General features: G+C 74.0%; 49 protein-coding genes, 2 tRNA genes and 2 pseudogenes (1 of these 53 cut by a window edge). 29 read left to right on the top strand and 24 right to left on the bottom strand.

The window, feature by feature from the left end:
• A protein-coding gene (locus ACFVVL_RS29050) for a hypothetical protein (RefSeq protein ID WP_387680403.1) crosses the window boundary here: on the top strand, positions 1-943 show its 3' portion. The gene continues 803 nt to the left of window position 1, outside the view; only the last 943 of its 1,746 coding nucleotides appear in the window; the start codon falls outside the window, past its left edge; its stop codon occupies positions 941-943.
• A 163-nt stretch (positions 944-1,106) separates the two neighbouring features.
• Here the strand turns inward: ACFVVL_RS29050 and ACFVVL_RS29045 are convergent.
• The 4 genes and pseudogenes from ACFVVL_RS29045 to ACFVVL_RS29030 form a co-directional block, all read right to left on the bottom strand.
• A tRNA-Leu gene (locus ACFVVL_RS29045) sits at positions 1,107-1,190 on the bottom strand.
• Positions 1,191-1,233: 43 nt separating this feature from the next.
• Entirely contained in the window at positions 1,234-1,374 is a 141-nt protein-coding gene (locus tag ACFVVL_RS29040; RefSeq protein WP_387680400.1) for a DUF397 domain-containing protein, read from the bottom strand.
• Positions 1,331-2,041: a DUF5753 domain-containing protein gene (locus tag ACFVVL_RS29035; RefSeq protein WP_387680396.1), complete on the bottom strand. Its 711-nt coding sequence runs from the start codon at positions 2,039-2,041 to the stop codon at positions 1,331-1,333. Before ACFVVL_RS29035 ends, ACFVVL_RS29040 begins: the two co-directional genes overlap by 44 nt.
• A gap of 73 nt (positions 2,042-2,114) precedes the next feature.
• Positions 2,115-2,237: pseudogene (locus ACFVVL_RS29030) on the bottom strand (helix-turn-helix domain-containing protein); the annotation flags it as partial.
• A 215-nt stretch (positions 2,238-2,452) separates the two neighbouring features.
• Here ACFVVL_RS29030 and ACFVVL_RS29025 point away from each other — a divergent pair.
• The 3 genes and pseudogenes from ACFVVL_RS29025 to ACFVVL_RS29015 all read left to right on the top strand — a co-directional run.
• Positions 2,453-2,710: pseudogene (locus ACFVVL_RS29025) on the top strand (ATP-binding protein); the annotation flags it as partial.
• A gap of 286 nt (positions 2,711-2,996) precedes the next feature.
• The gene (locus ACFVVL_RS29020; RefSeq protein ID WP_387680481.1) at positions 2,997-3,491 is read left to right on the top strand and encodes a hypothetical protein; all 495 of its coding nucleotides are present in this window, start codon (positions 2,997-2,999) and stop codon (positions 3,489-3,491) included.
• A gap of 130 nt (positions 3,492-3,621) precedes the next feature.
• Complete coding sequence (locus ACFVVL_RS29015) at positions 3,622-3,912, top strand: hypothetical protein (protein ID WP_380287593.1); 291 nt, start codon at positions 3,622-3,624, stop codon at positions 3,910-3,912.
• A 54-nt stretch (positions 3,913-3,966) separates the two neighbouring features.
• Here ACFVVL_RS29015 and ACFVVL_RS29010 read toward each other — a convergent pair whose 3' ends face one another.
• The 3 genes from ACFVVL_RS29010 to ACFVVL_RS29000 all read right to left on the bottom strand — a co-directional run bounded on the left by ACFVVL_RS29010 (position 3,967) and on the right by ACFVVL_RS29000 (position 7,130).
• A complete protein-coding gene (locus ACFVVL_RS29010) occupies positions 3,967-4,476 on the bottom strand; it encodes a cupin domain-containing protein (RefSeq protein ID WP_387680393.1) in 510 nt (169 codons plus the stop codon).
• A gap of 188 nt (positions 4,477-4,664) precedes the next feature.
• Positions 4,665-6,038 carry a glutamate--tRNA ligase gene (gene gltX / locus ACFVVL_RS29005; protein ID WP_387680472.1) on the bottom strand — a complete coding sequence of 458 codons (1,374 nt, stop codon included), beginning with the start codon at positions 6,036-6,038 and terminating at the stop codon, positions 4,665-4,667.
• Positions 6,039-6,167: 129 nt separating this feature from the next.
• Positions 6,168-7,130, bottom strand: a complete 963-nt coding sequence (locus tag ACFVVL_RS29000) for a GlxA family transcriptional regulator (protein WP_380287595.1) — start codon at positions 7,128-7,130, stop codon at positions 6,168-6,170.
• 87 nt (positions 7,131-7,217) lie between these two features.
• On the opposite strand from ACFVVL_RS29000, the gene ACFVVL_RS28995 reads away from it, so the two are divergent.
• Positions 7,218-7,841 (top strand): cysteine hydrolase family protein, encoded by a 624-nt coding sequence (locus ACFVVL_RS28995; protein WP_387680390.1) that lies wholly within the window; start codon positions 7,218-7,220, stop codon positions 7,839-7,841.
• Here ACFVVL_RS28995 and ACFVVL_RS28990 read toward each other — a convergent pair.
• The gene (locus tag ACFVVL_RS28990) at positions 7,828-8,670 is read right to left on the bottom strand and encodes an SDR family oxidoreductase (RefSeq protein WP_387680387.1); all 843 of its coding nucleotides are present in this window, start codon (positions 8,668-8,670) and stop codon (positions 7,828-7,830) included. The two genes, ACFVVL_RS28995 and ACFVVL_RS28990, sit on opposite strands and share 14 nt — an antisense overlap.
• Before the next feature lie 102 nt (positions 8,671-8,772).
• Here ACFVVL_RS28990 and ACFVVL_RS28985 point away from each other — a divergent pair, with 102 nt between their 5' ends.
• Positions 8,773-9,720, top strand: a complete 948-nt coding sequence (locus tag ACFVVL_RS28985) for a sigma-70 family RNA polymerase sigma factor (RefSeq protein ID WP_387680384.1) — start codon at positions 8,773-8,775, stop codon at positions 9,718-9,720.
• A 64-nt stretch (positions 9,721-9,784) separates the two neighbouring features.
• Here the strand turns inward: ACFVVL_RS28985 and ACFVVL_RS28980 are convergent, their stop codons facing one another.
• From ACFVVL_RS28980 to ACFVVL_RS28970, 3 genes are all read right to left on the bottom strand, one after another.
• Complete coding sequence (locus ACFVVL_RS28980) at positions 9,785-11,269, bottom strand: trypsin-like serine peptidase (protein WP_387680382.1); 1,485 nt, start codon at positions 11,267-11,269, stop codon at positions 9,785-9,787.
• A gap of 109 nt (positions 11,270-11,378) precedes the next feature.
• The gene (locus tag ACFVVL_RS28975; RefSeq protein ID WP_387680379.1) at positions 11,379-11,897 is read right to left on the bottom strand and encodes a DinB family protein; all 519 of its coding nucleotides are present in this window, start codon (positions 11,895-11,897) and stop codon (positions 11,379-11,381) included.
• A 38-nt stretch (positions 11,898-11,935) separates the two neighbouring features.
• Entirely contained in the window at positions 11,936-12,511 is a 576-nt protein-coding gene (locus ACFVVL_RS28970) for a nucleosidase (RefSeq protein ID WP_380287601.1), read from the bottom strand.
• A gap of 387 nt (positions 12,512-12,898) precedes the next feature.
• On the opposite strand from ACFVVL_RS28970, the gene ACFVVL_RS28965 reads away from it, so the two are divergent.
• From ACFVVL_RS28965 to ACFVVL_RS28920, 10 genes are all read left to right on the top strand, one after another.
• Positions 12,899-14,221 carry a hypothetical protein gene (locus tag ACFVVL_RS28965; RefSeq protein WP_387680376.1) on the top strand — a complete coding sequence of 441 codons (1,323 nt, stop codon included), beginning with the start codon at positions 12,899-12,901 and terminating at the stop codon, positions 14,219-14,221.
• 16 nt (positions 14,222-14,237) lie between these two features.
• Positions 14,238-15,242: a glutamate ABC transporter substrate-binding protein gene (locus tag ACFVVL_RS28960; RefSeq protein ID WP_387680373.1), complete on the top strand. Its 1,005-nt coding sequence runs from the start codon at positions 14,238-14,240 to the stop codon at positions 15,240-15,242.
• A gap of 127 nt (positions 15,243-15,369) precedes the next feature.
• A complete protein-coding gene (locus tag ACFVVL_RS28955; RefSeq protein WP_387680371.1) occupies positions 15,370-16,800 on the top strand; it encodes a hypothetical protein in 1,431 nt (476 codons plus the stop codon).
• Entirely contained in the window at positions 16,800-19,394 is a 2,595-nt protein-coding gene (locus ACFVVL_RS28950; protein ID WP_387680369.1) for a tetratricopeptide repeat protein, read from the top strand. Before ACFVVL_RS28955 ends, ACFVVL_RS28950 begins: the two co-directional genes overlap by 1 nt.
• 3 nt (positions 19,395-19,397) lie before the next feature.
• A complete protein-coding gene (locus ACFVVL_RS28945; RefSeq protein ID WP_387680366.1) occupies positions 19,398-20,729 on the top strand; it encodes a PP2C family protein-serine/threonine phosphatase in 1,332 nt (443 codons plus the stop codon).
• 233 nt (positions 20,730-20,962) lie between these two features.
• A complete protein-coding gene (locus tag ACFVVL_RS28940) occupies positions 20,963-22,318 on the top strand; it encodes a VWA domain-containing protein (protein ID WP_380287607.1) in 1,356 nt (451 codons plus the stop codon).
• Between the two features lie 139 nt (positions 22,319-22,457).
• A complete protein-coding gene (locus ACFVVL_RS28935) occupies positions 22,458-23,567 on the top strand; it encodes an FHA domain-containing protein (RefSeq protein ID WP_380287608.1) in 1,110 nt (369 codons plus the stop codon).
• A 92-nt stretch (positions 23,568-23,659) separates the two neighbouring features.
• On the top strand, positions 23,660-24,577 hold the full coding sequence (locus ACFVVL_RS28930; RefSeq protein ID WP_387680361.1) for an ATP-binding cassette domain-containing protein: 918 nt from the start codon (positions 23,660-23,662) through the stop codon (positions 24,575-24,577).
• Positions 24,574-25,719, top strand: coding sequence for an ABC transporter permease (locus tag ACFVVL_RS28925; protein WP_380287610.1), 1,146 nt, complete (start codon positions 24,574-24,576; stop codon positions 25,717-25,719). Before ACFVVL_RS28930 ends, ACFVVL_RS28925 begins: the two co-directional genes overlap by 4 nt.
• Positions 25,720-25,808: 89 nt before the next feature.
• Positions 25,809-26,213 (top strand): globin, encoded by a 405-nt coding sequence (locus ACFVVL_RS28920; RefSeq protein ID WP_387680357.1) that lies wholly within the window; start codon positions 25,809-25,811, stop codon positions 26,211-26,213.
• 86 nt (positions 26,214-26,299) lie between these two features.
• Here ACFVVL_RS28920 and ACFVVL_RS28915 read toward each other — a convergent pair whose 3' ends face one another.
• The 5 genes from ACFVVL_RS28915 to ACFVVL_RS28895 form a co-directional block, all read right to left on the bottom strand.
• Entirely contained in the window at positions 26,300-26,992 is a 693-nt protein-coding gene (locus ACFVVL_RS28915; protein WP_380287612.1) for a hypothetical protein, read from the bottom strand.
• Positions 26,993-27,062: 70 nt separating this feature from the next.
• A complete protein-coding gene (locus tag ACFVVL_RS28910) occupies positions 27,063-27,503 on the bottom strand; it encodes an acyl-CoA thioesterase (RefSeq protein ID WP_380287613.1) in 441 nt (146 codons plus the stop codon).
• 117 nt (positions 27,504-27,620) lie between these two features.
• Complete coding sequence (gene ettA / locus ACFVVL_RS28905) at positions 27,621-29,285, bottom strand: energy-dependent translational throttle protein EttA (protein ID WP_380287614.1); 1,665 nt, start codon at positions 29,283-29,285, stop codon at positions 27,621-27,623.
• A gap of 224 nt (positions 29,286-29,509) precedes the next feature.
• Positions 29,510-31,009 carry a Cys-Gln thioester bond-forming surface protein gene (locus tag ACFVVL_RS28900; protein WP_387680353.1) on the bottom strand — a complete coding sequence of 500 codons (1,500 nt, stop codon included), beginning with the start codon at positions 31,007-31,009 and terminating at the stop codon, positions 29,510-29,512.
• Between the two features lie 361 nt (positions 31,010-31,370).
• On the bottom strand, positions 31,371-31,964 hold the full coding sequence (locus ACFVVL_RS28895; RefSeq protein ID WP_387680350.1) for a single-stranded DNA-binding protein: 594 nt from the start codon (positions 31,962-31,964) through the stop codon (positions 31,371-31,373).
• Positions 31,965-32,607: 643 nt separating this feature from the next.
• Here ACFVVL_RS28895 and ACFVVL_RS28890 point away from each other — a divergent pair.
• Positions 32,608-32,683: transfer RNA gene (locus ACFVVL_RS28890), tRNA-Arg, on the top strand.
• A gap of 169 nt (positions 32,684-32,852) precedes the next feature.
• On the opposite strand, the gene ACFVVL_RS28885 is transcribed toward ACFVVL_RS28890, so the two are convergent.
• Complete coding sequence (locus ACFVVL_RS28885) at positions 32,853-33,518, bottom strand: TetR/AcrR family transcriptional regulator (protein WP_387680347.1); 666 nt, start codon at positions 33,516-33,518, stop codon at positions 32,853-32,855.
• 81 nt (positions 33,519-33,599) lie between these two features.
• Here ACFVVL_RS28885 and ACFVVL_RS28880 point away from each other — a divergent pair, with 81 nt between their 5' ends.
• From ACFVVL_RS28880 to ACFVVL_RS28870, 3 genes are all read left to right on the top strand, one after another.
• The gene (locus ACFVVL_RS28880; protein WP_387680344.1) at positions 33,600-34,160 is read left to right on the top strand and encodes a GNAT family N-acetyltransferase; all 561 of its coding nucleotides are present in this window, start codon (positions 33,600-33,602) and stop codon (positions 34,158-34,160) included.
• Between the two features lie 256 nt (positions 34,161-34,416).
• Positions 34,417-35,229 (top strand): enoyl-CoA hydratase/isomerase family protein, encoded by an 813-nt coding sequence (locus tag ACFVVL_RS28875; protein WP_387680341.1) that lies wholly within the window; start codon positions 34,417-34,419, stop codon positions 35,227-35,229.
• 84 nt (positions 35,230-35,313) lie between these two features.
• On the top strand, positions 35,314-35,916 hold the full coding sequence (locus tag ACFVVL_RS28870) for a hypothetical protein (protein WP_387680338.1): 603 nt from the start codon (positions 35,314-35,316) through the stop codon (positions 35,914-35,916).
• Between the two features lie 15 nt (positions 35,917-35,931).
• Here ACFVVL_RS28870 and ACFVVL_RS28865 read toward each other — a convergent pair whose 3' ends face one another.
• A complete protein-coding gene (locus tag ACFVVL_RS28865; RefSeq protein WP_387680335.1) occupies positions 35,932-37,149 on the bottom strand; it encodes an acyl-CoA dehydrogenase family protein in 1,218 nt (405 codons plus the stop codon).
• Positions 37,150-37,274: 125 nt separating this feature from the next.
• Between ACFVVL_RS28865 and ACFVVL_RS28860 the strand changes: the two genes are divergently transcribed.
• The gene (locus ACFVVL_RS28860) at positions 37,275-37,901 is read left to right on the top strand and encodes a TetR family transcriptional regulator (RefSeq protein ID WP_380287621.1); all 627 of its coding nucleotides are present in this window, start codon (positions 37,275-37,277) and stop codon (positions 37,899-37,901) included.
• Positions 37,902-38,006: 105 nt separating this feature from the next.
• Positions 38,007-39,473 (top strand): glycoside hydrolase family 5 protein, encoded by a 1,467-nt coding sequence (locus ACFVVL_RS28855; protein ID WP_387680332.1) that lies wholly within the window; start codon positions 38,007-38,009, stop codon positions 39,471-39,473.
• A gap of 76 nt (positions 39,474-39,549) precedes the next feature.
• On the opposite strand, the gene ACFVVL_RS28850 is transcribed toward ACFVVL_RS28855, so the two are convergent.
• The gene (locus ACFVVL_RS28850; protein WP_380287623.1) at positions 39,550-41,574 is read right to left on the bottom strand and encodes a M3 family metallopeptidase; all 2,025 of its coding nucleotides are present in this window, start codon (positions 41,572-41,574) and stop codon (positions 39,550-39,552) included.
• A gap of 275 nt (positions 41,575-41,849) precedes the next feature.
• On the opposite strand from ACFVVL_RS28850, the gene ACFVVL_RS28845 reads away from it, so the two are divergent.
• On the top strand, positions 41,850-43,565 hold the full coding sequence (locus ACFVVL_RS28845; RefSeq protein ID WP_387680328.1) for a bifunctional 3'-5' exonuclease/DNA polymerase: 1,716 nt from the start codon (positions 41,850-41,852) through the stop codon (positions 43,563-43,565).
• A gap of 4 nt (positions 43,566-43,569) precedes the next feature.
• On the opposite strand, the gene dhaM is transcribed toward ACFVVL_RS28845, so the two are convergent.
• Positions 43,570-43,962: a dihydroxyacetone kinase phosphoryl donor subunit DhaM gene (gene dhaM, locus ACFVVL_RS28840; protein WP_387680325.1), complete on the bottom strand. Its 393-nt coding sequence runs from the start codon at positions 43,960-43,962 to the stop codon at positions 43,570-43,572.
• A gap of 180 nt (positions 43,963-44,142) precedes the next feature.
• Between dhaM and dhaK the strand changes: the two genes are divergently transcribed.
• Together dhaK and dhaL are read left to right on the top strand one after the other, a co-directional pair.
• Complete coding sequence (gene dhaK / locus ACFVVL_RS28835; protein WP_380287626.1) at positions 44,143-45,138, top strand: dihydroxyacetone kinase subunit DhaK; 996 nt, start codon at positions 44,143-44,145, stop codon at positions 45,136-45,138.
• A gap of 23 nt (positions 45,139-45,161) precedes the next feature.
• Complete coding sequence (gene dhaL / locus ACFVVL_RS28830) at positions 45,162-45,830, top strand: dihydroxyacetone kinase subunit DhaL (protein ID WP_380287627.1); 669 nt, start codon at positions 45,162-45,164, stop codon at positions 45,828-45,830.
• Between the two features lie 18 nt (positions 45,831-45,848).
• On the opposite strand, the gene ACFVVL_RS28825 is transcribed toward dhaL, so the two are convergent.
• The gene (locus ACFVVL_RS28825; protein ID WP_380287628.1) at positions 45,849-47,024 is read right to left on the bottom strand and encodes a PP2C family protein-serine/threonine phosphatase; all 1,176 of its coding nucleotides are present in this window, start codon (positions 47,022-47,024) and stop codon (positions 45,849-45,851) included.
• Positions 47,025-47,342: 318 nt separating this feature from the next.
• Here ACFVVL_RS28825 and ACFVVL_RS28820 point away from each other — a divergent pair, with 318 nt between their 5' ends.
• Together ACFVVL_RS28820 and ACFVVL_RS28815 are read left to right on the top strand one after the other, a co-directional pair.
• On the top strand, positions 47,343-47,561 hold the full coding sequence (locus ACFVVL_RS28820; protein WP_380287629.1) for a heavy-metal-associated domain-containing protein: 219 nt from the start codon (positions 47,343-47,345) through the stop codon (positions 47,559-47,561).
• 73 nt (positions 47,562-47,634) lie between these two features.
• Positions 47,635-49,959, top strand: coding sequence for a heavy metal translocating P-type ATPase (locus tag ACFVVL_RS28815; protein ID WP_387680320.1), 2,325 nt, complete (start codon positions 47,635-47,637; stop codon positions 49,957-49,959).
• A gap of 93 nt (positions 49,960-50,052) precedes the next feature.
• On the opposite strand, the gene ACFVVL_RS28810 is transcribed toward ACFVVL_RS28815, so the two are convergent.
• The 3 genes from ACFVVL_RS28810 to ACFVVL_RS28800 all read right to left on the bottom strand — a co-directional run bounded on the left by ACFVVL_RS28810 (position 50,053) and on the right by ACFVVL_RS28800 (position 55,012).
• Positions 50,053-50,772, bottom strand: coding sequence for an SDR family NAD(P)-dependent oxidoreductase (locus tag ACFVVL_RS28810; RefSeq protein WP_380298087.1), 720 nt, complete (start codon positions 50,770-50,772; stop codon positions 50,053-50,055).
• Positions 50,773-51,323: 551 nt separating this feature from the next.
• Positions 51,324-52,613 carry a citrate synthase gene (locus ACFVVL_RS28805; protein ID WP_380298085.1) on the bottom strand — a complete coding sequence of 430 codons (1,290 nt, stop codon included), beginning with the start codon at positions 52,611-52,613 and terminating at the stop codon, positions 51,324-51,326.
• Positions 52,614-52,837: 224 nt separating this feature from the next.
• The gene (locus tag ACFVVL_RS28800; RefSeq protein ID WP_380298088.1) at positions 52,838-55,012 is read right to left on the bottom strand and encodes an ATP-dependent RecD-like DNA helicase; all 2,175 of its coding nucleotides are present in this window, start codon (positions 55,010-55,012) and stop codon (positions 52,838-52,840) included.
• A gap of 159 nt (positions 55,013-55,171) precedes the next feature.
• Here ACFVVL_RS28800 and ACFVVL_RS28795 point away from each other — a divergent pair, with 159 nt between their 5' ends.
• Both ACFVVL_RS28795 and ACFVVL_RS28790 read left to right on the top strand, forming a co-directional pair.
• Complete coding sequence (locus ACFVVL_RS28795) at positions 55,172-56,020, top strand: VOC family protein (protein WP_387680316.1); 849 nt, start codon at positions 55,172-55,174, stop codon at positions 56,018-56,020.
• Between the two features lie 59 nt (positions 56,021-56,079).
• The gene (locus ACFVVL_RS28790; RefSeq protein WP_387680313.1) at positions 56,080-56,532 is read left to right on the top strand and encodes a GNAT family N-acetyltransferase; all 453 of its coding nucleotides are present in this window, start codon (positions 56,080-56,082) and stop codon (positions 56,530-56,532) included.
• The last annotated feature ends 127 nt before the right edge of the window (positions 56,533-56,659 follow it).

The following is a 56,659-nucleotide window of genomic DNA, read 5'->3' as shown; positions in this document are numbered from 1 at the left end:
CCCCCACCCTGACGGATCCCCCGACCCGCGTGCTGTCCCGGCCGTCGTCACCGGCTTCACCCTCGACAAGCCCGGGCACGCACCCGGCCTCAACGCCACCCGCGTGCTGACCGATGTCCGCCGTCGTGGCCACCCGGCCGGGTTCCTCGCCGGCGACCGCGCGTTCAACAACTCCGTCCCCGACCAGTTCCAGCTGCCCACCCGGACCTTGGGCTACCGACTGGTCTTCGACTACCGGCAGGACCAACTGGGCGTCCAGGCCGGCACAGCGGGCGCGCTCCAGGTCGAGGGCCAGTGGTACTGCCCCGCCATCCCGCAGCCGCTCATCACGGCGACGGCGGACCTCCACAACTCCCATATCGACCAGTCCACTTGGGCCGCCAGGATCGCCGCCCGCGTCCCCTTTCAGCTCGTTCCCAAGCAGCACCCGGACGCTGAGGGACACCAGCGGATGAGCTGTCCCGCCTCCGCCGGACGCCTGCAGTGCCCGCTCAAGAAGACCAGCATGGGACGCGATCCTCGCCTGCCGGTCGCCGATCCCGCACCCAGTCCCGTCGGCCCGGCGAAGATCTGCGCCCAGCACACCATCACGATCGCCCCCGAGAGCGGAGCCCAGCACCACCAAGCCCTGGTCTATGGCAGCCCGGACTGGCAACGCGTGTACTTCAGGCTCCGCAACAGCGTCGAGCACTTCAACGGATACGCGAAAGACCCGATCAGCGAAGCCATTGAGCTCTCCGGCCGGCGACGCATCCGCGGCATCGCCGCCCAGACCTTCCTCCTCGCATTCCAGCTCGCCCACGCGAACAGAAGGAAGATCGACCGCTGGCTCGACACCCTCCCTGTCGACGACCAGCCACCACGCCGCCGACCAACCCGACGGCGCAAGACCAAACCCCTCGGCACCTGGACCCCCACCGGCCACCTAGAACAAGCGGTCTGAGGCAGCACCGAAACGGTCAACCAGGCCCTGGCCTGCCCACAAGCGGCCGCAGCTCCCTCCAGCAGGCGGGATGTTCCTGTCCCATCAGCACAAACGCCGAAACGGCGCCTCCCTCAGCGACTCTCGTCACTGCGGGAAGCACCGTTTCGTCGGTACTTCTGTGTGCGCGAGGGGGGAGTTGAACCCCCACGCCCTTTCGGGCACTGGAACCTGAATCCAGCGCGTCTGCCTATTCCGCCACCCGCGCAACTGGGTGATGGGTAAATAGTAGCCCACCCCCGGGGGTGCTCCTAACCAACGGGGAGGGAGCCGTCCCCGAGGGAGGTGAGGAAGGCCTGCCAGGAGGCGGCGGGGAAGAGGAGGACCGGCCCGGAGGGGTCCTTGGAGTCACGCACCGGAACGACGCCGGGGGTAGGGGACGCGAGGGCCACCTCGACGCAGTCGCCCCCGTCCGGTCCGCTGTAGCTGCTCTTGCGCCAAGCGGCCGTGTCGATCTCGAACCTCGCCATCCCGGTAGCCCTCCATCGCATCGGCAATCAGCTCCAGCGATTCCCTCACCGAGAGCACTTCCCCCCGAAGCAGATCATAGCCACGACGATGTGCCGCCACGATGGCCGGAGCATCGCTCAGATGCCCCCTGTCCAGACTTTCCGAGTAGACCCAGTTCCGCCCATCGGGCATCTCCAGCAACACCATCGACGTCTTGATCACCGTATGCCGCCCGGCGAACGGCGCCACCTGGATGCTGATGTTGGGAAGCCGGGCGACATTGAGCAGGTGCTGCATCTGGCGACGCATGACCGCCGGACCGCCCAGCTCCGACCTGATCGCGCTCTCATCCAGAACCGCCATCAGCAACGGACCATTCGAACCGAGGAAGCGCTGCTGCCGACCGATGCGAGCGGCAGTCCGCTCAGCGATCAGCTTGGCATTTCCCGCCGCTTCACCAGCCGTGAACATCTCCTGGGCATACTCCCGGCACTGCAGCAGGCCGTGCATGAATCCGTACTGGAAGAGCCGGAGAGCCACCGCCTCGGCTTCCAGGTCCGCACGGTCCCGAAACCAGTCCGGGTGCTCGATCTCCGCATTCCAGTCCACCCGGTTCCCACAGCCGCTTCAGCGAGCCGCCCGTGTCCAGCAGCCGGTCCGCATCCTCGACCATCTCGGGCTGCATCCGGCGCTTGCCGCTCTCGCAGCGCGTCAGCACGGTTCGGTCGCAGTGCAGGAGTTTGGCCAACTCCTCCTGGGTGTAACCGGCCAGCTCCCGATAGAACCGCAGCTCCTCGCCGAACATCACCGCCGAGCTCGCCGTCGGTCCCCGCTTGATCCTCCGGTGTGCCATGACCGCTCCCCTCACGTGCCGCACACACCCCGCACGGCGATCTGGTCGTCACCGTACCTCCGAAAGCCGATGATTGATCTCGGAACGGAGTTATTCGCTTGCGCAGCGTGATTCACGCGCCCCATTCGCGCGCCCGTTCCAATCCCCCCTCACCCCCGGAGGTCCCCATGCCCTGTCACCGGCCTCGCGACTTCGCCGCCCGACTCACCCCCCGGACCGAATCCACCCCCCTCGCCCGCACTATCCTCCGCGCCTATCTCGTCGGGATGCCGCAGGGCCAACGATTCTCCGACGTCGGCGAGTTGATCCTCGGCGAGCTCTTCGCCAACGCCGTCCGGCACGGCGACGCGCCGCCGGACCGCCTCATCGAGATCCGGTTCGCCGTCATCGCCGGCCGCCTCCGCATCGAGGTCCACGACGCCGGCACCGGCCGCCCCACCCTCCAGCCCCCGGCCTCCCCCGACGACGAGCACGGCCGCGGCCTCTCCTCGTCAACGAGCTCGCCGAACGCTGGGGTTGCCGCCCCCGCGCCGGCGGCATCGGCAAGTTCGTCTGGGCCCTCATCGCCCCCGCCCCCGACTTCACCGATCTCAGCCTCGACAGCACCCCGAAGCTCGCCCCGGCCTGACCCAGGGCGACCACACCGCCGACCCGGCATGGTGTACTTCTTCGGGCACCCAACTCCCTTAGGAGACAACATTGTTCCGTGCCATGACACCGAAGGACTTCCACTTCCCCACCGACCGGGAGACCGCGCTGGCGTTCGGCGAGCCGGTGGCCGTCCTGCGGGACGCGCCCGCCGACTGGCCCGTCGCCATGGGCCGCCATTCCTTCAACGACTTCTTCTACCAGATCGATGTCGGCTACCACCTGCCGGACGGCGAGCCGGTGGGCACGGTCTCGACCGTCCTGCAACTCGCCGAGCCGACCAATGAGTTGCTCAACTTCATGGTCAACAGCGGGCGGTCCGCCGAGGGCGTCACCGACCAACTTCCCTACCTCGGCCGGGACATCAGCCTCGACTCGCTCCTCGTCCCCGTGCACGCCCACCATCACCAGGACTGCTTCAGCGCCCACCTCCCCCGGCTCCCCCATGAGACCGGCTGCATCGTGGTGACCGGCGTGTCGGCGTACTGGTCCACGCTCTCCGCGCTCGTCCTGCGCGCGCCCGCCGACTTCCCGGACACCCACCTCCACAGCCGATAGCCGCCCACACCCATTCGTGCGCACGCAGATCACCCGCTCGGCGCGCGCGGATTGCGGCCGCTCCTACGGGCGGAGAGGTTGTGTTCGGGGCACGTCCGCCCCTGATCCCCCGACCCCCAAGGAGTCATCCGTGCGACGTCTCACGGCCGTTCTCGGCACCCTCGCCGCCGGGACCGTGGCCCTCGCCCTGCCCACCACAGCCCTCGCCGCCACCGGAGAACTCGTCATCGCGCCGGACACGGTCATCACCAACCCGAGCGGCTGCTACAACTCGACGATCTCCCCGCTCATCGTGTTCAACGAAACCGACGGGTACGCCCTCGTGTACAGCGGCCCGAACTGTACCGGCAACGTGATCGCGGTCGTTCCCCCCGGCGGCGGGACGACCCAGGAGTTCGGCTCCTCCGTGCAGATCAGGTAGGACCCGCCGCGTAGGAAGTCGGCCAGTCCGACTTCCTACGCGACCGCGCCGGCCTCATGCTCCGGCACCGGCCGCCGCCGCCTCCAGGGTGGCGCGCCACAGGGGGCTGTCGACGTAGTGGTTGTCGTACCGCTCGGAGGAGTCCTTGATCTCCTGGGGGCTCGCCTCCCCCCGCATCACGCGGCCGAGGAGGCGCAGGTAGTCGAAGCGCGGCATGCCCGGGGTGAAGACGAACAGGACGTCGGCCTCGCGGCCGGGGGCGGCGGCGAAGGCGTGCGGGGTGTGCGGGGGGACGAGCAGGAGGTCGCCGGCGCCGAGGAGCTCGACCTTGTCGTCCAGCAGGACCTGGAGCGAGCCGCCGATCACGAAGAACAGCTCGGAGGCCCGGGTGTGGAAGTGGGCCGGAGCACCGACGGCGCCCTCGGCGAAGGTGGAACGGTAGCTGGTGACCGGGCTGCCGTCGGTGCCGCAGTCGGCGAGCAGGGTCATCACGCTGCTCGGGTCGCTGGTGGTCTCGGCGGTGGCGGCGCGGGTCAGCAGCGGCTTCTGCGGGCGGGCGTTCATGGTGGTTCTCCCCGGTCTCGGGCGGTCCCGGCTCCCCTGCCGTGACCTTGTGATGATCACTCTAGGGAGGATGGAGACCGGGGGTGAGGGGCATTTCCGGAGCAGAATCATGGGTCAATTCCGCACCGGAAACGCCCGAGGGCCGTACCCCCCAGCGGCGGGGTACGGCCCTCGGAGAGGCACTGCCGTCAGGCGGCCAGACGCTCCGCCGCCGCGTCCAGGCGGGCCAGGGTCCGCTCGCGGCCCAGCACCTCCAGCGACTCGAACAGCGGCAGGCCCACCGTGCGGCCGGTGACCGCGACCCGGATCGGCGCCTGCGCCTTGCCCAGCTTCAGCCCGTGCTCGGCGGCCACGGCCTCCAGCTCGTCCTTCAGTGCGGCGGCCTCGAAGGCCTCGACCGCGGCGAGCTTCTCCCGGGCGGTGCGCAGCAGGGCCAGCGCGACGTCCTTGTTCTTCATGGCCTTCGCCCACGACTGCTCGTCCTGGACCGGCTCGGCCAGGAACAGGAAGTCGACCTGCTCGACGATCTCGCCCAGCACCGCGATCCGGGACTGCGCGAGCGGCGCCAGCTCGGCGAAGGCCTTCTCGTCGAAGGCCTCGGCCGCCCACGGCGCGCGGTCGGCGGCCAGGTACGGGGCGCAGGCGGCGATGAAGGCGTCCACCGACAGGGCGCGGATGTACTCGCCGTTGAACGAGCGCAGCTTCTGCACGTCGAAGAAGGCCGAGGCGGCGTTCACCTCCGAGATCCGGAACAGCTGCTCCAGCTCGGCGTACGGACGGATCTCGACGTCGTCCTTCGGGCCCCAGCCCAGCAGCATCAGGTAGTTGACCATCGCCTCGGGCAGGTAGCCCTCGGCCAGGTAGTCCTCCAGCGCCACCTTGTCGCGGCGCTTGGACAGCTTCTGCCGCTTCTCGTTGACGATCACCGGCAGGTGCGCCCAGACCGGCGGGGTGGCGCCGAGCGCCTCCCACAGCAGCTGCTGCTTCGGGGTGTTCGAGAGGTGCTCCTCGCCGCGGATGACCTCCGTGACGCCCTGCTCCAGGTCGTCGACCACGTTGGCCAGCAGGAACACCGGGCTGCCGTCGCCGCGCGCGACCACGAAGTCCTCGATCGCGGAGTTCGGGAAGGCCGGCTCGCCGCGGATGAGGTCCACCACGACGGTGGTGCCCTCGTCCGGGGTGCGGAAGCGCAGCGCGCGGCCCTCGGCGTACTCCAGGCCCCGCTCGCGGCAGAAGCCGTCGTAGCCGGTCTGGGCGGAGCCGGAGCGCTCGGCGACCTGCTCGCGGGTGCAGTCGCAGTAGTAGGCCCGGCCGGCGGCGTACAGCTTCTCGGCGGCGGCGCGGTGGCTGGCGGCGTTGGCGGACTGGAAGTACGGGCCCTCGAAGCCCGGATCCCCCTCGTGGATGCCGATCGCGGCGAGGGCACTGATGATGCCGTCGGTCCACTCGGGCTTGTTGCGGGCCGCGTCGGTGTCCTCGATCCGCAGGACGAAGACACCGCCCTGCTGTCGTGCCGTCGCCCAGTTGTACAGCGCCGAGCGGGCACCGCCGACGTGGAACATGCCGGTGGGGCTCGGAGCGAAACGGACGCGGACGGGACGGGATACCTCGGTGGTCATGAAACCCAAGGGTATCGGGCCGGGGCGGGGTGCCCGGCACGCGCACCCCGCATCCGCCCGCATCCGCCCGGGTCAGCCCGCGTCACGCCCCCGGAAGGTGCGGCGGTACTCGCGGGGCGGGACGCCGAGGCGGGCGGTGAAGGGCGGGCGCAGCGAGACGGCGGAGGAGAAGCCGCAGCGGGCGGCGACGGTGTCGACGGGCAGGTCGGTGTCCTCCAGGAGGCGCTGGGCGGTGAGGATGCGCTGGTCGAGGAGCCAGCGCAGTGGGGTGGTGCCGGTGGTGGCGTTGAAGTGGCGGGCGAAGGTCCGTTCGGACATCACGGCGAGGGCGGCCATCCGGCGCACGGTCCAGGGCGTGTCGAGGGCGGCCAGGACCTCGGTGCGGACGCGGGTGAGGGGATCGTCGGACTCGGTGGGCTGCGGGACCGGGGAGGGGATGAACTGGGCCTGGCCGCCGGAGCGGAAGGGCGCGGTGACCATGGCGCGGGCGATCGCGGCGGCCGCCCGCTCGCCGTGGGCGGCGCGGACCAGGTGCAGGCAGAGGTCGATGCCGGCCGCCACCCCGGCCGAGGTCCAGAGCCCGCCCTCGCCGGTGAACAGCACCTCCGGGCGGACGTCCACCGCCGGGAAGCGGCGGGCCAGTTCGTCGGTGAAGGCCCAGTGGGTGGTGGCGGGGCGGCCGTCGAGGAGGCCGGCCTCGGCGAGCAGGAAGGCGCCCGCGCAGAGCGAGGCGAGGGCGATGCCCCGCGCGTGGACGGTGCGCAGGGCGGCGAGGACGGCGGGGTCGGCCGGTTCGTCGGGTCGCTGCATGCCGGGCACGACGACCAGGTCGCAGCCGGCCAGCGCGTCCAGCCCGAAGTCCGGGACGCGCTCCAGCCCGCCGTCGAAGCGGACCCGGGCGCCCTCCGGTCCGCAGATCCGCAGCTCGAACGGGGGCAGGCCGGGGCGGCTCCCCCGGTTGGCCCAGACCTCGCCGATCACGGCGTAGTCGAAGGGCCGGACACCGTCGAAGATCACGCATCCCACCGTCCGCATGGGGCGCCATGGTAGTGGCAGGATCGTATCGATGGGTGGCTCCACTGCCGCTCACCGCGCCGTCCGGGCCCGCCGCAGGATGGACGCATGACGAACACCAGCGCCCTCGACGCCCCGCTCACCATCGACTCCGACGCCGTTCTGGTCGTCATCGACGTCCAGAAGGGCTTCGAGGACTCCGCGTTCTGGGGCGAGCGCGACAACCCCGCGGCCGAGCAGCGGATCGGCGAGCTGATCGACGTGTGGCAGGCCACCGGACGGCCGGTCGTGACCGTCCAGCACGCGTCCGCGGCGGGCCCGCTCGCGAAGGGCACGCCCGGCTACGAGCTGAAGGACTTCGTGGCCGCGGTCACGCCCGACCTGCACGTCACCAAGACCGTGAACAGCGCCTTCTACGGCACCCCGGACCTGCACGCCTGGCTCCAGGAGCGGGGTGCCCGGCAGGTCGTCATCACCGGGATCATCACCAACGTCTGCAACGAGACCACCGCGCGGATGGCCGGCAACCTCGGCTACGACGCGGTCTTCCCGGTCGACGCCATGCACGCCTTCGACCAGACCGGCCCGGACGGCGTGACCGTCCCCGCCGCCGAACTCGCCCGCGCCACCCGGACGGTGCTGCACGCGATGCGGTTCGCCAAGGTGGTCACCACCGAGGCCGTGGTGACGGCGGCGAAGACCGGCGAGCCGGCCACCGTCAGCTGGTCCTGACCCGGCCGGCGGCGCCCGCCGCGGCCCCCGCCGGGAAGGTCCCGGCGAGGAACGCCTCCCAGCTGCGGGCGCCCCGGTCGGCCCCGGGCCCGGCCAGGTTGACGCCCTCCCGGTAGCAGCGGCCCACCGCGCCGGGGGCGCGCAGCGGCAGCATCGGACGGCGCTTGCCGGCGGCCGCCAGGTAGTCGCGGGTCAGGTCGCCCAGGGTGCGCACCGCCGGGCCGGCGAGGTCGGTGACGAGCCCGGCGGGCGCCTCCAGGGCCAGTTCGACCAGCCGCTCGGCGACGTCCCGGGCGTCCACCGGCTCCCAGCGGATGCCGTTGACCGCCGGGACGACGGGCAGCTTGGCCATCGCGGCCGCCGTCTTGAGCGCGAGGTCGTGGAACTGGGCGGCGCGCAGCGTGGTGAACGGGACGCCCGAGCCGGCGACGGCCTGCTCGGCGGCGTGCTTGGCCCGGAAGTAGCCGAGCGGCACCCGGTCGGCGGCGATCACCGAGATGTAGACGATGTGCCGCACCCCGGCCCGGCGGGCGGCGGCGACCAGGGTGCGGGTGGTGGCCTCGTCGTGCTTGGCGTCACCGGCCAGGTGCAGCACCACCTCGGCGCCGGCCACCGCCGCGTCCACGCCCTCCCCCGTCATCAGGTCGCCGGCCAGGTGGCGGACGCCGTCGGCGGCCGGGCGGGGGTTGCGGGTGAGCACCCGGACCTCCCGGCCCGCCGCGCGCAGCAGCGGCACCACGTGCCGGCCGAGGGTGCCGGTGCCGCCGGTCACCAGGACGGGGGCGGTGACCGGGCTGCCCGGGTTCGCCTGGCCGGTCGGGTTCGTCATGGTGGTCTCTCCTTCGTCGGCCGGAAGCCTGGCCTCCGGTGCAGCCGCTAGGTTTCGTGGTTCCGGAGCTTTGACTGACGGCGACGAAGGAATGTGACACGGGTGGACGAGAAATTTCTGGCCGCCGGATCCGCCGGATCCTCCCAGGCCGCGGAGCTGTTCGAGGCGCACCGTCCGCACCTGCGGGCGGTGGCCTACCGGATGCTGGGCTCGCTCGCCGAGGCGGAGGACGCCGTCCAGGACACCTGGCTGCGCTACGACCGCACGGACACCTCCGGGGTGGAGAACCTCGGCGGCTGGCTGACCACGGTGATCGGGCGGCTCTGCCTCACCCAGCTGCGCGCGCGGGCGCAGCGCCGCGAGGAGTCCTTCGAGTCGCACACCGAGACGGCCGGCGCCGAGCCGCCGCCGCGGATACCGGACCCGCTGATCGCGCGGGCGGACGCGCCGGACCCGGAGCAGGAGGTGCTGCTCGCCGACTCGGTGGGGCTGGCGCTGATGGTCGTCCTGGAGTCGCTCTCCCCCGCCGAGCGGGTCTCCTTCGTGCTGCACGACATGTTCGCCGTGCCGTTCGAGGAGATCGCCCCGCTGATCGAGAAGACGGCGGCCGCGACCCGTCAGCTGGCCAGCCGGGCCCGCCGCAAGGTGCAGGGCCGGGCGCCCGCGCCGGACCGGGACCTCGCCCGCCAGCGGGTGGCCGTCGACGCGTTCTTCGCCGCCACCCGCACCGGGGACCTCGACGCGCTGCTCGCCGTGCTGGACCCGGAGGTGGTGCTGCGGGCGGACGGCGACGTCGGCCGGGAGCGGCGTCCGGTGGTGCTGCGGGGGGCCCGGACGGTCGCGGGGCAGGCGGTCATGTTCCGCGGCCTGTCGCCGTACGCGCGCCCGGCGCTGGTCAACGGCGCGGCGGGGGTGGTGGTCATCGGCGCCCACGGCCGGGCGGTGTCGGTGATGGCGTTCACCGTGCTGGACGGCGTGATCGTGGCGATCGACGTGCTCAGCGACCCGGAGCGGCTGGCCGCGCTCGACCTGGCGGCGTTCGCGGACTGAGGCAGCACGGCGGCCGTCCCCGCGCACCGCAGGGGTGCGCGGGGACGGCCGTGCCGGGAGGGCGTCAGCCCTTCTTGGAGATGAAGTCGTACGCGCCGGCCGCGACGTCGTCCAGGTACGGGCCGGCCTGGAACTTCGGGTCGCCGGTGTGCTTGCCGACCGAGACGTTGCTGACCAGCGCCGGCTTGCCGTCCTTCACCGCCAGCCAGCCGCCGCCGCTGGAACCGCCGGTCATGGTGCAGCCGATGGTGAGCATCGGCGGGCGGGCCGGGTCGTAGGAGAGCCGGGTCGGCTTGCCGCTCTCGCAGCGGTTGAGCTCCATGCCGTCGTACGGCGGGGCCGCCGGGTAGCCGAACTCGGTGATGCCCAGCTGGTCGCGCGGGGCGTTGAACCAGACCGGCAGCGCGCCGCCGACCGTCTCCTCCAGCGACTTGCCGCCGTCGGCGGGCTGCACCCGGATGATCGCGAAGTCGTAGTGGGTGGCCGGGGAGCCGCCGTCGCCGCCCTCGGCCTTCCACTGCGGGGAGGTCACCGCCTGGGTGGCGTTCCAGACGCCGAACGGTGCGTACTGGGCCTCCTCGGCCTGCTTGCCGCCGCTCAGCGCGCCGGTGCTGTTGAAGGCCGGGATGAAGGAGATGTTGCTGTAGTACGAACCGCCCTTGCCCTGGTGGACGCAGTGACCGGCGGTCCACACCAGGTTGCTCTTGCCGGGGTGGGCCGGGTCGGCGACCACGGTGGCGGAGCACTGGTAGTGGCTCAGGCCGGCGGCCGCGTCGGCGCCGCTGCCGGGGGCGTCCGCGAACAGCTTGCCGTGCACGCCGGGCTTGGCGTACGGGTGCGGCAGCGGCTGGGCGTTGACGGTCCTGGGCAGCGGGTCGTTGCCGTTGTCGGCGGGCTGCGCGGGCGGGGCCGGCGGCTGCGCCGGGGCCTGCGACGGCTGGCCGGGCTGGGCCGGCGCCTGCGACGGCTGGGCCGGGGCCTGGGTCGGCTGCGCGGGCGGCTGGGCCGGCGGGGCCGGGGCCTGCGAGGCCGGCTGCTGGGTGGTGGACGGCTTGGGCGCCGCGGGCGGCGGCGTCGGGTGCCCCGGCTGGGTCGGCTGTCCGGCCGGCGGCTTGCCGGTCGCGGTGGACGGCGCGGACGGCGCACCGGGCGGGCTGGGCTGCGCCGGGGCCTGCGACGGCTGCGCGGGCGGGGCCGGCGGTGCGGCCGTGGGCGGAGCCGGCGGTGCGAGGGGCTCCGTGGGCTTGGCCTTGAGCAGCTTGTCCAGCGTCCAGAAGCCCTTGGCGGCGGCCGGGAGGGCGTAGTCCTTCGCCCACTTCTCCCAGTCCTCGAACTTCCACTTCTTCAGATCGTCGAGGTTGGCGGGCAGTCCCAGGTTCGGCCCCCCGGCCGGACCCGCTGCCGCGGTGACGGCCGAGTCGGCCGAGCTGTTGTCCGGCCCGCAGGCCGCGGTGGTGACCAGCGCGAGCGCGAGCGCCGAGGCCCCGAGGGCCGTCCTGGCGGTGCGCACGGTGCGGCGCCGGCCGACATTTCTGTCAGTCGATGACATGAAGTTCTGTTCCCCCTGTATGAAAAACACCCGGCGCCGCCGGAGCGGCGCCGGGTACTGCGCGGGGGAGTATTCCACTGATCGTCGGCCGGCCGCACGCCCCGCCCCGTCAGCGACCGACCGCGCCGTCCAGCCGCTCGCGCAGGATGTCGGCGTGACCGGCGTGCCGGCCGGTCTCCTCGATCATGTGCACCAGTAGCCAACGCATCGACGGCGCTTCGGAGTTGGGCCGGAGCGAGCGTGCGCCCGGGCGGTCGAGGCGGTCGGCCGCCGAGGCGATCACCGCATTGGTGCGGGCGATCGCCGCCCGGTACGCGGCGACCGACTCCGCCACCGTCTCGTCACCCGGCGAGGGCGCGTCGTCGTCCCACGGCTCGACGTCGTCGCCCCGGTAGGCCCAGAGGAACCAGTTGAGTTCGACGGCGGTGAGGTGGCGCACCAGCCAGAGCAGGCTGGTGCCGGAGGCGACGCCGGGCCGCCGGGCGTCCTCGTCACCGAGCCCGTCGGTCTTGGCGATCACGCTCTCGCGCAGGTAGTCGAGGATGGTGAGCAGGGTGCTGTACTCGTCGGCGTTGATCCCCGGCGGGCGCAGGTCACCCCGCCCGCTCGCGGCGGTGGAGTCGGTCATTGCGCCACCTTAACCACCGTCCTCGAACAGACGTACCGTCACCAGCCCTGGCCGTGCAGCCAGTCGGCGAGGTGGCGGGCGCAGTCGTCGACGCTCTCCCGCCAGGTGTGCCCGGCGCCGTCGCCCGCCTCGTCGCTGACGTGCTTGACCAGCCGGACCGGCAGACCGGCCCGGTGGGCGACGGTGGCGACGGCGTAGCCCTCCATGTCGACCAGGTCGGCGTGCCCGGCCAGGCGGTCGCGGGCGGCCGCGTCGGAGACGAACAGGTCACCGGTGGCCAGCACCGGGCCGTCGCCCTTGCCGACGACCAGCGGGGCGCCGTAGACGCGGCCGGTGAGGGCCTGGAGGGTCGGGGTGTCCAGGTCGTGCTGGATCACCTGGGTGACGGTGTGGGTGCCCTCCCAACCGGGGCGCAGGGCCCCGGCGGTCCCGAGGTTGACGACCTCGGAGGGGTGCGGGCCCCCGGCGAGGACGGTGGCCAGCGCGGCGGCGGCGTTGACCTTGCCGATGCCGGTCAGCAGCACCGGCAGGTGGTCGCCGAGATGGGCGGCCTCCTCCCGGACGGCGACGACGAGCAGCGGTCGGTCGGCGGAGATCGTTCCCAGAAGGCGCATGCCGCCATCGTACGGAGGCCCCGGCCGTCGCACCGGCGCACGAACCGCCCGCGCCGGGGAGTCGCCCCCGCAAACGGACCCGGACCCTCCGCTACGCCCGGGAACCGCGTAGGGTGCGTGCCGCGTCGACCCGTTCGCCGCCCGCCCGCGCCTCGGGGGCGGACCGGGCCGGGACGGACGGGAAGCCGCGGAGCACCGCGGGCAAGCAGAGCTCAAGATCCGCGCAACTCGGGTGTGGCCGCCGGGAGTGACGGCCATACTGCTGGCAACGGCCGGGCCCCGGAGACGGAGGGCGGGCCACTGGGGAGGGGGATGCTGGTGGCGACACCGGTGCGTATCGAGGGGCCGCGGGTGCCCGCGCCGCGGTCCGGCGGCACGGGAGCGGCGGTGGCCCCGCGGCCCGGGCCCGTCACCCGGCTGGGACGGGCCGCCCGGACGGCGCCGGGGCGGCTGCGGCTCGCCGGGGCGCTGCTCGCCGTGCTGGCCCTCGCGTTCGGCGCGCTGACCGCCGTCCAGCTGAACTCCCGGGCCGCGGCGGCCGAGCGGGTGGTCGGCTCCAGCCAGCCGCTCAGCCAGGCCGCCGCCGACATCAACCGCTCGCTGGCCGACGCGGACGCCACCGCGGCGAGCGGCTTCCTGCTGGCGGGCGCCGAACCGCGGGCCGTGCGGGAGCGCTACGAGCAGGACCTCAGGACGGCCTCCCAGCTGATCTCCGAGGCCGCCGCCCGCACCACCGCCTCCTCGGACCTCCAGGAGCTGCTCTCCTCGCTCAACCAGAAGGTGCCGGTCTACGCGGGGCTGGTGGAGAGCGCCCGGGCCAACAACCGCCAGGGCTTCCCGCTCGGCGGCGCCTACCAGCGGTACGCCTCCGAGCAGATGCGCACCGAACTGCTGCCGGCCGCCGCCCGGCTGTCGGCCGCCCAGAACGAGGTGCTGGCCGACGACCTGGCGCGGGCCCGGGCCACCCCGTGGGCCGGCTACGCGCTGGGCCTGGTGGCGCTGCTGGCCCTGGCCTGGGTGCAGCTGACGCTGTTCCGGCGGACCAACCGGGTCTTCAACATCGGGCTGCTCGCCGCCACCGCCTCCGTCCTGGCCGCGGTGCTCTGGCTGACGGTGAGCGCGACCGGCGCCGGCTCGGCGCTCGAACGCGGCGAGCGCGAGGGGGGCGCGCCGCTGCGGGCCCTCAACGCCGCCCGGGTGGACGTGCTGACCGCCCGGCTGGCGGAGAACCTGCACTACGTGTCGCGCGGCTCCAGCACCACCTACGCCAAGCTGTGGTCGACGAGCACCGGCCACCTCTGGACCCGCCCGGACGGCGGCGCGCCGACCGGCACCCTGGCCCAGGCCCAGGCGCTGGCACCGGCGGACGCCCGCGCCACGGTCGACCAGGCGCTGCGCGACTACGAGCAGTGGAACCAGCGGCACACCGCGGCCGGCGCGCTGGAGAACCAGGGCGACTACCAGGCCGCGCTGGACGCCACCGTGACGGCCCGGGAGGCGGACGTGCCGAACACCGCCGACGCCTCGTTCAGCTCCGCCGACCGGCAGTTGGCGCAGGCCGCCGTGCTGGAGGAGGGCCGCTTCCGGGAGGCGGCCCTGGGCGTCGACAAGGACCTGCGCACCGCGGCGGCGGGCGTCGCGGCGCTCGGCCTGGTGGCCGCCGCCGCGGCGCTGGGCGGCCTCGGCCGCCGACTGGCCGAGTACCGGTAGAGGGGGGACGGAGCGGATGGGCACGATCACGGACCGGGGACGGGGCCGCACCGCGGTGCTGCGCGCGGCCCGGACGGCGGCGGCGCTGGCGCTGCTGGCCTCCGGCGCGCTGGTGCTCGGCGCGGGCGGACCGCACGGCGGCGCCGGGGCCGGAGCACCGGCGCAGCTGCCGCTGGCGGCCGAGCAGGAGGGGGCCGAGCAGTCCGGGCAGGCGGAACAGTCCGGGCAGGCGGAGCCCTGCGACCTCTACCGGAGCGTCCCGCCGAGCAGCGTCGACGGCGCGGCGGTGCAGGCCATCAAGGCCCGCCGCAGCCTGGTCGTCGGCATCGACCTGAACAGCTACCGGTGGGGCTCGCGCAACCCCAACAACGGCCGGCTGGAGGGCTTCGACATCGACCTCGCGCGGGCGATCGGCACCGCGATCATGGGCGACCCGGAGAAGGTGGTGTTCAAGGCGGTGCCGACCGCCGACCGGATCAAGTACATCAAGGAGGGCCGGGTCGACATCATCGTCCGCACCATGTCGATCACCTGCGAACGGCTGGAGGAGATCGCCTTCTCCCGGCCCTACTTCACCACCAGCCAGCGGGTCCTGGTGCCCCGGACCTCGCCGGCCAGGAGCCTCGACGAGGCGCTGAACGGCACCACCGCGTGCGCGGCGACCGGCTCCTCCGCCCTGGAGGAGCTGAAGACCCGGCCGCTCAAGAAGCTCGTCCCGGTGGAGAACAACCTGGACTGCCTGGTGCTGATGCAGCTCGGCAAGGTCGACGCGACGATGACCGACGACGGCCTGGCGGCCGGCCAGGCGGCGCAGGACCAGACCGTCAAGGTGCTGGACGGCGAGGTGCGCCCGGGTGTGATGGGCGTGGCGATGCTGAAGGGCAGCACCGATCTGACGGCCCGGGTGAACCAGGTGCTCAACGACTACTACAACGGTGGCGCCTGGCGCCGCGCGTACGACACCTGGCTCAAGCCGTACCTGCTGGACGACGCCGACCGGCACTGGCCGACACCGCGGTGACGGCCGCACGGGCGGGGGCACGCGTTAGGGTCTGTCCGGCGGCCCCCGCCGGGGCCGGCAGCGGTCCCCGGGGACGCGGAACGGTGCAGGTGGAGCGAGCGGAGCGGGCGGAGGAGGGGAGAGAGCGATGGCGGCTTCGGCCGGCCCGGTCCTGAGCCGGGAGGAGGTGGACCGCGCGCTGGCGCGCCTCGGCGCGGAACGCGACGCGGTCGAGTCGGCGCTGCTCTCCCTCCAGGACCACCCGGGCCTGCGCCTGCTCGACGGCGCGGCGCTGGCCGGGCGGACCCAGGAGCGCTGGGCCGTCGCCGGGCAGGGCGTGCCGCTGCTCTGGGCGCTGTTCGACCGCTACTCCGAGGCGCTCGCCTCGGCCCGCGCGGTGCGGGCCCGCAAGGCCAGGCCCGGCGCGCCCGAACTCGCCGAGCTGAGCGAGCTGCTGACCGGCGACGCGGTCACCGTGCCCGGCGGCGCGCCGGACGGCCCGCAGCGCCTCGGCGCACCCGCCCGGCTGGTCGAACGGGTCAGCCTGGACGGGCTGATGGACCGGATGAACGCCTGGTACGCCACCGTCCTGGAGGTGGTCGCGGCGGCCGACGCGGTCTGGACGGCGCTGCCCGCCCGGATCGACCTGCTGATCGCCGAACTGCGCCGGGTGCAGACCCTGGCGGCCTCGCTCGGCGTGCGCTCCGGCACCCACCCGCTCGGCGACGACCTGGACGCGCTGGACGCCGACCTCGGCGGTCTGCGGACCGAGGTGCGCAGCGACCCGCTGGCGCTCTGGCGGCCCGCCCGCGTCCCCGCGCAGCGCGGCACGGTGCCGGACGGCGGCGCGCTCGCCACGCCGTCCGGGGTGGTGGACACCGAACGCTTCGACCTGGCCGGGCGGGCGCTGGACGACGTCCGGCTGGAGCTGGAGAACCTGCTGCGGCTGCGCGACGACGCCGAGGAGCGCCTGCAGGGCGTCGGGGACCTGCTGCAGCGGGCCGACGCCACGCTGGCCGAGGCCCGCCGGGCGCGCGGCGAGGTGCTGGCGAAGATCGCCGCCACCGAGGTGCCGGCCGTCCCCGGCCCGGCCTCGGCGCTGCGCGAACGGATCGTGGTGGCCCTGGACCTGCGGCAGAGCGGGCAGTGGTACCGGCTGGCGCCGCTGCTGGACGCGCTGGAGGACGCGGCGGCCAAGGAGCTGGCCCGGGCCCGGCAGTCGCTGACCGAGGTGACCCAGCCGCTGGCCGTCCGGGCCGAACTGCGCGGGCGCCTGGACGCGTACAAGGCGATGGCGGCCCGGTTGCGGATGGCCGAGGACCCGGAGGTGGTGGAGCGGTACGAGAAGGCGCGCTGGCTGCTGTGGAGCGCGCCGTGCGACCTGCGGGCGGCGGCCGCCGCGGTGGCCCGCTTCCAGCAGGCGCTGCGCCCGGCGGCGGAGCCCGACGGGAGCACGGGGGGCGGCATCGCGCCGGGCGGGGCGGAGCAGGGCGGGGCGGAGCAGGGCGGGGCGTGGGCCGGCGGGGAGCCGGTCGACGGACAGGCTGTCGACGGACGGGTAGAGGGGGGCCGAGGGTGATGGGCGAGACGTGCGGGCGGCCGGAGTGCGGCGGCACCGGGACGATCGACGCGGACGGCTACTGCGACGAGTGCGGGCTCGCGCCGGAGGGCACCTCGTCGGTGCGGACCACCGGCGGGACGGGCGCCACCGGAGCGAGCGGCACCGGGACGAGCGCCACCGGGCCGACGCCGTCCGCCCCGGCGGGCGCGGGCTCCCCCTGCCCGCGCGACTGCGCCGGGACGATCGACACCGACGGCTACTGCGACGAGTGCGGCCTCACCCCGCCCGGACCGGGGGCCCCGGCCGGCGGCGCCCCGACGTCCGGCTCCACGGCGTACACCTCCACCCTGGAGATCGTGTTCGACCCGGACACCGGATCGGCCCGCTCCTCGGCCCGCAGCGCCTCGGCCCGTTCGCTGTCCGGCCGCTCCCGCTCGCACCGCTCGACCCGCACCGGCAGCGGCCGCTCGGTCTCGGTGCGCAGCAGCCGCGGCAGCGCCACCGCCAACCGCCACCGCCTCGGCGCCGGCCTGGTGACGGTGCCCAGCGTCCCGGCCGCCGACCCGGCCGCGGCGGTGCTGGAGAACCCGGAGGTGCCGGAGCGCAAGCGGTACTGCTCCAAGTGCGACGCCCCGGTGGGCCGCGAGCGCAACGGCACGCCGGGCCGCCCGGAGGGCTTCTGCACCAAGTGCGGCACCCCGTACTCCTTCACCCCCAAGCTGCGCCGGGGCGACCTGGTCGGCGGCCAGTACGAGGTGGTGGGCTGCCTGGCCCACGGCGGCCTCGGCTGGATCTACCTGGCGGTGGACCGGCGGGTCAACGACAAGTGGGTGGTGCTCAAGGGCCTGCTCGACACCGGGGACGAGGACGCGCTCGCGGTGGCCGTCGCCGAGCGCCGGTTCCTGGCCGAGGTGGACCACCCGAGCATCGTGCGCATCATCAACTTCGCCGAGCACCCGGACCTGCGGACCGGCGCCACCGACGGCTACATCGTGATGGAGTACGTCGGCGGCAAGTCGCTCAAGGACATCGCCAACGAGCGCCGCACCCCGGACAACCGCCGCGACCCGCTGCCGGTCGAGCAGGCGATCGCCTACGCGCTGGAGGCGCTGCCCGCGCTGGGCTACCTGCACCAGCGGGGCCTGGTCTACTGCGACTTCAAGATCGACAACGTGATCCAGAGCGGCGACACCCTCAAGATCATCGACATGGGCGCCGTCCGCCGGTTCGAGGACGAGGGCCCGATCTACGGCACCATCGGCTACCAGGCGCCGGAGATCGCCACCGACGGCCCCTCCCCCGCCTCCGACCTCTACACGGTGGCCCGCACCCTCGCCGTCCTCAGCTTCGACTTCCAGGGCTACTCCACCACCTACCGGGACACCCTGCCCGGCCCGGAGTCCGTGCCCGCCTTCGCCGCCTACGAGTCCTACTACCGGCTGCTGGTGCGCGCCACCGACCCCGACCCGGCCCGCCGGTTCGCCTCCGCCGAGGAGATGGCCGACCAGCTCACCGGTGTGCTGCGCGAGGTGCTGGCGCTCCAGGACGGCCGGGCCCGGCCCGCGCCCTCCACCCTGTTCGGCCCCGAACTGCGCGTCGTCGACACCGAGTTGGTGGCCCCCACCGAATGGCCCGGCGAACTGCGGCTGGCCGCCGTCGACCCGCGCGCCACCGCGCTCGCCCTGCCCGTCCCCCGGATCGACCCCGCCGACCCCAACGCCGGCTTCCTCGCCACCCTGCTCGCCACCGACCCGCAGGAGGCGCTGGCCGCACTGGACGGCGCCCCGGCCGACTCGATCGAGCGCCGGCTGCGGGCGCTGCGCGCGCTGCTCGAACTCGGCAGCGCGCGGCAGGCCGCCGAGGCGCTCGCCGCACTGGAGCAGGACCACCCGGACGACTGGCGGGTGGTCTGGTACCGGGGCCTGGCCTCGCTGGCCGCCGCCGAGCCGCAGGACGGCCCGGACCCCGCCCCGGAGGCGGGCGCGCGCGAGCAGGCGCTGCGCGCCGCCGCCGAGGCCTTCGACGCCGTCTACGACGCCTTCCCCGGCGAGGCCGCCCCCAAGCTGGCCCTCGCCGCCTGCGCCGAACTCCTCGGCGACGGCGGCGACGCGGCCGAGTTCTACCGTCTGGTGTGGAGCACCGACCAGAGCTACCTGAGCGCCGCCTTCGGGCTGGCCCGGGTCCGGCTCGCCGGCGACGACCGGGCCGGCGCGGTCGCCGTCCTGGAGTCCGTCCCGGCCACCTCCAGCCAGTACACCGCCGCCCGGATCGCCGCCGTCCGGGCCCGGCTGCGCGAGCGGCCCCCCACCGACCCGCTCGGCGCCGATCTCGGCGCGAGCTCCGAGCAGCTGACCGCGCTGCGCCTGGACGACCGCCGCCGCGAGGAACTCGCCGTCGAGGTGCTCGGCGCGGCGCTCGGCTGGGTGACCGCCGGATCCCCCGGCGGGACGGCCGGCGGGGTCAGCGTGCTGGGACGGCCCGCGGTGGAAAGGGAACTGCGGTTCGCCCTGGAGCAGTCCTACCGGGTACTCGCCCGGTTGGCCGACCGGGCCGAAACAAGGATCGAGATGGTGGAGCGGGCCAACCGGGCCCGTCCCAGGACGTGGGTGTAACAGATGCCGCAGCAGACCGTGTGCCAGAGCTGTGCCGAGCCGATGGACCCGGAGGACGTCTTCTGCGGCTCCTGCGGGGCGAGCCGGGACGGCCGGCCCGCCCCCGGCGCGATGCCGGCCGGCTGGTCCGCCGCCCGGGCCGGCGCCGACGACGACCACCCGCCGACCCTGCCCAACACGCCCGCCGTCCCGGCCCAGGGCGGCCAGGGCGCGCCGGGCACGACCGCCTGCGCGCACTGCGGGCTCCACCAGGTGACCGCCGACGGCTACTGCGAGGCCTGCGGCCGCGCCCAGCCGCGGCCGCGCGACCACATGGAGAAGGCGCTGGCCGGCGTCGCCGGGGTCAGCGACCGCGGGGTGCGCCACCACCGCAACGAGGACTCCTTCACCGTCGCCGCCAGTTCGCTGCCCGGCGGCGAGCCGGTCGTGGTGGCCGTGGTCTGCGACGGCGTCTCCTCCTCCGACCGGCCCGACCAGGCCTCCGAGACCGCGGTCGACGCCGCCTCGGAGTCGCTGCTCAGCTCGCTGGAGGCAGGCACCGACCCGACCGACGCCATGCGCCGGGCGGTCGCCGACGCGGCCGACGCGGTGGCCGCGCTCGCCACCGACGGCACCCGCCCGAGCCGGCCCGACGTCAACGCGCCCGCCTGCACCTACGTCAGCGCCATCGCGTCCGGCGGCCGGATCACCATCGGCTGGGTCGGCGACACCCGCGCCTACTGGATCCCCGACGACCGGGCCGCCGCCGTGCCGTTCCGGCTCACCCAGGACGACTCCTGGGCCGCCCGGATGGTCGAGGCCGGGCTGATGGACGAGGCCGAGGCGTACGCGGACCCGCGTGCCCACGCCATCACCGGCTGGCTGGGCGCGGACGCCGAGGAGGTCGTGCCGCACGTCATCGGCTTCACCCCGCACTACCCCGGGGTGCTGCTGGTCTGCACCGACGGGCTGTGGAACTACGCCGAGGCCGCCACCGACCTGGCGTACCACGTGCGTCCGGACGCCCGCACCGAACCGCTGGCCGCCGCACAGGAGCTGGTGAAGTTCGCCGTCGCGGCCGGCGGCCACGACAACATCACCGTCGCCGTGCTGCCGATCGACCCGCCGCCGGCGGCCGCGGACGAGGACGCCCGGACCGCCACCGCCCTCGACCTGCCGCTGGTCACCGCGGGCGGCCCGGCCGCGGCCGGCGCGGCGGACGACGAGGAGGAGTACGAGCCGACCCTGCCGGACATCCCGGTGATCGGCTCCCCCGCCGCCCCGCTGCCCCCGCTGCCGGCGGTCCCGCCGCCGCCCGCCGTCCCGCCCCGTCCGACCGTGCCCCCGGCCCGCTGACCCGGCCGGTCCCCGGGGCCCGCGCCCGCCCGGGCGCGGGCCCCACCACGCTCCGCCCCGGCCGCCACCGCGTCCGCCCCCACCGCGCCCCGCCCGTCCGCCCACCGCGTTCCGCCCACCGCCCGTCCGCCCACCGCGTTCCGCCCAGCACGCTCCGCCCACCGGACGGCCACCCGGCCGCCGCGAACAGCAGCCCCCGCACCAACCGACCACCCGACGGGAGCCACCGGCCCATGGCAACACTGGCGAAGCCGAACCTGCCCAGGTTCGACGTGGAGATCTTCCAGAACGAGTACCTCGCGGACGGCGCCCGCGAGGTGAACGCCATCGTCACCGTGACCGCGACCGGCGGCGGCACCTCCGGCGGGCGGCCGCTCGGCGTCACCGACGCGGCACCGGGCGGCGCCGGGCAGTCCGCCGCCGTGGTCCTCCTGGTGGACTGCTCCGGTTCGATGGACTACCCGTCGAGCAAGCTGCGCGGCGCCCGCGAGGCCACCGCCGCCGCCATCGACACCATCCGCGACGGCGTCGCCTTCGCCGTGGTCGCCGGCACCCACGAGGCCCGCGAGATCTTCCCCGGCGACGGCACCCTCGCCGTCGCCTCGGCGGACACCCGGGCCCGGGCCAAGGAGTCGTTGCGCCGGCTCACCGCGGCCGGCGGCACCGCCATGGGCAGCTGGCTCACCAAGGCCGACCAGCTCTTCCTCACCCGCGCCGACATCCCGATCCGGCACGCCATCCTGCTGACCGACGGCAACAACGAGCACGAGACCGCCGCCGACCTGGAGCGCGCGATCGGCCGGGTCACCGGCCACTTCACCGCCGACTGCCGCGGCGTGGGCACCGACTGGCGGGTGGAGGAGCTGCGCAAGATCGCCTCCGCGCTGCTCGGCACCGTCGATATCGTCCCCGAGCCGGCCGGACTGGCGGAGGACTTCCGCTCGATGATGGCCGGCGCGATGGGCAAGCAGATCGCCGACGTCGCGCTGCGGATCTGGACGCCGGCCAACGCGGTGGTCAAGTTCGTCAAGCAGGTCGCCCCCGCGCTGGAGGACCTCACCGACCGCCGCTCCGAGGCCGGGCCGCGGGCCGGCGACTACCCGACCGGCTCGTGGGGCGACGAGAGCCGCGACTACCACGTCTGCGTGGAGGTGCCCTCCGCGGCCGTCGGCAACGAGATGCTGGCCGCCCGGGTGAGCCTGGTCCTGCCGCCGTCGGTCGCCGGGGGGACGCCCGAGGTGCTGTCGCAGGGCCTGGTCAAGGCGGTCTGGACGGACGACCTCGCCTCGTCCACCCGGATCAGCCCGCAGGTCGCCCACTACACCGGCCAGGCGGAGCTCGCCGCGGCCGTCCGGGAGGGCATGGAGGCCCACCGCGCCGGGGACGTCCACCGGGCCACCGCGAGGCTCGGGGCCGCCGTGCGGATCGCGCACGAGACCGGCAACGAGGGCACCTTCCGGCTGCTGCAGAAGGTGGTGGACGTGGTGGACCCGAGGGAGGGTACCGTTCGGTTCCGTAAGAACGTGAGCGAGGCCGACTCGATGATCGTCGAGACCCGGTCGACCAAGACCGTCCGCGTGAAGAAGTGACCGCCGAAGCGCCGACCGGGCCGCGAACCGGCCGGGCTCAGCCCCGGCCGGGCTGGAATTGAGGGGGGACCTGATGCCGATCTGCCCGAGGGGCCATGAGTCGCAGGCCGAGGACTGGTGCGACTTCTGCGGTTTTCCGATGACACCGCCGCAGCCGCTGCCGCCACCGCCGCCCGGCGCGCCCGGGCACCCGGGGGCGCACGGCGCGCCCGCCGCTCCCGGCGCACCGTACGGTGCGACGCTCCCCCCCGGCGCGCTCCCGCCGCCCGGGGCCGTTCCCCCGCCCCCGCAGGGCTTCCCCGACCTCACCGAGGGCCTGGCGGTCTGCCCGATCTGCCGCAGCCCGCAGACCGGACGGTTCTGCGAGGAGTGCGGCTACGACTACGACCTCTCGGCCCCGCAGCGCGCCCCGCAGCCCTTCCCGCCCGCCCCGGCCCCGCAGCCCGCGCCCGCCCCGCTGAACATCCCGGCGGCGTACGGCGGTGCTCCGGAGGCCCCGGCCGCCCCGCAGCACGGCCACCACCAGGGCCCGCCCCAGGGCCTGCACCACGCGCCGTACCCGGGCGAGGCCCCGCCGCTGCCGCCGCAGTCCGCCGAGCCCTCCGGCTACGGCTACCCGCCGCCGGCCCACGCCCAGCAGGCCGCGCCGCCGGCCCCGCTGCCCGCCCCCGGCCAGGCCCAGCCGCGGCCCGACGGGCCGTACGGCGCGCCGCAGCCGCGCGAGGACTCCGGCCCGGTCTACGCCCAGCCCGGTCCGGCCCGGCGCGGCGACGAGTTCGGCACCTCGTTCCACCTGGCCCCGCCGGTGCCCCCGCAGGGCCCGCCCGCCGAGCCGGTGCGGACCACCTGGTTCGCGGTGATCGCGGCCGACCGCGAGTACTTCACCGCGATGATGGCCCGCAGCGGTCCGGAGGCGGCCGGCCTGTTCTTCCCGCCGTACTGCCCCGAGCGGCGGATCCCGCTGACCGGGCGCGGCCAGCTGCGGATCGGACGGCGCAGCCAGCACCGCGGCACGGTGCCGGAGATCGACCTCTCGGTCGCGCCGGAGGACCCGGGCGCCTCGCACCAGCACGCCCTGCTGGCCGAGCAGCCGGACGGCGGGTGGGTGCTGGTCGACCAGGACTCCACCAACGGCACCACGGTGAACGGCGGCGCGGAGCCGGTCGCCCCCCACACCGCGATCCCGCTGAGCGACGGCGACCGGATCCACATCGGTGCCTGGACGACGATCACCGTGCACCGCGCCTGACGGACCGTCACTCGGCACTGTTGTAAAAATGATCATCAAATGATGGTTGGACAACTCCCCGCGACGGCCTGCCGCCCCTACCCTCAGTCCCTATGACTGCTGCAATATCCGCCGACGGAATCCGTCAGCGGTACGGGGACGTGCAGGCCGTCGACGGGGTGTCACTCACCGTCGAGACCGGCGAATTCTATGGAATCCTCGGCCCGAACGGTGCCGGGAAGACGACCACGCTGGAGATCCTGGAGGGGATCCGCAAGCCCGACGAGGGCCGGATCGAGCTGCTGGGCATGGCGCCCTGGCCGCGCAACCCCCAGCTGCTGCCGCGCATCGGCGTGCAGTTCCAGGCCTCCGCCTTCTTCAACAAGCTCACGGCGCGGGAGACCATCCGCACCTTCGGCTCCTTCTACGGCGTCGGCCCCAGGCGCGCCGACGCGATGCTGGAGCGGGTCGGCCTGACCGGGTCGGCCGGGGTGATGACCGACAAGATGTCCGGCGGCCAGGCCCAGCGGCTCTCGATCGCCTGCGCCCTGGTCCACGGCCCGGAGCTGGTGTTCCTGGACGAGCCGACCACCGGCCTCGACCCGCAGGCCCGCCGCAACCTCTGGGACCTGCTGCGCGACATCAACGCCGAGGGCCGCACCGTCGTGCTGACCACCCACTACCTCGACGAGGCCGAGGTGCTCTGCGACCGCGTCTCGGTGATGGACCGCGGCCGGATCCTGCGCACCGGGGCGCCCGCCGCGCTGGTCCGCGAGATCGACGACACCGTCCGGATCAGCGTGGAGTCCGGCCTGCTGGCCCTCGACACCGCGCGTGAGCTGTTCACCGCCGCCGGGGCGGAGATCACCTCGCTGGAGGACGACGGCGTCTCGCTGAAGCTGTCCACCCGCCTGCCCGCGCCGGTGCTCGCCGTGCTCGCCGAGCAGGGCGCGCTGCGCGGTCTCGAAGTCCGCGGCGCCACCCTGGAGGACGTCTTCCTGCAGCTCACCGGACGGGAGTACCGCGCATGAGCGCCGAGCCGACCACGGCCGCCCCCGCCGCCCCCGCGCCGGGCGGCCCGCCCCGGGCACCGGAGGAGCGCGAGCGGGTCTCCGCCTTCGTCAGCCTCTCCCGGGTGATGCTGGTCGCCTTCGTCCGCGACCGCACCGCGCTGTTCTTCGTCCTGCTCTTCCCGCTGATGTTCCTGCTGCTGTTCGGCACCCTGCTCAAGGGCGCCTCCAGCCCGCACGCCAAGGTGGAGCAGGTCGGCGCCGTCCGGCTGCTGGACTCGGTCCGGGGCGAGGCCCGGGCCGGCCTGGAGCAGGTGCTGACCATCACCAGGAGCGACGACGAGGCCGCCGCCCTGGAGAAGGTCCGCAAGGGCGACCTCGACGCGATGATCAAGGAGGGACCGGACGGCAGGGTCGTGGTGCGCTACAGCGCCGCCGACCAGGTCCGCGCCGGCTCCGTCCAGGGCATCGTCAACTCCGTCGTCCAGCAGGCCAACCAGGCCGCCAGCGGCAAGCCCCCGACGTTCGTCCTGGAGAGCTCCCCGGTCGAGGACGAGGCGCTCAAGCCGATCCAGTTCCTCACCCCCGGCCTGCTGGGCTGGGCGGTGGCCACCGGCGCGGTGTTCAGCGCCTCGCTGACCCTGGTCGGCTGGCGGAAGAAGAAGGTGCTGCGGCGGCTGCGGCTCGCCCCGGTGAGCGCCGGGTCGATCATCTCCTCCCGGGTCGCCGTCTCGGTGCTGACCGCGCTCGCCCAGACCGCGGTCTTCCTGGTCGTGGCCACCACGCCGTTCTTCGGGCTGAAGCTCACCGGCGACTGGTGGCTGGTGATCCCGCTGGTGGTCTGCGCGACCGTCGCCTTCATGTCGATCGGCCTGCTGGCCGGCTCGATCGCCAAGACCGAGGAGGCGGCCAACGGCCTCTCGCAGATCATCGTGCTGCCGATGTCGTTCCTGTCGGGCTCGTTCTTCCCGACCGACGACATGCCGGGCTGGCTCAGGGCGATCTCCGAGGCGCTGCCGCTGAGGCACCTGGTCACCTCGGCGCAGTCGGTGCTCTCCCGGGGCGGCGGCGTGATGGACGCGCTGCCGACCATGGGCGGGCTGCTGCTCTTCGCCGCCGTGCTGACCGGCATCTCCTGGAAGCTGTTCCGCTGGGAGGACTAGGGTCTGTCCGCCGCGCGGGGTCGTACGTCCGCGGACCTGGTCCCCAGGTCCCGGTGTACGGCCCCGCCGCCGTCTGCGACCATGGTCGGGTGAACGAGATCCGGCGTGACACGCTCAGCGAGGAGACCTTCTTCGAGCAGGTCGGCGGCGAGCCGACCTTCCGGCGGCTGGTCCACCGGTTCTACCAGGGCGTCGCGGAGGACGAGTTGCTCCGGCCGATGTACCCGGAGGAGGACCTCGGCCCGGCCGAGGAGCGGTTCGCACTCTTCCTGATCCAGTACTGGGGCGGCCCGCGCACCTACAGCGAGCAGCGCGGCCACCCCCGGCTGCGGATGCGGCACGTGCCGTTCAAGGTGGACCGGGCGGCGCACGACGCCTGGCTGAAGCACATGCGGGTGGCGCTCGACGAGCTGGGCCTGCCGGAGGACGCCGAGCGCCAGCTCTGGGAGTACCTCACCTACGCCGCTGCGTCGATGATCAACACCGAGGGCTGACCGGGGCGTTGCCCGGCGGCCGTCGCGGGATCCGGCCACCGGCCGATCGGGCTGCCGACCGATCGGGCTGCGGGCCGGTCGGACCGCTAGCCGATCGGGCTGAGGCCGAGGCCCGCGCCGGGCGCGGCCGCCGTGCGGACCGCCACCGAGCCCGCCGGGGCGGACAGCCGCAGCCAGCCGCCGGCCCGGTGCACGGTCAGCGGGGCCTGCGGGGCCAGGAAGCCGATCACCTGGGCCGCGTGCGCGGCGCGCAGCGGCAGTTCGGGCAGCACCGTCACCGGGCGGGACCAGATCTCGTCGGCCAGCGCGTCCAGCACCGCGCGGGTCCGGTGGTGCTCCGGGACGGCCTCGCTGCGCTCGCGGAACTCCCGCACGGCGGCCGCCACCTCCTCGCGCACCCGGGCCGCGGGCGGGGCGCCGACCGGCTGCCAGCCGGTGCGCGGCGGCAGCAGCCCGGCCCAGGAGGGGCCGGTGACCGGGGCGGGCAGCGCGACGGCGTCCGCCGCCGCGTCCACGCCGTCCAGCAGCTGCCCGGCCGAGGCGGTCAGGTCGAACGGCGCGTCGAGCCGCGCCAGTCGCGCGGTGCGCACCGCCAGCGCGCCCGAACCGCCCAGCGGCAGCCGTCCGAAGACGGCCAGCACACCGGTGCCGTCCGGCCGCGGCACGCCCTGCAACCGGACCGCCGCCGCCTTGTCGAAGCGCAGCAGGCGGACCAGGAAGGCGGCCAGGTCGGCGGCCTCCCCGGTGTCGGCGAGGGGGAGGGCGGCGGTGCTGTTCAACGCTTCGGCTCACATCCGGGCAACGGACCCACGGGTCGGACGTACGGGTACGGGGGCGGGGCGGGCGCGGTCAGACCGCGACGGCCGGCTCCTCGTCCAGGAAACGGGCCAGGAACTCCCGCTCCACCGCGCTGATCCGGCGCGGCCGGCCCTCGGCCAGGTCGTAGGGCACGACGACGGTGGACGCCCGGACGTAGACGGTCTCGGTGCCGTCCGCGGCGGTGTCCTTGATCTCGTACGAGACGGTCAGCGAGGCGCCGCCGATCCTGGTCACCCAGGTCTCGATGGTGACCGGCTCGGGCCGGTGCACCAGCGGGCGCTTGTAGTCGATCTCGTGGCGGGCCACCACCGAGCCGCCCGCGAACTCGCCGGCCCCGGCCTCGGCGGCCTGGGTGAACATGAAGTCGATCCGGGCCTCCTCCAGATAACGCAGGAAGACCACGTTGTTGACGTGCCCGAAGGCGTCCATGTCGGACCAGCGCAGCGGGCAGGCGTAGATGTGGCGTGCCACGGATTCTCCTCGACGTCCGGTGCCCGGCGGCGGTGCGTGCCGGTCGGGCCGCGGCCCGGCAGGCCGGCCCCCACGGGGCGGGCGGCCTGCCGGGCCGTCGTCACTCGCGACTGGGTGTCAGCCGCGGGTCAGCTTCTTGTAGGTGGCCCGGTGCGGACGGGCCGCGTCCGCGCCCAGGCGCTCGACCTTGTTCTTCTCGTAGGACTCGAAGTTGCCCTCGAACCAGAACCACTTGCTCTCGCCCTCGTAGGCGAGGATGTGGGTGGCGACCCGGTCCAGGAACCAGCGGTCGTGCGAGATGACCACGGCGCAGCCGGGGAACTCCAGCAGCGCGTTCTCCAGCGAGGAGAGGGTCTCGACGTCGAGGTCGTTGGTGGGCTCGTCGAGGAGCAGCAGGTTGCCGCCCTGCTTCAGGGTGAGCGCCAGGTTGAGGCGGTTGCGCTCACCGCCGGAGAGCACGCCGGCCGGCTTCTGCTGGTCCGGGCCCTTGAAGCCGAACGCGGAGACGTAGGCGCGCGAGGGCATCTCGACCTGGCCGACGTTGATCCAGTCCAGACCGTCGGAGACGACCTCCCAGAGGGTCTTCTTCGGGTCGATGTTGGAGCGGGTCTGGTCGACGTAGCTGATCTTGACCGTGTCACCGACCTTGACCGTGCCGCTGTCCGGGGTCTCCAGGTCCTGGAGCATCTTGAACAGGGTGGTCTTGCCGGCGCCGTTCGGGCCGATGATGCCGACGATGCCGTTGCGCGGCAGGGTGAAGCTGAGGTCGTCGATCAGGACCTTCTCGCCGAAGGCCTTGTTGAGGTTCTCCACCTCGATGACGACGTTGCCCAGGCGCGGGCCCGGCGGGATCTGGATCTCCTCGAAGTCCAGCTTCCGCATCTTGTCGGCCTCGGCGGCCATCTCCTCGTAGCGGGCCAGACGCGCCTTGGACTTGGCCTGGCGGCCCTTGGCGTTGGAGCGGACCCACTCAAGCTCTTCCTTGAGCCGCTTGGCGCGCTTGGCGTCCTTCTGGCCCTCGACCTTGAGACGGGACTGCTTGGTCTCCAGGTAGGTGGAGTAGTTGCCCTCGTACGGGTAGGCGCGGCCGCGGTCGAGCTCCAGGATCCACTCGGCGACGTTGTCCAGGAAGTACCGGTCGTGGGTGACGGCGACGACGGTGCCCTTGTACTTCTCCAGGTGCTGCTCCAGCCAGTTCACCGACTCGGCGTCCAGGTGGTTGGTGGGCTCGTCGAGCAGCAGCAGGTCGGGGGCCTCCAGCAGCAGCTTGCAGAGCGCCACGCGGCGCTTCTCGCCACCGGAGAGCTTGGTGACCGGCCAGTCGCCGGGCGGGCAGCCCAGGGCGTCCATGGCCTGCTCCAGCTGGGCGTCCAGGTCCCAGGCCTCGGCGTGGTCCAGCTCCTCCTGGAGCTTGCCCATCTCGTCGAGCAGCGCGTCCGAGTAGTCGGTCGCCATCTGCTCGGCGATCTCGTTGAAGCGGTCGAGCTTGCCCTTGATCTCCTTGACGCCGTCCTGGACGTTCTCCAGGACCGTCTTGGACTCGTCGAGCGGGGGCTCCTGGAGGAGCATGCCGACGGTGAAGCCGGGCGAGAGGAAGGCGTCGCCGTTGGAGGGCTGCTCCAGGCCGGCCATCATCTTCAGCACGGTGGACTTACCGGCACCGTTGGGGCCCACGACGCCGATCTTCGCTCCGGGGAGGAAGCTGAGCGTCACGTCGTCAAGGATGACCTTGTCCCCGTGCGCCTTGCGCACCTTGCGCATCGTGTAGATGTATTCCGCCACGTGAGATCGCTCCGGCGTCGTCGGGAGTAATTCGGCTTGCAGCCTTCCATTGTGCCGCACCCGGCCCGGAGCCCCGAACCGCCGGGTCCCCCTCCCGGAGCGGCCCTCGCGGTGCCCCGCCGGGGTATCCCGCGCATGCGACGGCCCGGCTCCCCGCACACGTGGTGCGGGGAGCCGGGCCGGGTGCGCCGTGGATCGGGCTACCGGATCACGGTCCGGGTGCCTCAGGCGGCGTTGCCACCGCGGCGGCGGCGGAGCAGGAAGACCGCGGCACCGCCGGCCACGACCAGACCGCCGGCGACGGCGGCGATGACCGGGGTGGCGTCACTGCCACCGGTCTGGGCCAGGCCGCCGGTGGTGCCGGGAGCGGTGCTCGGCGGCGCCGGGTGGGGAGTGGCGGCGGCGGTGGTGCCGGCGGAGGCCGACGGGGTGGCGCTCGGCGTGACCGGCTTGGCGGTGGTGGTGGTCGGGGCCGGGCTGGTCGGCGCCGGGGTCGACGGCTTGGCGGTGGTCGGGGTGGCCGACGGGCTCGGGGTGACCACGCTGGCGGTCTTGCAGTCGAGGATGCCCTTGAAGTTCTGGGTGAAGCCGTTCGGGCCGCTCACCGTGATGTCGTAGGCGGTGTCCTCGGCGACCTGGACGACCACGGTCTCGGTCTTGCCGGGCTGGACGGTGACGTCCTTGCCGGGCTTGACCGAGACGGCGGCGGCCTCGTCGCCGCCGTTGGTGACGGAGACCTTCACGCCGTTGGCGACGCACTCGACCACCGCGCTGCTGTCGACCAGCGGGCCCTTCGCGGCCTTCCAGGTCGCCTTGGCGGCGTCCTTGACGCCGAGCTTGGTCGAGCCGGCCAGGATCATGGTCTGGCTGTGCTTGGCCGGGGTGTAGCCCTTGCTGAGGAAGACGCGGCCGCTGGGCACGACGGTCTCGGCGGAGGCGTCGACGGTGGCCGTGCCGTCCGGGGTGCCCGCGGGCACGTCCAGGAACAGCTGGGTGTCCTTGGCGACCGGGCCGGTCAGCGCGTTGACCTCCTTGCCGTCCTTGTCGACGAGCTTGACCTTGTCGGCGGAGTCGCCGCCGACGGCGAGCTTCACCTCGTTGGCGCTGGAGTTGACCGTGAACGGGCCGAGCTTGCCGCCCGGCTTGCCGGACACCGAGTCCGGGGTGAGGCTGAGCGACGGCTTGGGCTCGGCGGCGATGCCCTTGTTCTTCTCGCTGACGAGGTAGTCGCGCAGTTGCTTGGCCTCGGCGTCGACCGGGGTGGCCTTCTTGCCGTCGGAGAACTTCCAGATCGCGGCCTGGGTGCCCGCGGCGGCGTCCTCCTTGGTGAGCTCGCCCTTGACGCCGGCCGCGTCGGCCAGCTTCTTGAGGTCGGTCACCTGCGGGTAGGAGTTCTCCAGGATCCAGCGGATCTTGGAGGCGTCCTCGGCCTTGTCCGGGCGGCCGAGCGAGCTCGACTTCCAGTCGGACTCCTGGTACTCGACACCGCTCCTGATGTCGACCGGGTGGTCGATGTCGATGCAGTACGTCTGGATCTCGCCGCCGTCGGACGTCTTGAGGGTGAAGAGGCCGCCCTGGATGGAGTGGCCCCCCTCGATGGCGATCTCCTCGCTCATCAAGCTCGGCTGGATCACTGCCGTGACGGCCCCGCCGGGGGCGTCGGCCGCAGCCGCCGCACCGGCCGCGAACAGGCCCCCGGCCAGCGCAACACTGGTCGCGAGCATGACAGTAGTGATGCGGGGAAGCGCCCGCCCCTGCCTCTGGAACATCTTGGGATCCCTCCGGGCCGGGCCATGCCGATGGGCAGCCCGCCTTGCTTGCCGCGCCCCCTGTGGCGCTGCTTCACGATGTGAACCAGACGCATCCTATGAAGCGTCAGAGGCCCGGAAACCCCCATGCGAAATCAGGACGATACCGTATCCGTATCGTTATCAACCCTCTCGGTGTCTCCACAAGCTGACGACCCGCCAGAATTCCGAGATCATTCTGCTAACCGGGACGGGATTGCGCGTGCGGGTCGCAACACCGTCCTCGATTCACATATTTGTCGACAGTGATACCGCCCGCCGGACACCCCGTCAGCCGCTAGGCGTCACCCCCGCTTTCCCCCTCCGCCACCGCCCCGACGCCCGCCCCGGCCGGCCGCCGGCCGCGCAGGGCGTCCACGATCCACCCGGGCACCGCCTCGCCGAACGCCGCTCCCGCCGCCCCGGCAGCCCCCTCCGGCCCGGCCGCGGCGCCGGACGCCCGACCGGGAGGCCCACCCCCGGATCCTCCCGCGGATCCCCCCGGGGACACCCCCGGAGATCCGCTCCGCGCACCCGGCGCCCAGCTGAACCTCGCCGTGCCGCGGCTCAGATCGTGCCCGACCGACCGGGCGTCGATCTCGACCCGACTGCGCTTCACCTCGCCCTCCGTCCATTCCCGCACCCTCAGCCGGCCGCTCACCACCACCGGATCCCCCTTCGCCAGCGAGTCGATCAGGTGCCCCGCCAGCGTCCGCCAGGCCGTCACCGTCATCCACTGGGTCTCGCCGTCGACCCAGCCGTCCCGCGCCCGGTCGTAGCGCCGCTCGGTCGACGCCAGCCGGAAGTTCGCGACCGGCACCCCGCCGGGGGTCTGGGCGTACGTCACCTCGGTGGCGACATTCCCGATCACCGTCACCTGGGTCTCGTTCACAGCACGCTCCGCTCTCTCGGTTGCACCGTACGGAATCGACCGGCACGGGTTGAGAGTGCGCTTCCCCGGAAATACGCACCAGGGAGATCGGTAATCCTGTGGACAACTCGGGCCTGTGGAAAAACCTTGTCGCCCGCAGGGGTGAATTTGAGCCTTTGTGCGACGATCACACCCATGTGCACGGGTCCATGACAAGAATCCCCGGGCCGCCCCGCCGCCCCAGGACACCCCCAGGGGTGGCCCCGACGACCGTCCGCCCACGTCATCCGACCGAACGAACCCGAATACGGCCCCCCACCCGCGTCGATGCCGGCCTCGGCCGTGGCGCTTTCTCCGTGCCGAATCCATAACGGGTGGGCAGACAGCCCCGTAACGAGTGCACAACGTCCGGCGCGGAACACCTCCAGACCGCTGCACTCACGGCCTTCACCTGCGATTATCGGACCGCTCCACCGAGGCCGACACACCAACGGCGGTGTCGCAACACCCGGCCGAGGAACGGGACACCCTTATCCTGTCCCCGACAGGGCAGGGACCCGCCAACCCCCACACCCACCCTCAGGTACGGGAGAGGTCAGCGGGCGCCGCGCGCCCACCGCCCCGTCCCGGCAACGGTCACGCCCGCCAGGGCGCCGTCCGTCCCGCCCCCATAGCTCAGCGGATAGAGCACCCGCCTTCTAAGCGGTAGGTCGCAGGTTCGAATCCTGCTGGGGGCGCCACGCACCACCGCGCCGTGCCCGGCGCCGCACGCTCCGCGCGCTTCGCGCACTCCCCGCATTTCACGCCCGGCACCGAGCGCGCATCACCCGTGACCATCCGTGGCGTGCACGCCCCGAAAAGACCCGCCCCGGGAATTCCGGTGCCGGAAACACCCCGGAGCGAAGCGCCCTACGCCGGCGGACCGTCCGCGCCCGCACCCGCCCCCGCGCCGGCCGCGTCCCCGCCGGCCACCAGCCGCGCCAGGTAGCCGTCCAGCAACTCCGTCTGCCGGCGCGCCGGGAACTCCGCCGGGGCGAACAGCGCCTGCACCACCAGCCCCAGCACGAAGGCCTGCGCCGCCGCCGCGACCTCGGCCACCGGCGGACCGGCCGGCAGTTCGCCGAGCCGGCGTGCGGCCTCGACGCACTCCGCCAGCACCCCGCGCGACCGCGCGTACCGTGCCGCGTGGGCCCCGGCGAGCTCCGGATCGGCCAGCGCGACGTCCCAGGAACCCACCCAGATCCGGTTGCCCGCCCGGCCCGGCCCGTCCAGCGGCAGCACGTCCAGCAGCGCCGCCCGCAGCCGGGCCAGCCCCTCCGGCGGCGGCGGTCCGCCGTCGGCCGGCGCGAGCCGCCGCGGCCGGGCCAGCGAGCGCCGGTCCAGGACGTCCAGCGCGTGGGCGACCAGGGCCTTCTTGCTCGGGAAGTAGTGCGTCAGCAGTCCGGTGCTGGCCCCCATCTCGGCGGCCACCGCACGCAGCGTGAGCCCCTCGAAACCCCGGGTGGACAGCACCCGCCAGACCGCCTCGGAGACTTCGGTTCGGCGGGCTTCATGATCTCCACGGGCCGGTGTCATGGGGTTATCTTACGTACCAAACGTTTGTTACGGACGGCCGCAGACCGCCCGCCCCGCCCCTCGTCGCGAAAGGCACCGCCCATGTTCGCCGTCCCCCTCGCCGAGAACGCCGAGCTCCGCCCGCTGGAGCCCTGGCAGGCGCCCGAGTACCTGGAGCACATCGAACGCGGCCGCGCCCACATCGACGCCTGGATCGGCTGGGCCGCGCTGGCCACCGACCTCGACTCGGCCCGCGAGGTCCTGCAGCGCTACGCGGACCGGCAGGCCGCCGACACCGCCCGCCTCTACGGCATCTGGCGCGACGGCACGCTGGTCGGCGGCACGATGTTCGTGCAGTTCGACGCCAGGAGCGGCAACTGCGAGATCGGCGTCTGGACCGAGCCCGCCGGCCAGGGCCACGGCCTGGTCACCACCGCCGTCCGGCACCTGGTCGACTACGCCTTCACCGTCCGGGGCATGCACCGGATCGAGTGGCACAACCGGCCGGAGAACCTCCGCAGCCGGTCGGTGGCCCAGCGCCTGGGCTTCACCCTGGAGGGCGTCCTGCGCGAGAGCTACCTGCACGGCGGCGTCCACCACGACGGCGAGGTCTGGTCGCTGCTCGCCCACGAGTGGAAGCCGCAGGGCGCCCCCGCCTCCTGACGGCACGACGGCGGGGCCGGCGGACGACTCCACCGGCCCCGCCGCTCCCCCGGCCACCGCGTGCTCCCGGCCACCGCGTGCCCCCGGCCGGCACGGTGCCGAACAGCGACGCCCCCAGCGCCCCGCCCGGCCGGCGGGCCGGAGCGGCGTTCCGGACGGCGGTGACGAGACGAGGTGGCCGGTCAGCGGCCCGGCCCCGACCCCGGCCACCGCGCTCTGGGAGAGTGTCCGCACCCACACCCTCCCGGAGGTGCCCATGGCCACCCAGCCGCTGCTGACGCGCGAGCGCGCCCCGCTGCCCACCGAGACCGACGGCCTCAACGCCCACCTCGGCGAGGACGGCGTCGCGGTCCTGGAGTTCGACCGCCCGCACCGGCGCAACGCCGTCACCCTGGCGATCTGGCAGGCCCTGCCCGGTGTGCTGAAGCGGCTCGCCGAGGAGCCGGGGGTGCGCGTCCTGCTGGTCACCGGCGCGGGCGGCACCTTCAGCGCGGGCGCGGACATCGGCGAACTCGCCGACGTCTACGGCGATCCGGACCGCGCCGACGCCTACCACGCGGTCAACGTGGCCGCCGAGGAGGCGCTGGCGGCCTTCCCGCACCCGACCGTCGCCGTGGTGCACGGCGCCTGCGTCGGCGGCGGCTGCCAGCTGGCGCTCGCCTGCGACCTGCGGTTCGTCGCCGAGGACGCCCGGCTCGGCATCACCCCGGCCAAGCTGGGCGTGGTCTACCCGGCGGTGCCGACCCTGCGGCTGGCCCGGCTGGTCGGCCCGGCCCGCGCCAAGTACCTGCTCTTCTCCGGCGAGTTGCTGCCCGGCCCGAGGGCGGCCGCCCTCGGCCTGGCCGAGCACGTCCTGCCGGCCGGCGAACTGGACGCGGCGGCCCTGGAGTTCGCCCGGCTGCTGACCACCCGCTCGCCGCAGACCATCGGGGCCGTCAAGGCCGCGCTGGCCGTCCCGCCGGAGCAGGCCGCCGCGGCCCTCGCCCCCTGGGAGCGCCGCTCCCGCGAGGCGCCGGACGTCCGCGAGGGCCTCGCCGCCTTCCTCGAACGCCGTCCGCCCAGGTTCTGAGCCTCACCGGGGAACGGCCGCGCACGGGCCGGTCGATACGATCACGCGATCGAATACGACCGATCCGCCGATGGAGCCGTCCCCTTGGAGCAGCACGCGATGACCGTCCCCACGCCCGCGGCACCCTGGGCCCGCCGGATCACCGACGGCCTGGAGCCGAAGAACGTCATCATCGCGATGCTGCTCCTGCTCGGCGGGGCCCGCTACGGCTGGCGGGGCCTCGCCTGGGCGGTGTTCGCGGCCCTGTTCACGGCCGTGATCCCGACCCTGCTCATCCGGTTCGGGATGCGCCGGGGCACCGTGGACGACCGGCACGTCGGCAACCGCCGGCGGCGTCTGACGCTCTTCCCGCTCATCATGGTCTCGGTCGCGGCCGGATTCGCCGGGATGCTCCTGGCGCACGCGCCGCGCGACCTCACCGCGGTGGTGCTGGCGATGTTCGCCTCGCTGGTCCCGATCCTGGTGATCACCGCCTGGTGGAAGGTCTCCGTGCACACCGCCGTGGCGAGCGGCGCGGTGGTCTGCCTGGCCGTCGCGCTCGGTCCGTGGTGGCTGCTGCTGTACCCGCCGGTCGCGGTGATCGGCTGGTCCCGGGTGGTGCTGCGGGACCACACCGCCGCGCAGACGGTCGTCGGCACGGCGGTGGGCGCCCTCGCGGCCGGTCTCACCTTCTGGGCCGCCCGCTAGCGGGATCCGGAGCCGTCAGCGGATCGGCACCCCCGAGATGGCCCGGGCGATGACCAGCCGCTGGATCTCGCTGGTGCCCTCGAAGATCGAGTAGATCGCGCTGTCCCGGTGCATCCGCTCGACCGGGTACTCCCGGGTGAAGCCGTTGCCGCCCAGGATCTGCATCGCCTGCGCGGTGACCCACTTGGCGGTCTCCCCGGCGTAGAGCTTGGACATCGAGCCCTCGGCCGAGGTGAACGGCTGCTGGGTGGCGGCCATCCAGGAGGCCCGCCAGACCAGCAGCCGGGCCGCGTCGATCCGGGTCTTCATGTCGGCCAGCTGGAAGGCCACGCCCTGGTTGTCGATGATCGGGCGGCCGAACTGCACCCGGGTCCCGGCGTAGTCGAGCGCCACCTCGTACGCGGCCCGGGCGATGCCGATCGCCTGCGCGCCGACGGCCGGCCGGGAGGCCTCGAAGGTGGCCATCGCGGCGTTCCGCCCGCTCCTGCGGACGCCCTCGCGGGCCCGCGCCAGGCGCTCGTCCAGCTTCTCCTTGCCGCCGAGCAGGCAGTGGCCGGGCACCCGGACGCCGTCCAGCACCACCTCGGCGGTGTGCGAGGCGCGGATGCCGTGCTTCTTGAACTTCTGGCCCTGGCTCAGGCCCGGCGTGCCCGGCGGCACCACGAAGGACGCCTGCCCGCGCGCGCCGAGCGCCGGGTCGACGGTGGCGACGACCACGTGGACCGCCGCGATCCCGCCGTTGGTGGCCCAGGTCTTGGTGCCGTTCAGCACCCACTCGCCGGTGGCCTCGTCGTGGACGGCCCGGGTGCGCAGCGCGGAGACGTCCGAACCGGCGTCCGGCTCGGAGGAGCAGAACGCGGCGACCTTGACGTCCTCGGGGGTGCCGAACATCTGCGGCGCCCAGGTGCCGATCTGCTCGTCGGTGCCGTTGGCGAGCACGGCGACGGCGGCGAGGGTGGTGCCCACGATGGACAGGCCGATGCCGGCGTCGCCCCAGAACAGTTCCTCCATGGCGATCGGGATGCCCACGCCGGAGGGGTCGAAGTACTGCTGGGCGTAGAAGTCGAGCGAGTAGATGCCGAGCTTGGCGGCCTCCTGGATGACCGGCCAGGGGGTCTCCTCGCGCTCGTCCCACTCCGCGGCGGCGGGCCGCATCACATCGGCGGCGAAGCCGTGCAGCCAGTCGCGGACGGCGAGCTGGTCCGGTCCCGGGTCCAGGGAGAAGGTGCTCATGGGTGGGGGCCTCCGAAGAAGGGTGCGACCGACCGGGGTGTTACCACCGGTAACATCGTCGGAGTCTGCTACTGCTTGGTAACCGGTGTCAACGCCCCCAGCCGCACGAAACGAGGGAACCGCGCATGGATCCAGAGCCCCGCCGGGAACAGCTGCTCAACGCCGCCGACCGGGTCGTCCAGCGCGAGGGCCCCGGCGCCAGCATGAACGCGATCGCCGCCGAGGCCGGCATCACCAAGCCGATCCTCTACCGGCACTTCGGCGACCGGAACGGCCTGGTGCGGGCCCTGACCGAACGTCACACCGGCGGCCTGCTGGCCGCCGTCCGGGCCGCCCTCGCCGAGCCCCTGGAACGCCGCGACCGGGTCGAACACGTGCTGGACACCTACCTCGCCGGGATCGAGGCCCGCCCGCAGGTCTACCGGCTGCTCACCCACCCCGAACCGGGCGACCCGAGCGGCGCCGGCCACGCGCTCGCCCCGGCGCTCCAGCAGATCGCCGAGGAGATCACCCGGGCCGTCGCCGACCAGATCGACCTCGGCGCCGACCGCGAACTGCTCGCCGAGGCCTGGGGCCGGGCCATCACCGGCATGGTGCTGGCGGCCGGCGACTGGTGGCTGGAGTCCCGGCCCTGTTCGCGCACCCGGATGGTCCAGGCCCTCGCCGACCTGCTCTGGGGCCGGCTGGCCGCCGCCGCCGACCTGCCGACCGCCGTGCTGCCGGCCGGCCCCGCGCCGGAGCCCGCCGACTGAGGACCGCCGGCGGACCCCCGCCGACCGCCGCGCACCGCCGTCTTGTGGCGGACGCGCCCGCCCCGGCATCATCGGGCCCCACCCCCGCCCGCCCCGGAGGTCCCGATGCGTCCGCGCCGCACCGCCGCCACCCTCCTGCTCGCCGCCGCCCTCGCCCTGCCCGCCGGGCCCGCCCGGGCCCAGCCCCCGTCCCGGCCCGCGTCCCCCGCACCGGCGTTCCCCACCGGCACCGCCACCGACCCGGACGGCCGCACCGACCTCACCGACGCCTCCGGCCGCCGGCTCCGGCTGCGCGGCTTCAACCTCGACAAGTACGCCGAGGCCACCGAACAGGACGTCAGGTCGATCGCCGCGCAGGGCTTCACCCTGATCCGCCTGCCCGTCTCCTGGACCAGGCTGGAGCCCACCCCCGGCCGCCTGGACCCCGGCGAGCTGCGCCGGCTGCACGGGCTCCTCGACCGGGCCGACCGCCACGGCCTGCTGGTCCTGGTCGACTTCCACCAGGACGTCTACGGCCCCCGGTTCGGCGGCGGCACCAACGGCATCCCGCCCTGGGCCACCCGGGACGACGGCCTGCCGTTCGAGGCCGACCCCGACGACTGGTTCGCCGGCTACTTCCAGCCCGCCGTCCAGGCCGCCTTCCGGCACCTCTACGACGACCCCGACCTGCGCGCCGCGCAGGCCGGCTTCTACACCCGGCTGGCCCGCGAACTGCGCGGCCACCGCTCCCTGCTGGGCTACGACCTGTTCAACGAGCCGTTCGGCCCGCTGGACGGCGACCCGGCCGACCCGGAGGTGCTGGCGCGCGCCGCCGCCGAACTGGAGCAGGGCCGGCTCGCCGCCATGTACCGCCGGCTGATCGCCGCCGTGCGCCGGGCGGACGACCGCGCCTGGCTGTTCGTCGAACCGACGGTGCTGGTCGGCCAGGGCGTGCCCACCCGGCTGCCCGGCTTCACCGACCCCCGCCCGGGCGCGCCCCGGATCGGCTACGCACCGCACTTCTACGACACCGCGGTCGAGTCCGGGGCCGACTGGGACCCGTCCGGCGGCTTCGTCGAGCGCTACACCGCCGCCGTCACCGGCTACCCCGCCGCCCACCGGCTGCCGGTGCTGGTCGGCGAATGGGGCCCGCCGGACTCCCGCCGGCCCGGCAACACCCTGCTGGTGCGCCGCCAGGTCGAGGCCATGGACGGCTTCGCGGGCGGCTGGACGATGTGGTACTGGTGCCGGGGCAACGGCGGCTACTGCGTGCTCGACCCCGCCGGGCGGCCCGCCCCGGGCGCCGAGCCGGCCTTCGGCCCGTACCCGGTCGCGGTCGCCGGCACCGCCGTCCGCACCACCGCGGACGGCACCCGGCACACCGTCGGGTGGCAGGCCGACGGCACCGGCCGTACCACCGAACTCGCCCTGCCGGCCGCCGCGTTCCCCGCCGGGGCGCGGGTCACCGTCCGCCCGGCCGGCGCCCGCACCGACCTCGACCAGCCGGACGCCGAGCACGCCGGACGGCTCCGCGTCCGGCTCCCGCACGCCCGCCCGGGCACCCCGGTCACCGTCACCGTCGAACCCCGCTGACCGCAGCCCGCCGGCGGACCGCCGCCGGCACCGGGGCCCGGGCGGCGTCCGCGACGCCGCCGGGCCCTTCCGGCCGCTACAGCAGCCCGCGACGGGCCAGCAGCGGCCCGGTCCCGGGGTCGCGCCCGACCACCGCGCGGAAGGAGTCCAGCGCGTCCCGGCTGTCGCCGCGGGCCAGCAGCTCGCGGCGGAACACCTCGCCGCTCTCCCGCACGCCGCGGCCGTTGCCCTTGAACCACTCCACCGTGTCGGCGTCCAGCACCTCCGACCAGATGTACGCGTAGTAGCCCGCGCTGTACCCGCCCGCGAAGATGTGGCCGAAGTAGGTGGTCCGGTAGCGCGGCGGGATCGCCGCCACCGCCAGGCCGGCCTTCTCCAGCGCCGCCGCCTCGAACTCCCGGGCGTCCGTGACCTCCCGGCCCTCCGGCAGGGTGTGCCAGGCCCAGTCCAGCAGCGCCGCCGCCAGGTACTCGACGGTCCGGAAGCCCTGCCCGAAGGACTCCGCGGCCTCCATCCGCTCCACCAGCCCGGCCGGCAGCGGCTCGCCCGTCTCGTGGTGCCGGGCGTAGTTGGCCAGCACCTCCGGCCACACCATCCACATCTCGTTGACCTGCGAGGGGAACTCCACGAAGTCCCGCGGCACGGCCGTGCCCGCCAGGTACGGGTGGCGGACGTCCGAGAAGAGCCCGTGCAGCGCGTGCCCGAACTCGTGGAACAGGGTGCGGACCTCGTCCCAGGAGAGCAGCACCGGCTCGCCCGGAGCCGGCTTGGCGATGTTCAGGTTGTTGTAGACCACCGGCCGCTGCCCCAGCAGCTGCGACTGGGTGACCAGTTCGTCCATCCAGGCACCGCCGCGCTTGGACGCCCGGGCGTGGAAGTCGCCGAGGAACAGGCCCAGCCCGGAGCCGTCGGCGTCGAACACCTCGAAGACCCGGGTGTCCGGGTGGTAGCCGACGAGGTCCGGGCGCTCGGTGAAGGTCACCCCGTAGGCCAGGTTGGCGGCGAAGAACACGCCGTCCCGCAGCACCCGCTCCAGCTCGAAGTAGGGGCGCAGCGCCGCCGCGTCCACCTGGTAGGAGGCCTGGCGGACCTGCTCCGAGTAGTACGCCCAGTCGTGCGCGGCGATCTCCTCGACGCCGTCGGCCGCGGCGAGCTTGGCCAGCTCGGCGGCCTCCCGGCGGGCGTTGGCCACGGCCGGGGGCACCAGCCGGGCGAGCAGCGCGTCCACCGCCTCGACGGTGCCGGCCGTCTCGTCGGCCACCACCTGGGCGGCGTGGGTGTCGTGGCCGAGCAGCCGGGCGCGCTCGGCGCGCAGCGCGGCCATCCGGATCGCCAGCGGGCCGTTGGTGTCGGCGGCGCGGTCGAGCGAGGCCGCGAGCAGCCGCTCGCGCACCGAGCGGTCGGTGAGGGAGGCGAGTTCGGTCTGGTTGGAGAAGTTCTTCAGGCTCAGCACGTAGGTGCCCGGCCGCCCGAGCGCCCGGCCGTTCTCGGCGGCGGCCGCGATCGCGTCGGCCGAGAGGCCGGCCAGCTGCTCGGCGGAGTCCAGCACCAGCGCCCGGGCCTGCGAGTCGGCGGACACGTTCTGCCGGAACTCCGAGGAGGCGGCGGCCAGTTCGGTGTTGATCGCGCGCAGCCGGTCCTGCTCCCCGGCGCCCAGCCGGGCGCCGGCCCGGACGAACGCGGTGTGCCGGCGCTCCAGCAGCCGCAGCGTCTGCGGGTCCAGCTCCAGCGCGTCGCGGCCGGCGTGCAGCTCCTCGATCCGGGCGAACAGCGCGGCGTCCAGGTGGATCGCGTCCCGGTGCGCGGCCAGCCGGGGGCTGATCTCGGCGTCGATCCGGTCGACCTCGGGGGTGGTGTCGGCGGCGGAGTGGTTCTCGAAGACCACCTTGACCCGGTGCAGCAGCCTGCCCGAGCGCTCCAGCGCGACCAGGGTGTTCTCGACCGTCGGCGGCTGCGGGTCGGCGGTGATCGCCGCGATCTCGGCGAGCTGCTCGGCCATCCCGCGCTCGAAGGCGGGCAGGTAGTGTTCCGGCCGGATCTCGGCGAACGGCGGCAGTTCGTAGGCCAGGGTGCTGGGCCTGAAGAACGGGTTCTCGGTCATTTCGCCGACCTTACGCGCTGTCACCGGCACTGCCCACACCCTTTCGCCCCACGGTCCGGCGCGCCTGCGGCGGCACGCCCCCGGACGGCGCGGCTCCGGTTGTCGTACCCTCCCGCTACCGTCGTCGGCGGCCGACCGTACGCCCCCGGACGGCCCGGCCCGCGCCGACGCCCGCGCCGACGCCCGCACCACCGTCCGACCCGCGGTCCCGCCCGCGGTCCGTCGCCGGCCCGCCCGCAGCACCACCGCAGTCAAGACGAGAGGAGGAGCCCCTCGTGGCACCCCGGATCGCCCTCGCCCCGGATCCGCACGGCCCCGGCGGCCGGCTCCAGCCGCTCGACGACGCCGGTGCCCCGCTCGGCCCGCCCGAACCCGCCGCCGACCTCGCCGCCGCCGTCGCCGCCCGGGAGGCCGCCGAGCACCCCCGGTGGGTGTGGGCCGCCGCCGACTCCGGGTACGCGCCGCTGCTCCCCCGGCTGCCCGACCGGCTCGCCCGCTGCCACGACCTGCGGCTGGTCGAGGCGCTGCTGCTCGCCCACGAGGGCCGCTTCGGCGCCCCGCGCTCGCTCGGCGCCGGCTGGGCCCGGCTGCGCGGCCTGCCCGTGCCCGCCGACCTCCCCGAGCCCGGCTCCGCCGAGGCCGGTGACGGCCAGGACACCCTGTTCGCCCCCGACCGGCTCCAGCTGCCGCCCGGCACCGACCCGCTGGCCGCGGTCGTCGCCGTCCACGCCGAGCAGCAGCGCCGGCTCGCCGCGATCGCCGACCCGGCCGCCCGCGCCCGGTTCCGGCTGCTGGCCGCCGCCGAGTCGGCCGGCGCGCTGGCCGCCGCCGAGATGGCCCACGACGGCCTGCCCTGGCGCGTCGACGTCCACGACCGGCTGCTCACCGAACTGCTCGGCCCCCGCCCCAGCGTCCCCGGCACCCAGCCGCGCCTGCTCGCCGAACTCGCCGTCGAGCTCCAGCGGGCGCTCGGCGGGCGCCCGTTCAACCCCGACTCGCACAGCCAGGTGCTGCGCGCCTTCGCCGACGCCGGCATCCCGCTCGCCTCCACCCGCTCCTGGGAGCTGAAGACCGTCGACCACCCGGCGGCCCGGCTGCTGGTCCGCTACAAGGAGCTGTCCCGGATCCACGTCGCGCACGGCTGGGCCTGGCAGGACGCCTGGGCGCGCGGCGGCCGGTTCCGCCCCGAGTACGTGGTCGGCGGCGTGGTCTCCGGCCGCTGGGCCAGCCGGGGCGGCGGCGCGCTGCAGATCCCGCGCATCCTGCGCCGCGCCGTGGTCGCCGACCCGGGCTGGCTGCTGGTGGTCGCCGACGCCGCCCAGCTGGAGCCGCGTGTGCTCGCCGCGCTCTCCCAGGACGCCGGGCTGGCCCGCACCGCCGCCGGCGGCGACCTCTACGAGGCACTGGCCGCCACCGCCTTCCACGGCGACCGCGACAAGGCGAAGCTCGGCCTGCTCGGCGCGATGTACGGCCAGACCAGCGGCGACATCGGCCCCCTGCTGGCCACCCTGCGCAGCCGCTACCCGGCCGCGATGGGCTACGTCGAGGCGGCCGCCCGCACCGGCGAGGACGGCGGCGTGGTCGCCTCCCGGCTGGGCCGCCCCTGCCCGCCCGCCTCGGCCGACTTCCTGGACCTCACCGAGGCACCCGAGACGGCGGGCGACGCCGGCGGCCGCTCGGCCCGCGCCCGGGGCCGGTTCACCCGCAACTTCGTCATCCAGGCCAGCGCCGCCGACTGGGCCCTCGCCCTGCTGGCCGCGCTGCGCCGCCGGCTCGGCGAGATCCCGGTGGCCGCCCCGGCCGACCGCCCGCACCTGGTGTTCTTCCAGCACGACGAGGTGATGGTGCACACCCCGGCCAACCACGCCGAGGAGGTGGCGTCGGCGGTCTCCGCGGCGGCCGACGAGGCCCGCCGGCTGGTCTTCGGCGACACCCCGGTGCGGTTCCCGCTCTCCACCGCCGTGGTGGAGTGCTACGCCGACGCCAAGTGAGCCCTCAGAGCTTGCGGAAGCCGCGCGCCTCCTCGGCCGCCGCCACCACCTCGGCCAGCGCCGCGCCGGTCGAGGCGGTCACCGCGGCGGCCACCGCCCCCTCCACGAACGGCGCGTCGACCAGCACCACGCCGGGGCGCGGCTCGTCCTCCAGCACGGTCACCGCCGTCAGCACCGAGCTCCCGAGGTCCGGCAGCACCGCGACGCCCGCCCCGCCGTCCGCCGCCACGACGGCCCGGGCGATCAGCTCGTAGCTGGTCCCGAGCCCGCCCTCCTCCGTCCCGGCGGCCACCACCACCCGCACCTCCGGCGAGGCGAGCTCCGCCAGCAGGTCCTTCAACCCGCCGGCCAGCGCCGCGCTGTGCGAGACCAGAACGATGCCCACGTGTCCACTCATGCCCCCGACCTTAGGCCGTGCCCCGGCGGCACGGCCCCGGGCGGCTCCCCGGGACACGCCCCGGGCGTGCGCGCGCCGCCCGGGTGGGCCGCCGCGGCCGGCGTGTCGGATTCCGTGCCCGGGGTCCCCGTCTGGCGTAGCGTCGGGTCAGCACCGTCTGCCGAGGGGAGCGCGTACGCCGTGAAGAAGCTCATCAACGCCGCGGAGAGCGTCCTGGAGGACGCGCTGGCCGGAGTGGCCGCCGCCCATCCGGAACTGGCGGTGGACATCGCCGGCCGGGTCATCACCAGGGCCGTGCGGCCGGCCGCGCCGAAGGTGGCGCTGGTGTCCGGCGGCGGGTCGGGGCACGAACCGCTGCACGGCGGCTTCGTGGGGCCCGGCATGCTGGACGCGGCCTGCCCCGGCGAGGTGTTCACCTCCCCCGTCCCGGACCAGATGCTGGCCGCCGCCAAGGCCGTGGACTCCGGCGCCGGCGTGGTGTTCGTCGTCAAGAACTACACCGGCGACGTGATGAACTTCGAGCTCGCCGCGGAGCTGGCCGCCGAGGAGGGCATCGAGGTCCGCACGGTGCTGGTCAACGACGACGTCGCGGTCGAGGACTCCACCTGGACGGCCGGGCGGCGCGGCACCGGCGCGACGGTGCCGGTGGAGAAGATCGCGGGCGCGCTGGCCGAGCGCGGCGCCTCGCTGGACGAGGTGGCCGCCCTCGGCGAGCGGGTGAACGCGGCCTCCCGCTCGTTCGCGATCGCGCTGAGCGCGGCGACCGTCCCGGCCGCGGGCAAGCCCGGCTTCGAGCTGGCCGAGGACGAGATCGAGGTGGGCGTCGGCATCCACGGCGAGCCGGGCCGCCGCCGGGAGCGCTTGCGCCCGGCCCGGGAGCTGGTCGCCGAGGTGGTCGGGACGATCCTCACCGACCACCACCTGACCGCCGGCGACGAGGTGATCGCGCTGGTCAACGGGCTGGGCGCGACGCCGCTGATGGAGCTGTACATCGTCTTCGGCGAGGTCTCCGCCCGGCTGGCCGAGCGCGGCATCACGGTGGCCCGCAGCCTGGTCGGCAACTACGTGACCAGCCTGGACATGGCCGGTTTCTCGCTCACCCTCACCAAGGCCGACGGCCAGCTGCTGGAGCTGTGGGACGCCCCGGTGGACACCCCCGCCCTCAAGCGCGCCTGACCCGCGGAACAGGAGTACCCGACATGGACGTCGACACCCGCCTCGCCGAGGCCTGGGTCCGCGCGCTGGCCGCCGCGGTCGAGAAGGAGCACGGGCGGCTCACCGAGCTGGACTCCGCGATCGGCGACGGCGACCACGGCAGCAACCTGCGGCGCGGCTTCACCGCCGTGCTGGCCGCCCTGGACGCGCCGGACGCCCCGGCCCCCGCCGGTCCCGGCGCGCTGCTGACGAAGACCGGCACCACGCTGATCTCCAAGGTCGGCGGCGCCTCCGGCCCGCTCTACGGCAAGGCGTTCCGGGCGATCGGCGCCGCGCTGCCGCAGCCCGGCGGGGCACCCGCCGACGCGGCCGCGCTCGGCGAGGCACTGGCGGCCGGACTGCGCGCGGTGCGGGATCTCGGCAAGGCCGAGCCGGGCGACAAGACCATCGTCGATGCCTGGACGCCCGCGCTGGAGGCCTACCGGGCGGCGGTGGCCGGCGGCGCGGGCCTGCCGGAGGCCGCCGCGGCCGCGGCCGGGGGCGCCGAGCGGGGCGCCCTGGACACCGTGCCGCTGCAGGCCCGCAAGGGCCGCGCCTCCTACCTGGGCCCGCGCAGCGTCGGCCACCAGGACCCGGGTGCCACCTCCACCGCCCTGCTCTTCCGCGCCCTGGCCGACGCCGCCGCCCTCCCGCCCGCCGCCGGGGCGCCCTGAGCTGCGCGGGAGCCGGCGCTAGGCGGCGTCGGTGCGGGTGATCAGCAGCAGCAGCGCGTCGTCCCGCAGTTCGCCCCCGGTGTGCGCCAGCAGGTCGGCGTAGACCCGCCCGACCGCCGCCTCCAGCTCCGCCGCGGAGCGGGCCGCGCCGCGCACCAGCGGGCCGACCCGCTCGGCGAGCGGGTAGAACACGCCGCTGTGCCGGTGCTTGGCCTCGATCACGCCGTCGGTGCAGAGCACCAGCACGTCGTCCGTGCCGAACGACTGGTCCCAGGTGCTCGGCTCACCGGCCGCGAGCCGGCCGAGGCCGAGCGGCACCCACGGGTCGGGCGCGTCGAGGACGTGCGCCCGGCCCTCCGGGTCCACCCGGATCGGCGGCACGTGCCCGTACTGGAGCAACTGGACCACGCCGGGCCGGCGGAACTCGGCGAACAGCGCGGTGGTGAACTCGCCGTCCGGCACGTGCCGCTCGACGCTGGCCTCGATCCGGGCGGCCACCCCGCGCAGCCCGGCCTCGTCGTAGGCGGCCTCGCGGAAGGCGCCGAGCACCACGGCGGCGGTCTGCACCGCGCCGAGCCCCTTGCCCCGCACGTCGCCGACCGCGACCCGGGTGCCGTAGGGGGTCTCCAGGACGGAGTAGAGGTCCCCGCCGATCCGTGACGCGTCGGCGGCGGAGACGTACCGCACGGCGAGGTGCAGCGGTCCGACGACCGGGCCGGGCAGCCGCAGCAGGGCGCGCTGAGCGGCCTCCGCGACGGAGCTGACCGCCGCGTAGGCCGCGGCCCTGCGCATCCGGATCCTGGCCACCCAGGCGGAGAACACCGACAGCAGCAGGTAGCTGACCATCGCGCCCCACAGGAAGCGGACGTCGTTGAGGTTGTCGACCTGGTCGTAGTGGCTGAGGCCGAAGACGGCGAGCAGGCCGATCGAGCAGACGCCGAGCAGTTCGAGCGGGCGCAGGGTGAGGGCGGCGATGCTGGGGACGACGGTCATCAGCGGCGCGAGGTAGCGGTCCTGGCCGGAGTAGAGGTCGGCGAACCCGACCAGCACGATCGCGATCAGCGCGGGGGCGGCCCGTCGCCAGAACGGGATGTCGAGCAGGTCGACGGCGAGCAGCGCGTTGCGCCGCCGGGCCGGTGGCTGCCCGACGCCGGTCGGGACGGACGGCGACTGGGCACGGCGGAACGGGGACACATATCGAACATAACGGACGATCAGTACGCCCACCCGCGCACCCCCGGCCTCCCCCGTCCCGCCCGTGGCCGCGAGACCCCCGGGCCCGTCGAATCCGCCCATGTCACGGCGCGGATTCGGGCGCAGCGTGGCCGGACGCCTACGCTCTGCTCTCGGAGCGCGCACCGGCCGATGCCCGGGCGACACCCCGGCGTCAAGCGGAATGCGATCCACACCACACCATCCGTACCCCTACGGAATACCCCTTAGGGGTATGGTGGGATTATCAGCCGGGCCCGGGCGTACGCTCGCGGCCGTACCGACCTTCCGGAGGCCACGATGTCCAGCACCATCACCTATACCGTCACCGGCATGAGCTGCGGACACTGTGAGAGTTCGGTCAGCAAGGAGCTCTCCGCCCTCGCCGGAGTGACCGAGGTGTCCGCCGACGCCAAGGCCGGCACGGTCACCGTCTCCGCCGCCGCCCCGCTGGACGACGAGCAGGTGCGCGCCGCCGTCGACGAGGCCGGCTACGAGCTGGTCGGCCGCGCCGCCTGAGAGCCCCCGCCGCGCGGCGGGGGCCCGGCGAACCCCGCCCCCGCCGTGCCCTCCCCTAGGAGCTGATCAGCACATGAGCACCTCCACCTCGGGCTCCGCCTCCCCGGACACGGCGACCGCCACCACCGGCCAGGAGGACCCCACCGCGGTCCGCGAGCGCGTCGAACTCCGGATCGGCGGCATGACCTGTGCCGCCTGCGCCGCACGCGTCGAGAAGAAACTCAACCGGATGGCCGGCGTCGAGGCCACCGTCAACTACGCCACCGAGAAGGCCAGGGTCGAGTTCTCGCCGGACGTCACCGTGGCCGACCTCGTCGCCACCGTGGAGAACACCGGCTACACCGCCGAACTCCCCCCGCCGCCGGTCCCCGCCACCCCGGCCGAGGCCGCCGACGCCGCCGACGCCCGCCCGCCGGCGCCGGCCGACCCGCTGCTCGACCGGCTGCTCGTCAGCGCCGTGCTCAGCCTGCCCGTGGTCCTCTGGTCCATGGTCCCCGCCCTCCAGTTCACCAACTGGCAGTGGCTGGCCTTCGCACTCACCGGCCCCGTCGTCGTCTACGGCGGCCTGCCCTTCCACCGCGCCGCCTGGACCAACCTCAAGCACGGCGCGGCGACCATGGACACCCTGGTCTCGCTCGGCACCCTGGCCGCCTTCGGCTGGTCCTTCTGGGCCCTGTTCTGGGGCGACGCCGGCATGCCCGGCATGCGCCACGAGTTCTCGTTCTCGGTCGGCGACACCGACGCCTCGTCGATGCTCTACCTGGAGACGGCCTCCGCCGTCACCGTGCTGATCCTGCTCGGCCGCTACCTGGAGGCCCGCTCCAAGCGCCGCGCCGGGGCCGCCCTGCACGCGCTGCTGGACCTCGGCGCCAAGGACGTCGCCGTGCTGCGCGACGGCCACGAGGTGCGGCTGCCCGTCGAGCAGCTCACCGTCGGGACGCGCTTCGTGGTCCGCCCCGGCGAGAAGATCGCCACCGACGGCGTGGTCGTCGAGGGCGCCTCCGCCGTCGACGCCTCGATGCTGACCGGCGAGTCCGTCCCGGTGGAGGTCGCCGTCGGCGACACCGTCACCGGTGCCACCGTCAACGCCGGCGGCCGCCTGGTGGTCGAGGCCACCCGGGTCGGCGCCGACACCCGGCTCGCCCGGATGGCCCAGCTCGTCGAGGACGCCCAGAGCGGCAAGGCTGCCGCCCAGCGGCTCGCCGACCGGATCTCCGCCGTCTTCGTGCCCGTGGTGATCCTCATCGCGCTCGGCACCCTGATCGCCTGGCTGCTGACCGCCGACAGCGCCACCGAGGCGTTCACCGCCGCCGTCGCCGTGCTGATCATCGCCTGCCCCTGCGCCCTCGGCCTGGCCACGCCGACCGCCCTGATGGTCGGCACCGGCCGCGGCGCCCAGCTCGGCATCCTCATCAAGGGACCGGAGGTCCTGGAGAACACCCGCCGGGTCGACACCGTCGTCCTGGACAAGACCGGCACCGTCACCACCGGCAGCATGGCGCTGCACGGCGTGCACACCATCGAGGGCGTCAGCGAGGACGAGGCGCTGCGCCTGGCCGGCGCCCTGGAGCACGCCTCCGAGCACCCGATCGCCGCCGCCGTCGCCACCGCCGCCGCCGAACGCCTCGGCACCCTGCCCCCCGTCGAGGGCTTCCAGAACGTCCCCGGCCTCGGCGTCCGGGGCGTCGTCGACGGCCACGCGGTGGTCGCCGGCCGGGAGTCCCTGCTCGCCGACCACGGGCAGCCGCTGCCCGCCGCGCTCGCCGGGGCCAAGCGCGCCGCCGAGGCCGCCGGCCGCACCACCGTCGCGGTCGGCTGGGACGGCGCGGCCAGGGCCGTCCTGGAGGTCGCCGACGCGGTCAAGCCCACCAGCGCCGAGGCGATCGCCCACCTGCGCGCCCTGGGCCTGCGCCCGGTCCTGCTCACCGGTGACAACCGGCTGGTCGCCGAGGCCGTCGCCGCCGAGGTCGGCATCCCCGCCGAGGACGTGTACGCCGAGGTGCTGCCCGAGGACAAGGTCGTCGCCGTGGAGACCCTCCAGGCCGAGGGCCGGATCGTCGCGATGGTCGGCGACGGCGTCAACGACGCCGCCGCGCTCGCCCAGGCCGATCTCGGACTCGCCATGGGCACCGGCACCGACGCCGCCATCGAGGCGGGCGACCTCACCCTGGTCCGCGGCGACCTGCGCGCGGCGGCCGACGCCATCCGGCTCTCCCGCAGGACCCTGGGCACCATCAAGGGCAACCTCTTCTGGGCCTTCGGCTACAACGTGGCGGCGATCCCGCTGGCCGCCGGCGGCCTGCTCAACCCGATGATCGCCGGTGCCACGATGGCCTTCTCCTCGGTCTTCGTGCTCACCAACAGCCTCCGGCTGCGCCGCTTCCGGGCGGCCGCCTGACCCCGGGCACCGCCCCGGGAACGCGGTGGGGCCCGTACCGCACGTGCGGTACGGGCCCCACCGCGTTCCGGCCCTCCGGCCGCCGCGGCCCGCTCAGCGGCCGAGCAGCTCGCCGCCGTTGCAGTGCAGGATCTCGCCGGTGATGAACCCGGCCTCCGGCGAGGCCAGGAAGTGGACCGCCGCCGCCACCTCGCCGGTCTCCCCGATCCGCCCGAGCAGCGTCCGGGCCGCCCGCCGGGAGACCTCCGCGTCGTCCAGCCGCGGCCCGAAGAACTCGGTGCCCGCCACCGTCCCCGGCGCCACGATGTTGGCGGTGATGCCCGAGGTGCCGAGCTGGGCGGCGAGGAAGTGGTTCCAGGCGTGCAGCGAGGCCTTCGCCGCCCCGTACGAGCCGGCCCCGCGCAGGGCGGCGATCGAGCTGATGGTGACCACCCGGCCGGAGCCCGGGGCGAGCCGGTCGCGGACCGACTCGGTGAGCAGCACCGCGGTCAGCACATTGCGCTCGAAGTCCCCGCGCCAGCGGGCCAGCAGGGCGTGCGGCCCGGCACCGATCACGGTCTCCCGGCTGCCGGCGTTGTTCACCAGCACGTCGATCCGCTCCGGGAGCCCGGCCAGCGCGGCCTCCACGGCGTCCGGATCGGCGAGGTCGCAGACCAGCGGGGTCACGTTCGGCCCGAGCGCCGCGGCGGCTTCCTCCAGCACCGCTCGCCGACGGCCGACGATCACGACCTGTTCGCCCGCCTCGGCGAACCGCCGTGCCACCTCGTACCCGATCCCCGTGCCACCGCCGGTGACAACCACGTTCCTGGTCATCTGCGCACTCCCTCCCCAGCTCCGCCGCCCCGCTCCAAGGTGCGGGACGGTCCGTACCGGAATGCCACGATTCCTATCACGCTCGGTTGCCGTGACTGCGGGGAGGGTGACGTCGCGGCCGCTGGAAGGTGTGATATGGGGGCGGCACCGCCCGCACACGGAGCGTGGCGAGAGGCAGCTCACACCCCCCCGGCGTAACTTCTCACAGGGTGATACGTCTTAGGTTGGTAGTGCGGCAGTTTTTCCGGTGGGCTGAGACGTGGCGAACGGCACAGCGTCGACGCACGACCACCGCTGCCGCCGACGGGGCTCCGGCGGGCCCCGGGTCGGTCGCCGACGGTTGGCGGCCTTCGCGCACGACGCCGGGGTGTGGCGGGACCAGGAACGCTTTGAGCGGCCGTTCCGGGTCCACCGCCGCCCCCGGAGTCGTGCGCCGGACGTTCGCACGGTCCGGCCGCAGAACAGCACGAGGGCCCGGCCGCAGGAGTGCGGCCGGGCCCTCGTGGCACGGTGTCAGGGCGTGCGCATGACGTCAGTACGGGTGCACGGCGTCAGCGGGCGTCGATCTCCACGTAGTCGCGGATCGCGGTGCCGGTGTAGATCTGGCGCGGACGGCCGATCCGGCTGGTCGGGTCGTTGATCATCTCATGCCAGTGGGCGATCCAGCCCGGCAGCCGGCCGAGGGCGAACAGCACGGTGAACATGCTGGTCGGGAAGCCCATGGCGCGGTAGATCAGGCCGGTGTAGAAGTCCACGTTCGGGTAGAGCTTGCGCGAGACGAAGAAGTCGTCCTTGAGCGCGTGCTCCTCCAGCTTGAGCGCGATGTCGAGCAGCTCGTCGGACTTGCCGAGCTGGCTCAGCACCTCGTGGGCGAGCTGCTTGACCTGGGCGGCACGCGGGTCGAACGCCTTGTAGACCCGGTGGCCGAAGCCCATCAGCTTGACGCCGGCTTCCTTGTTCTTGACCTTCGTGATGAAGGCGTCGACGTCGCCGCCGTCCTTCTGGATGCTCTCCAGCATCTCCAGGACGGCCTGGTTGGCGCCGCCGTGCAGCGGGCCCCAGAGCGCCGAGATGCCCGCCGAGATCGAGGCGAACAGGTTGGCGTGGCTGGAGCCGACCAGGCGCACGGTGGAGGTCGAGCAGTTCTGCTCGTGGTCCGCGTGCAGGATCAGCAGCTTGTCGAGCGCGTTGACGACGACCGGGTTGAGCTCGTAGTCCTCGGCCGGGACCGCGAAGGTCATCCGCAGGAAGTTCTCGACGTAGCTCAGGTCGTTGCGCGGGTAGACGAAGGGCTGGCCCATCGCCTTCTTGTACGCGTACGCCGCGATGGTCGGGAGCTTCGCCAGCAGGCGGACCGTCGACAGGTGGCGCTGGGCCGCGTCGAACGGGTTGTGGCTCTCCGGGTAGAACGTCGACAGCGCGCCGACCACCGAGGACAGCATCGCCATCGGGTGCGCGTCCCGCGGGAAGCCCTGGAAGAAGCGCTTGACGTCCTCGTGCAGCAGGGTGTGCTGGGTGATCTCGCGGTTGAACTGCGCGAGCTGCCCGGCGTCCGGAAGCTCGCCGTTGATCAGCAGGTACGCGGTCTCGATGAAGTCACCCTGGCCGGCGAGCTGCTCGATCGGGTAACCGCGATACCGCAGGATGCCGTTGTCACCGTCCACGAAGGTGATCGCGGACTTGTAGGCGGCGGTGTTGCCGAAGCCGTTGTCCAGGGTGACCAGGCCGGTCTGCGGGAGCAGCTTCGAGATGTCGAAGCCGGCGTTGCCCGCAGTGCTCTCGACGACGGGGTACTCGTACTCGCCGTCCTGGTACCGCAGTACTACCGAGTTGTCGCTCACGTCTTCCTCACCGACGAAATGAATCCTCTTCCAAGGTGCCCTGACTGTCTCTACCATCCCCCATCCGGCGGACAGCCGCGCACCCGGGGTGACCCGAAAGGGCCCGCCCCTACAAAACCTCCCGCCGCCGCCGGTACGAACCGGACAAGATCGGCACCCCACCAGGCTCTGTCGTAAATCTCTTCACGTCAAGAGAACAATAGAGGCAACCATCCCTTGGAGAATCATCCAGACGCAAGCCGGTGGTCCAGCGCGGCATGCCTCCGACCTGCGCTGACACTGCGGACCGCCTGCCCGATCGCTTTCCGTGACCCCACCAGCACGACGAGTTTCCGGGCCCTGGTCACCGCTGTGTAGAGCAGATTCCGCTGGAGCATCGTCCACGCGGACATGGTGACGGGAATCACCACCACCGGGTACTCGCTCCCCTGCGAGCGGTGGATCGTCACCGCGTAGGCGTGCGCCAACTCGTCCAGCTCGTCGAAGTCGTAGGGCACCTCCTCGTCCTCGTCGGTGAGCACCGTGAGGCGCTGGTCGTCCACGCTCAGGGACGTCACCACTCCCACTGTGCCGTTGAAGACCCCGTTCCGCCCCTTGTCGTAGTTGTTGCGGATCTGCGTGACCTTGTCCCCCACCCGGAACGTCCGTCCGCCGAACCGCCGCTCCGCCAGCCCCTCCCGGGCCGGCGTCACCGCCGCCTGCAGCAGCGTGTTGAGGTTGCCCGCCCCGGCCGGGCCCCGGTGCATCGGCGCCAGCACCTGGACGTCCCGCCGGGCGTCGTAGCCGAACCTCTGCGGGATCCGCCGCGCCACCACGTCCACCGTCAGCCCCGCCGCGAGCTCCGCGTCGTCCTCCGCGAAGAGGAAGAAGTCCGGCAGGCCCTCGGTCAGCGGCGGCAGCCCCTCGTTGATCCGGTGCGCGTTGGTCACCACCCCCGACTGCTGCGCCTGCCGGAAGATCCGGGTCAGCCGCACCGACGGGATCGGCCCGCCCTCGGCCAGCAGGTCCCGCAGCACCTCGCCCGCGCCCACCGAGGGCAGCTGGTCCACGTCCCCCACGAACAACAGGTGCGCCCCCGGCGCCACCGCCTTGACCAGCTTGTTCGCCAGGATCAGATCCAGCATCGACGCCTCGTCGACGACCACCAGGTCCGCGTCCAGCGGCCGGTCCCGGTCGTACGCGGCGTCCCCGCCCGGCCGCAGCTCCAGCAGCCGGTGCACCGTCGAGGCCTCCACCCCGGTCAGCTCCGACAGCCGCTTCGCCGCCCGCCCGGTCGGCGCCGCCAGCACCACCTTCGCCCGCTTCGCCAGCGCCAGCGTCACGATCGACTTCACCGTGAACGACTTGCCGCAGCCCGGCCCGCCGGTCAGCACCGCGACCTTCTCGGTCAGCGCCAGCCGCACCGACTGCTCCTGCTCCGCCGCCAGCTCCGCCCCCGTCACCCGCGCCAGCCAGCCCAGCGCCGCCGGCCAGTCCACGTCCGCGAACCAGGGCATCCGGTCGGTGTCCGCCCGCAGCAACCGCAGCAACTGGTTGGCCAGCGAGATCTCCGCCCGGTGGAACGGCACCAGGTACACCGCCGTGACCGGCTCGCCGCCCTCCCCCGGCACCTGCTCGCGCACCACCCCCTCCACCGCCACCAGCTCCGCCAGACAGTCGATCACCAGCCCCACGTCCACCTGCAGCAGCTTCACGCCGTCCGCGATCAGCCGCTCCTCCGGCAGGTAGCAGTGCCCCTGGTCGCTGCTCTGCGACAGGGCGTACTGCAAGCCCGCCTTGACCCGCTCCGGGCTGTCGTGCGGGATGCCCACCGCCTGCGCGATCCGGTCCGCGGTGAGGAAGCCGATGCCCCAGACGTCCGACGCCAGCCGGTACGGCTCGTTCTTCACCACCCCGATCGAGCCGTCCCCGTACTGTTTGTAGATCCGCACAGCCAGCGACGTCGAGACCCCGACCCCCTGCAGGAAGACCATCACCTCCTTGATGGCCTTCTGCTCCTCCCACGCGGCGGCGATCTTCTTCGTGCGCTTCGGGCCGAGCCCCGGCACCTCGATCAGCCGGCCCGGCTCGTTCTCGATCACCTCCAGGGTGTCCACCCCGAACCGCTCGACGATCCGCTCGGCGAACCGCGGCCCGATCCCCTTGATCAGCCCCGACCCCAGGTAGCGCTGGATCCCCTGCACGGTCGCCGGCAGCACCGTCGTGTAGTTCTCCACCACGAACTGCCGCCCGTACTGCGGGTGCGACCCCCACCGCCCGTGCAGCCGCAGCGACTCCCCCGGCTGCGCGCCGAGCAGCGCGCCCACCACCGTCAGCAGGTCGTTGGCGCCCCGCCCGGTGTCGACCCGGGCCACGGTGTAGCCGGTCTCCTCGTTGGCGTAGGTGATCCGCTCCAGCACGCCCTCGACCTGGGCGAGCTGCCGCGGCGCCGCCGCCTGACCGGTACCGCCGCCGGCGGCGGTCCGCGCCCCTGTCTGCCTGGCCACCGGGCCCCCTTCACCGTGCGGGACGACTTCCGCTACGCACCGTACCGTCCGGGTGCGACACCGGTGGCCCGGGTGCCAGGCTGGAAGGACGCAGGAGCCGCCAGGAACACCGTCGAAGGGCAGCGCACCATGCTCACCACCGCCTACCGCCCCGGTGCCCCCGACTGGCTCGACCTCACCAGCCCCGACACCGCGGCCTCGGTCGCCTTCTACACCACGGTGTTCGACTGGACCTACGCCTCCGCCGGCCCCGAGGCGGGCGGCTACGGCTTCTTCCGGCAGGACGGCCGCACGGTCGCCGCGCTCGGTCCGTTCACCGACACCCACGCCCGCCCGGCCTGGACCGTCTACTTCTGCACCCTCGACGCCGACCGCACCACGGACCTGGTCCGCGAGGCCGGCGGCCTGATCCGCTTCGCCCCGTTCAACGTCTTCACCAGTGGCCGGATGGCCGGCTACACCGACCCCACCGGCGCCGACTTCGCCGTCTGGCAGCCGCACGACGTCAGCGGCCTGGACACCGTCACCGAGCCCGGCAGCCTCTGCTGGACGGAGTGCTGGAGCATCGACGCCGGGGCGGCCGGGACCTTCTACCGCACGGTCTTCGCCTGGCAGGAGCAGGAGGTCCCGATGGGCGAGTTCCTGTACACCGTCCTCACCCCGCCCGGCGGCGGCACCGAGGACGCCCACGGGGGGATCGTGCAGCTCGCCCCCGAGCAGACCGCCGCCGGTGTCTCCTCGCACTGGCTCCCCTACTTCGAGGTGCCGGACGTCGACGCGCGTCTCGCGACCGCGGAACGCCTCGGGGCCACCGTCCGGACGCCCGCCGCGGACGTCCACGGCGTCGGCCGCCTCGGCGGGCTCGTCGACCCCCACGGCGCCGCCTTCGCGGTCATCACCAGCGCTCCGCCGGGCACATGACGCCGGATCACGCCGGGAGGGCCTCCAGCGGGCGTCCAGGGGCCGCCTAGGGTGTGGTCATGAACGATCTGACCATCCGCCGGGCGACCGTCGACGATCTGCCGGCCGTCGTCGCCATGCTCGCCGACGACCCGCTGGGCGCGACCCGCGAGAGCCCCGACGACCTGACCCCCTACCGCTCGGCCTTCGCCCGCATCGACGCCGACCCGCACCAGCACCTCGTGGTCGCCGAGCGCGCCGGCCGGACCGTCGCCACCCTGCAGCTGACCGTCGTCCCCGGCCTCTCCCGGAAGGGCTCCACCCGCACCGTCATCGAGGCCGTCCGCGTGCACGCCGACGAACGCGGCACCGGCCTGGGCAGCGAGCTGATCCAGTGGGCCGTCGACCGCTCCCGCGAACTCGGCGCCGAACTCGTCCAGCTCACCTCCGACGTCACCCGGACCGACGCCCACCGCTTCTACGAGCGCCTCGGCTTCGTCCCCTCGCACGTCGGATTCAAGCTCGCACTCTGACCGGAAACGCGAAGAACCCCCGCCGGAATACTGGCGGGGGTTCTTCTCAAAATTTGTTCGGCGGCGTCCTACTCTCCCACAGGGTCCCCCCTGCAGTACCATCGGCGCTGTGAGGCTTAGCTTCCGG

This window comes from Kitasatospora sp. NPDC058115 (genome assembly GCF_042884635.1).
Taxonomy (GTDB): domain Bacteria; phylum Actinomycetota; class Actinomycetes; order Streptomycetales; family Streptomycetaceae; genus Kitasatospora.
The sequence above is the reverse complement of the archived record's forward strand: the minus strand, read 5'-3'. Positions and strand labels throughout refer to the sequence as shown.

Coding starts and splice junctions, on each gene's coding strand:
- ACFVVL_RS28980 (WP_387680382.1), bottom strand. CDS start 11,269: ATGTCATCGACTGACAGAAATGTCGGCCGGCGCCGCACCGTGCGCACC.
- ACFVVL_RS28850 (WP_380287623.1), bottom strand. CDS start 41,574: ATGACCGAGAACCCGTTCTTCAGGCCCAGCACCCTGGCCTACGAACTG.
- ACFVVL_RS28880 (WP_387680344.1), top strand. CDS start 33,600: ATGTTCGCCGTCCCCCTCGCCGAGAACGCCGAGCTCCGCCCGCTGGAG.
- ACFVVL_RS28875 (WP_387680341.1), top strand. CDS start 34,417: ATGGCCACCCAGCCGCTGCTGACGCGCGAGCGCGCCCCGCTGCCCACC.
- ACFVVL_RS28860 (WP_380287621.1), top strand. CDS start 37,275: ATGGATCCAGAGCCCCGCCGGGAACAGCTGCTCAACGCCGCCGACCGG.
- ACFVVL_RS28865 (WP_387680335.1), bottom strand. CDS start 37,149: ATGAGCACCTTCTCCCTGGACCCGGGACCGGACCAGCTCGCCGTCCGC.
- ACFVVL_RS28790 (WP_387680313.1), top strand. CDS start 56,080: ATGAACGATCTGACCATCCGCCGGGCGACCGTCGACGATCTGCCGGCC.
- ACFVVL_RS28955 (WP_387680371.1), top strand. CDS start 15,370: ATGGCGGCTTCGGCCGGCCCGGTCCTGAGCCGGGAGGAGGTGGACCGC.
- ACFVVL_RS28935 (WP_380287608.1), top strand. CDS start 22,458: ATGACACCGCCGCAGCCGCTGCCGCCACCGCCGCCCGGCGCGCCCGGG.
- ACFVVL_RS28970 (WP_380287601.1), bottom strand. CDS start 12,511: ATGCGCCTTCTGGGAACGATCTCCGCCGACCGACCGCTGCTCGTCGTC.
- ACFVVL_RS29020 (WP_387680481.1), top strand. CDS start 2,997: ATGACACCGAAGGACTTCCACTTCCCCACCGACCGGGAGACCGCGCTG.
- ACFVVL_RS28995 (WP_387680390.1), top strand. CDS start 7,218: ATGACGAACACCAGCGCCCTCGACGCCCCGCTCACCATCGACTCCGAC.
- ACFVVL_RS28950 (WP_387680369.1), top strand. CDS start 16,800: ATGGGCGAGACGTGCGGGCGGCCGGAGTGCGGCGGCACCGGGACGATC.
- ACFVVL_RS29000 (WP_380287595.1), bottom strand. CDS start 7,130: ATGCGGACGGTGGGATGCGTGATCTTCGACGGTGTCCGGCCCTTCGAC.
- ACFVVL_RS28815 (WP_387680320.1), top strand. CDS start 47,635: ATGAGCACCTCCACCTCGGGCTCCGCCTCCCCGGACACGGCGACCGCC.
- ACFVVL_RS28930 (WP_387680361.1), top strand. CDS start 23,660: ATGACTGCTGCAATATCCGCCGACGGAATCCGTCAGCGGTACGGGGAC.
- ACFVVL_RS28810 (WP_380298087.1), bottom strand. CDS start 50,772: ATGACCAGGAACGTGGTTGTCACCGGCGGTGGCACGGGGATCGGGTAC.
- ACFVVL_RS28940 (WP_380287607.1), top strand. CDS start 20,963: ATGGCAACACTGGCGAAGCCGAACCTGCCCAGGTTCGACGTGGAGATC.
- ACFVVL_RS28925 (WP_380287610.1), top strand. CDS start 24,574: ATGAGCGCCGAGCCGACCACGGCCGCCCCCGCCGCCCCCGCGCCGGGC.
- dhaL (WP_380287627.1), top strand. CDS start 45,162: ATGGACGTCGACACCCGCCTCGCCGAGGCCTGGGTCCGCGCGCTGGCC.
- ACFVVL_RS28975 (WP_387680379.1), bottom strand. CDS start 11,897: ATGACCGACTCCACCGCCGCGAGCGGGCGGGGTGACCTGCGCCCGCCG.
- ACFVVL_RS28900 (WP_387680353.1), bottom strand. CDS start 31,009: ATGCTCGCGACCAGTGTTGCGCTGGCCGGGGGCCTGTTCGCGGCCGGT.
- ACFVVL_RS28945 (WP_387680366.1), top strand. CDS start 19,398: ATGCCGCAGCAGACCGTGTGCCAGAGCTGTGCCGAGCCGATGGACCCG.
- ACFVVL_RS28885 (WP_387680347.1), bottom strand. CDS start 33,518: ATGACACCGGCCCGTGGAGATCATGAAGCCCGCCGAACCGAAGTCTCC.
- dhaM (WP_387680325.1), bottom strand. CDS start 43,962: ATGAGTGGACACGTGGGCATCGTTCTGGTCTCGCACAGCGCGGCGCTG.
- gltX (WP_387680472.1), bottom strand. CDS start 6,038: ATGTTCCACGTCGGCGGTGCCCGCTCGGCGCTGTACAACTGGGCGACG.
- ACFVVL_RS28990 (WP_387680387.1), bottom strand. CDS start 8,670: ATGACGAACCCGACCGGCCAGGCGAACCCGGGCAGCCCGGTCACCGCC.
- ACFVVL_RS28960 (WP_387680373.1), top strand. CDS start 14,238: ATGGGCACGATCACGGACCGGGGACGGGGCCGCACCGCGGTGCTGCGC.
- ACFVVL_RS28855 (WP_387680332.1), top strand. CDS start 38,007: ATGCGTCCGCGCCGCACCGCCGCCACCCTCCTGCTCGCCGCCGCCCTC.
- ACFVVL_RS29010 (WP_387680393.1), bottom strand. CDS start 4,476: ATGAACGCCCGCCCGCAGAAGCCGCTGCTGACCCGCGCCGCCACCGCC.
- ACFVVL_RS28820 (WP_380287629.1), top strand. CDS start 47,343: ATGTCCAGCACCATCACCTATACCGTCACCGGCATGAGCTGCGGACAC.